A 55,014-nucleotide genomic window follows, 5' to 3' on the forward strand; every position below is an offset into this window, starting at 1 on the left:
AGCTCACGGAAGACGGCGGCGGCCTGGGTGTGGGCGGTGATGGCTTCCTCGTACCGCCGCACCTCGGTCAGTGCGCTGCCGAGGTTGTTCAGTGCCGTGGCTTCGCTGTGCCGGTCATCGAGCTCACGGAAGACGGCGGCGGCCTGGGTGTGGGCGGTGATGGCTTCCTCGTACCGCCGCACCTCGGTCAGTGCGCTGCCGAGGTTGTTCAGTGCCTTGCCCTCGCTGTGCCGGTCATCGAGCTCACGGAAGACGGCGGCGGCCTGGGTGTGGGCGGTGATGGCTTCCTCGAACCGCCGCACCTCGGTCAGGACGCTGCCGAGGTTACCCAGCGCCCGGCCCTCGCCATGCCGGTCGCCGAGCTCACGGAAGACGGCGGCGGCCTGGGTGTGAGTGGTCACTGCCTCCTCGAACCGCCGCACCTCGGTCAGGGCGATACCGAGGTTGCCCAGTGCATTGCCCTCGCCGTGCCGGTCGCCGAGGCTGCGGAAGAGGGTCAGGGCGGTGGTGGTGATGGTGATCCAGTCATCGAAACGGCGGCGGTAGTCGAGGTACCGGGCGAGGGCGAAGGCGAGGTGGGCGGTGGTGTCCGGGTGGCCGATGGCTGGGGCTGCGGTCGCGGTGGCGATCAGGCTGGTGCGCTCGGCGTCCAGCCATTGCAGGGCTTCGTCGCGGTCTTGGAAGCGGGGGGACCGGGTGCCGGGCAGGGTGTTCAGATGGGTGTTGGCGGCGGCCGTGCTGGTCCGGTAGTGGGTGAACAGGCGGGCCTGGGCCGTGTGGCGCTGGTCGGGGGTGTCGTGGGTGCGGCCTTGTTCGTCGGCGTACAGGCGGACCAGGTCGTGCAGGCCCCAGCGGCCCCAGGACTTCCCCTGCTCCACCAAGTGGGCGCGGGCCAGGTCCTGGAGGAGTTTTTTGACGTCGCGGGGGTCGGTGTCGGCGAGGTGGGCTGTGGCTTCGGTGGAGATGTCGGGGCCCGGGTTGAGGGGCAGCAGCCGGAACAGCCGGGCGTGGTCGTGGTCGAGGAACTGGTAGGACAGGTCGAAGGCGGCGCGTACGGCGCGTTCCTCCCGCTTCAGTTCGTCCAGCCGGGCGTGCTCGGCTTCCAGGTCCTCGGCAATGTCGGCGAGGGGGCGGGTGGGGGCGTCGGCGAGGAGCGCGGCGACGATGCGCAGGGCCAGCGGGAGCCCGGCGCACAGCCGGGTTGCGATGTCCTTGGCCGCCTGCGGATCGTCGGCGACGCGGGTGTCGCGGTCGCCGTGGGCGCGGTGCAGGACCTGGGCGAGGAGGGCGAAAGCGGCCTCGTCGTCGAGGATGCCGAGGTCGAGGAGGCGGGCGCCGAGGTCGAGGGTGTGGCGGGAGGTGACCAGTGCGGCGTTGAGGCCGTCGGTGGGCAGCAGGGGGCGGGCCTGTTCGGAGCTGGAGGCGTTGTCGATGATGACGAGGATGCGTTGTCCCTGCCGGGCGAACTCGGCGAGCACGCTGCGGTACAGGCCCTGCCGGTTGGTCAGCCCCTCGGGGATGTACTCGCCGGGAATGCCCAGCGCCCGCAGCCAGCCGTCCAGCGCGATCTCGGGAGATACGCGGCGGGTGGGGTCGTAGCCGGACAGGTTGGTGAAGAGCATCCCGCCGGGGAACCAGTCCGGTTGTTTCAGTGCCCGGGCGGCGGCCTGTGCCACGAGCTCGGTCTTGCCGATGCCGGCGAGTCCTGCGACCGACTGCACCAGCACCGGCTGCTGTCCGTCCGCGTGGCCGGGGGCCAGGCCGTCGAGCAGGTCCTTGAGCGGTTCGACGCGGCCGGTGAACACCGGGGAGACCTCCGGCAGCCCGGCCAGCGCGGTGGGGATCTGCGGCGGAAGCGTGAGGCTGACCTGCTTGCCCAGAATGGCCGGGCCGATGACGATCCCGCCGCTGATCTTGTTGAAGGTGCCGCCGGGGTCGGTCGGTTGGTGCATGGCGGTCAGCTCCTCTCCCGGGGATCACTGCGGTCCGGGTCCTGCCCGGCCGTCGGCGGCGGAGCGGGTGCGGACGGAGAGCCGAAGGACAGGTTGGAGAAGTTCTGGCCCATGAGCACCGGCCCGTGCTGGCTGCCGCCGCTGACCTCGTTGCGGACCGTACCGCCGCCGGAGTGTGCCCGCTTCGCCTGCTCGTGCCAGGCCTCCAGACCACTGCGGAAGTCGGCGTCCAGTGCCGCCCGCACCGCCAGCACCGTGCTGAGGGCCTGCGCATGTGCCGGATCGGCCGGGTCCCTCTCCAGACGGGCCAGCTCGTCCACGCCCGAACTCACCTGCGGTGCATGCCCCGCGGAGTCGTCACCGCGCCGGAACGGGCGCCGCACCAAGGCCGTGAGCCCGGCCCATGCCTGCCGCCCGGCCTCCCCGCCGACGCCACCGACCAATGCCGCCAGCAGCCCCACAGAAATCGGATCCACCGCTACCCCCTACACTTTCAGCGATCACTCCTTTACTGAGAGTGGACGCCTGGCCTGAAGTCATGGTTCCCCGGACACCGCCCGGTATCTGCCGAGGTCTGGTCCGGACATTCGCCGTGCAGGTCAAGCCGGGTACCGGGCCTGGTTACTTCGCCCTCGTCGCCCTCGCCGTCCGGGGCGGGCGTGGCCGGATCGCTCATCGGCACGGCAGGGGAGAACTCAAGCAATACCCGTGCGAGGGAAGCCGCGTCCATGCAGGCGCGGGTCCGGGGTCAGAAGCCGCGTCCATGCAGGCGCGGGTCCGGGGTCAGGTCAGCCGCCGGACGCGGCGGCCCGCCTCAAGCCCGCCTCAAGCGGTCGACGTGCTGTCGGACGGCGTCGGCCAGGTCGGCGTAGAACGGTACGCGGGCGGCTGCTTGAAGGATTTCGGTGCAGGCGGTCAGCTCACCGACGCGGCCGGCGGGGGTGCCCAGGAGGTGGGCGAACTCTTCGCGGACCCGCTCCGCAAGATCCGGTACGGGCAGGGAGTGCAGGTACAGGTTCGCGGCGTCGTAGCCGAGGGGGGCGGTGCCCCAGCCCTCCCAGTCCATGAGGGTCAGCTGTGGACCGGTGAGGTTGGCCCGGTGGAGGTCACCGTGTGCGGTGGCCCAGGTGATCTCGCCGGGGGTGACGCCGGTGAACTCCGGGACGCGGCGGCGGATGTACTGCTCGCGCACCGCTCGGCGACCGGTGCCGACGAGCCCGAGGCGATCGAGGGCTTGGTGGAGGTCGTGCCACCAGACATCCGGCAGGTCCACGCCATGGTGGAGGACCGGGCTGCGGCACACCGGTGGTGTGGCGACGTGCTGGTAGAGCTCGGCTCGGTAACCCCAGCCGTCGGCCGACCAGTCGCACCATCCGAGCAACTGCGGCCGGGGCACGGCAGGAGGCACGGCCCTCGATGCCTCTTCGGGGCCCTCCCACAGCTTCCCGCCCGCCTTGTCGGCGGGTTCGCTGACCAAGCGCAGCCACGCGGGGCGGTCCGGGGCCGTGACGGCCCCGGACAGTGTCCGGCCGGCGTATCCCCACACCTCTCCGCCCGCGGCGTCTGCCAGGCCCAACAGGGCGCATGCCTTGCCGCGGGCGGAGAGCATGCGGGCCCTGACCGCCGGCTCAGGGGCAGTGAACATCGGCTACCTTCTGCGGTTGACGGCGGCGACGTCGGCCGCGACCAGCTCGGTGACCGGGGCATCACGGCCAGGACCTGTCCGGGCGCCTAAGCCGGGCAGATCGTTCGCTGAACATGACTCAGACAGTGCCGTCCGAGGTCGTTTCGGGTTTCGCGTAGAGGACCTCGCGGGCCTGTTCCGCGGCGCGGGTGATGCTCTCGCCGACGAAGTCGACGAAGCGGGCGATGTTCTCCAGGCGGGTGGCGGCCGGGGTGTCGGGGCCGAGGATGCCGACGCCCTGGCGTGCGGTCTCGACGATGTGGGCGGTGGCGCGGGCGCTGGCCATCATCGACTGGTACCAGACGTCGTCGTCGACGATGTAGCGCTCGCGGCGGCGTTCGTCGCGTTCCCGGCGGACGAGGCCCTGGCTCTCCAGGAACGCGACCGCCTTGGAGACGGACGCCGGGCTGACCTGGAGATGCCGGACGAGTTCGGACGCGGTGAGGCTGCCCGTGTCGGTGAGGGTGAGGCAGGCCAGCACCCGGGCCATCATCTTGGGCACGCCCGAGGCGATGAGGACGGTGGTGAACGTCTCCTCGTACGCGCGCACCGCCTCGGCGTCGCGCCCGTGGGCCTGCGGGGGCGCCTCCGCCCCCGGGGGCACGGCCTGCCTGCGCCGGTGGGCGCGGCGTTCGGTGGCGCGGTGGGCCAGGTCGGCGCGGTAGGCGGTGGGGCCGCCGTTGCGCATCACCTCGCGTGTGACCGTCGAGGTGGGGCGGTCGAGGCGCCTGGCGATCTCCGCGTAGGCGAGGCCGTCGGCCAGTCCCAGCGCGATCTGCTGGCGCTCCTGCTGGGTGAGCCTGCCTCCCGGCATCGCGGTCTCCTTAGGTCTCCCTCGTGGCGCGTGATGCCCCCAGCATAGCGTTCGCTTTCAGTTCATTGCAACGAATGAGTGGTCATCGTTGCGTTAATCCAGAGACCGGTTGCAACGATTTCCCGGCTCTGACCTGCATTGATGGTGATTCCGTGCAACGACTTCATTGAAGAAGTTCTGAACGCAACGTAGCTTTTCCCTTGTTCGAAACGAAGAGCCGAAACAACGAGCCGAAGGAAAAAACACCATGCAGAAGTTCGACACCCCCGCCCCGGTCTTCGCCGTCCTGGACATCCCCGCGGGACGCGTCCGGTTCATCGCCGCCCACCGGGCCGACACCACGGTCGAGATCCTGCCCGCGGACGCTTCCAAGGGCCGCGATGTGAAGGCGGCGGAGCGGACCACGGTCACGTACGACGACGGCGTCCTGCGGATCGAGGACTCGCAGGCGAAGAACCGGATCCTCGGCCCCTCCGGATCCGTCGAGGTCACCGTCCAACTGCCCGTCGGCTCCCACGTCGAGGCGGAGGCGGCCAGCGCCGAGTTCCGGGGCGTCGGACGCCTCGGCGACGTCACCTTCGAGGGCGCGGCCGGCTCGGTCAAGCTCGACGAGACCGCGAGCGCCCGCCTCACCCTCCTCGCCGGCGACATCTCGGTCGGCCGCCTGGGCGGCCCCGCCCGGATCAGCACCCAGAAGGGCGACATCCACATCACCCAGGCCACGCACGGCACGCTCGAACTGCGCACCGAGGCCGGCGACGTGACGGTCGGCGCCGCCCGCGGCGTCTCCGCCTCCCTGGACGCCGGCACCTCCTACGGCCGGATCCACAACGCGCTCAAGAACGCCGACGGTGCCGCCGCCGGCCTGACCATCCACGCGACCACCGCCTACGGCGACATCACCGCCCGCAGCCTCTGAGACGCGCGCCTTCCGCGGCGACGTCACCGTCCACCGGCGACGTCACCGTCCACCGTTCCTGATCCACCTCCGACCGACCTTGGAAGAAGGCAGACCATGACCATCAAGCAGTCAGCCTGGACCGGCATGGTGCCGATCGACGACACCGCGCTGGCCGTGACCGACACCGGCGGACCCGGCCGTCCCGTGGTCTACCTCAACGGCTCCTACGCCGACCAGTCGCACTGGCGGCGCGTCATCACCGAACTCGGCGGCGGCTACCGGCACATCACCTACGACGAGCGCGCCCGCGGCAGGTCGAAGCGTGCCACGGACTACTCGTTCGAGGCGTGCGTCCGCGACCTCGACGCCGTCCTCGCCGCGAGGGGCGTGGACCGGCCGATCCTGGTGGGCTGGTCCTACGGCGCCATGCTCGCCGTGCACTGGGCCGCCCGGAACCCGGGCCGTGCCCTGGGGGCGGTGGCCGTGGACGGCGCCCTGCCGCACGAGTGGCTCGACGACGCCGCCCGGGCGCAGATCCGCAAGCTGTTCCGCCGGCTGAGCCCGCTGTTCCCGATCGCCCGCCCGCTCGGCCTGGCCGCGCGGATGAGTGCCGCGCAACACGCTGAGATCAACATCGAGGTCAACGAACTCTGCGCGCCCGCCGCCCTCGACCCGGTCCTCGACCGGCTGACCGTACCGACCCGGTACGTGCTCGCCACCGGCGGCAACCTGGGCGGCGACCCGAAGCTGATGGAACAGATCCGTGCCAACCTCGACCCGGTGCTCGTCCGCAACCCGAACATCCGGGTCGGTGCGAAGGTCGCGAGCAACCACTCCAAGATCCTGCGCAAGGACTTCCGGGCCGTCGCCGACGCGGTACGCGAGCTCGCCGCCACCCGCGACCACAAGGTCGGCTGAGTCCCGCCCGTGGGGGAACGTCCGGGGTCAGGCCCGCTGCGTTCAGGCCCTCTGCCCGGCCCGGGTGCCCAGGCCGCTCGGCACCGGAGGGTGCCGGGTGCCGGTCGTCGCCGGGGCCGCCCCGCGTCGCAGCGGGCGCAGCCAGCCGGTGCGGGAGCCGAGGACGCCCAGGCCCAGGGCCACCAGGTGGCCGGCGTCGGCCAGTTCGTGGTCGATGATCCACGCGACGGTGAGCAGGGCGGTGAGGGCGGGCAGCCCGTACCGGCGGGCCCGGCGGCCGCCGAGGGCCAGCAGGCAGGAGGCGGTGGCGACCAGGCCGTAGCTGATGCCGACGTCGCGCGCCCTGGACAGGGCGCCCGGCAGGTGGGCGAGGTGCATCAGCCACATGGCGCCCTCGGTGAGGAGGGTGGCCACGAGGTGACCGAGGAGGAAGACGCCGAATCCGCGCAGCGTCCCCCACCGCCACTCCGCCAGCCCGAGCACGCCGGCCACGGCGGCGATGCCGAGCAGCACGGGCACGCCGTCCACCACCAGTCCGCTGGTGAACAGCGTCCACCACTTCCCGACCTCGAGGTGATGCACATTGCTGCTGTTGTGCCGCACGAAGCGCGCCTGTTCCCGCACCGACTGGCTGGACATCCACCCGGCTGTGGCCAGCAGCAGCCCCACGTACACGGCCGTCGCGGGCAATCGTCGCACCCAATTCATCCGCGTCACTGTAAGCGAGGTGGCGGTCGGGGTGCGATAAGGGCGGGCAGGGCGCAGAAAGCATCGAGCGCGCCGACCACCCGCCCCAGCTCGCGGGCGCCTCGACGCGACATGGCGCGCAGCACACCGTCGAGGAGGACGCGGCCCTCCAGCGGATCGCCGCAGCAGTACCAGTGCGTGTCGTCCCACTCGAACTCGTGCCACTGCCGCTGTTCCGGAAGGCGGACGAACTCCTCCCAGCGCCGCACGGCCCGGCCGACGTCCCCCGGCTGCAGATAGTTCCGCGTCCGTTCGAGCCGGACGATCTCGGACAGCGCCTGAGGTGACAGGCCGTCGATGCCCGTCTCGTATGCCCGGCGCCGGCGCGGAAGCCCGGCCCGGACGTGTCCCGGCCGCCTACGCGGCATGGACCTTTCGGTTGGTGATCGTCATGCCGTTCATGGTGCCACGCGGGTCCAGGGCGCGGGCGAGCGCCTCCGGCTCCCGGACGGCCGCACCCCGGACGGCCGCCCACCCGACGGCCCAGCCCGTGGTGCGACACCCCCGGCCCCGTCCTAGCGTCGCTCTCGACAGGGCGAGCGTTCACCGGAGGAGTCGATGTACAGCCTCAAAGGTATTCATCGGTGCTCCTTGCTGCTTCTCCTGACGCTCACCCTGGTCACCCTCTCCATCGCCCCCGCCCCCGCCTCCGCCTCCGCGGCGTGGGCCCGCTGCCGTACCTCCGCCGACGCGGGCGACGAGGGCTGCACGCACCCCCCGGCCATCGTCTCCCTCGGCGACAGCTATATCTCCGGCGAAGCCGGCCGCTGGGCGGGCAACGCCGACACCGGGAACGGCGGCACGGTGTGGGGTACGGACCGGGCCGCGTTCGACTGCACCGGCGAGGACCGTTGCCGTCACGACTCGCGCCGCGTCTACGGCAGCACCTCGTACGACGGCGGCAACCGCTGCGACCGCTCGGACGTCGCCCCGATCACCTCCGTCGACTATCCCGGCGTCCCCCGGGAGCGCCGCTTCAACCTCGCCTGCTCCGGGGCCACGACGAACGAGTTCACGCACGAGTACGCGGAGAAGCGCGAGCGCCCGCAGATCGAGCAGCTCAAGGACAAGGCCAGGGAGTACCGGGTCAAGATGGTCGTCGTGTCCGTCGGCGGCAACGACCTGGGCTTCAAGGACATCGTCGAGGACTGCGCCCGGAAATATCTGACGTACCGCTACTGCCACGACGACTACAGCGACAGCGACATCGACAAGCGGCTCGACGGCGTCGAGGAGAACGTCACCCGGACCCTGAAGGACATCCGCCAGGGCCTGCGGGATCTCGGGTACGAGGACAAGGACTACCAACTGGTGGTGCAGTCCTACCCGGCCCCGCTCCCCACGGGCTCCGACTACCGGTACGGGGAGACGTGGGGGCGCTACACCACCGGCGGCTGCCCCTTCTACGACGCGGACACCGACTGGGCCCGGAACACCCTCGTGGCGGGGCTGCGGGCCAAGCTCCGCCGCTCCGCCTCCGACGCGGAGGCCGACTTCCTGGACGTGAAGGACGCCTTCGCCGGACATGAGCTGTGCGGCAGACACGATCGCCAGGCGACCTCCGCCAACTCCTCGACGAATCCGCTGGGTTCGCAGGACGCGGAGTGGGTCCGCTGGATTCCGTACCTCGTGTTCCAGACCGGGTCCCAGGGCGACCAGCAGGAAGCCCTGCACCCGAACGCCTTCGGCCAGCAGGCCCTGGGCACGTGCCTGACCGAGCTCGGCGGACAGCTCCGGACCAGCAGCACTCGCGGGAACTACCGCTGCGACAACGACGGAAAGAACGGCGCGACCGGCATGACCGTCACCAGGACCCTGTAGGAGGACCGCGATGCGGGTACGACGCCGAAGACGGCTGAGAGCCGTCGCCAGATCCGTCGCCGTCGTCGGTACGGTCGTGTTCGCCGCCGTGCTGCCGGGCACGGTGACGTACGCGGCCCCGGCCGACGACGACATCACGTGCGAGGGCCCGGAGCCGGATGAGTCATCCGCCACCGGGACGCCCGGTTCCCGGGCGGGCGGCGCGTGGACACCCGCGAAATGGCCGACCGGCATTCCGAACGCGGGCGATGCCCGCGACATGCTGGGACAACTGCTCGTGGAGCGAGGACGGGTGGTCGCCAAATACGACCGGACGGCATTCAGGGTGGGTGGTGGTACCGGTTGCTGGATCAGGCAGGCCAGGCCGGGCGAGGACTGCTGCTCCACCCGCGAGATCGTGCTCAAGGAACAGTCCACGGTGCCGGTGAGACTCAGTGGTAAGTGCCGTGTCATCGCGGGACGCTGGACAAGCGAATACGACCTCCCCGGCAAAAAGGAGATCGCGAAGCCGGGGCAGCTGGACATCGACCACATCGTGCCGCTCAAGGAGGCGTGGGACTCCGGTGCCAGCACCTGGGACGTCGCCAAGCGGGAGAAATTCGCCAATGACATCTCACCGGACACCCCGCAGCTGATCGCCGTATCCGGGTCGACCAACCGCTCGAAGGGCGACAAACGCCCCGACCAGTGGATGCCGCCGGACCCCGCGGCGGCATGCCCGTACACCGAGGCGTGGATCGCGGTGAAGCACAAGTACGACCTGTCGGTCACGCAGGACGAAGGAAACGCGCTGGCCAAGTCACTGCGTGTCGATTGCGGCGGGTGAAAGGCCCGGAAATAACCACATGCGCGCCGCGGCGACATCCATGCATAGTGAGGTCTTTGGCCAGTACGTATGTGGGAGGGGCGCCATGAGGGAGCTCGGCGAGCAGGAGATCCGGGGATCGTTCATCAATTGTTCCAAGGGGGAGGCGAAGCGCATCAACCTTCCCAGGGACCTGGACGAGCGGCCCTGGGAAGAGCTCGACTTCCTCGGCTGGACCGATCCGGGCGCCCCGGACCGCAGCTATCTGGTGACCGAGCGGGACGGCGAGATCGTCGGCGTCACGCTCAGGCTCAACGCCCAGCGCGGATACCGCCCCAACCTGTGCTCCCTCTGCTACACGGGCCACACGCGGGGCGGGGTCGCCCTGATGGCCGCCCGGAAGGCGGGCAAGGCGGGGAAGGACGGCAACTCGTACGGCATCTACATCTGCTCCGACCTCGCGTGCTCGCTCTACATCCGCGGCAGGAAGAAGCCGGCCGCGGGCGGGGCCCGCTACGAGGAGACGCTGACGACCGAGGAGCAGATCGAGCGGGCGCGGACCAAGCTGCACGCGTTCCTGGACGAGCTCACGGGAGTGAAGGCCGCCGCGTAGCCGCTCACTGCACGGGCGCGGTGGCCGCCACCTCCCGCAGCGCGTCCAGCAGACAGCACAGCGCGGGCTGGGCGAGGGACACCTCCCGTACCGCCGCGTGGATGCCCCGGACCGGCTCCGGGTTGCGCACGGGGCGGACGACGACGCCGGGATGGTGGTTCGCCAGGCTCGTGCGCGGCATCATCCCGATGCCGAGACCGGCGGCGACGAACCCCTGCGCTGTCGCGTAATCCCCGCTCTCGACCGCGAAGTTCGGGCTGAAGCCGGCCGCGGCGCAGGCGTCGAGGACGGGGTCGAGGCAGGGGCCCGGTGTCTCGCTGGCGACCCAGGGGTCGTCGGCGAGGTCGGCGAGGTCGACCGCGGCCCGGCCGGCCAGCCGGTGGTCCACGGGAAGCACCGCGCAGAACGCGTCGTCCGTCAGGTGCACCAGCCGCACACCCTCGCGCATCCGCTCGCGCGGCCGGACCACGGTGCCCAGATCGGCGAGGCCCTGTTCGACCTCGTACAACGGGTCGTCGGGATCCGACAGTTTGAGATCGATCCGTACGCCCGGGTGGTCACGGCGGAGACGGGCCAGGGCGGGGACCACCAACGAGGCCCCCACCGTGGCGAAGTAGCGGACCGCCAGCCGGCCCGTGCGCCCGGCCCGGAGGTCGGCCAGTGCCGTCTCCGCCTCGGTGAGCTTGCGGCCGATGATGTCCGCGTGCTCGGTCAGCAGCCGCCCGGCGGCCGTCGGCCGGACGCCCCGGCCGACCCGTTCGAGCAGCGCTGTGCCCGCCTGCTTCTCCAGGGCCGCCACCTGCTGGCTGACCGCGGACGGCGTGTAGCCCAGGTTCGCCGCGGCCGCCGTCACCGAGCCACTGGTGACCACGGCCCGGAGCACCTGCATCCGTCTCACATCAAGCATGTAGCACACCTTAATGGTTCGTGCAGAAGTGTTCGCTTGTCCTGTCGTATCGGGTGCGGCACCGTTCATCACAGGACGACCGAACGGGAGAGAGCGATGACCGGCAGCGCACGGGGAACCTGGGCAGTGGCACGGATGGGCGTACTCGCCCTGCTGTGGGGATCGACCTTCCTGTGGATCAAGCTGGCCCTCGACGGCTTCTCGCCGGTCCAGGTCACCCTGATCCGCTGCGCACTGGGTGCCGCCGTCCTGCTCGCCATGTGCGTCCGGACACGTCAGGGCCTCCCGCGGGCCCGGACGACCTGGCGCCACCTCCTCGTGGCCGCGTTCTTCTGCAACGCCCTGCCGTTCGCGTTCTTCAGCCTCGCCGAGCGGACCGTCGACTCGGGATTGGCGGGTGTCCTCAACGCGACGACACCCCTGTGGTCCCTGCTCATCGGTGTCGCCCTCGGCACGGAGCGCGGGCTGGGCGCCGTACGGCTGGGCGGGCTGCTCCTCGGCTTCGCGGGCACGGTCCTGATCTTCGCCCCTTGGCATCGGTCCGGGCTCGTCAGCTGGGGCGCCCTCGCGATCCTCGGCGCGGCCGCGAGCTACGCCGTCGCCTTCGTGTACATGGGGCGCAAGCTGGTCGGCACGGGCACGCCCACGGTCTCCCTCGCCGCCGGGCAGTTGATCGCCGCCACGGGGCTGACCGCCCTGACCCTGCCCGCCGGGGGACTGGTGTCCGTGGAACTCGACCCGATGGCCCTGACAGCTGTCGCCGTCCTGGGTGTTGTCGCCACGGGAGTCACCTTCTACCTCACCTTCCGCATCATCGCGGACGAGGGTGCGACCAACGCGGCCACGGTGGGCTATCTGCTGCCCGTGGTGTCGGTGGTGCTCGGCGCGATCGTCCTCGGCGAGGAGCTGAACCTGCGCGTGGTCGCGGGGATGGCCGTGGTGCTGGTGGGGGTGGGGATGACGCGTCGGAAGCGGCGGGAGAACGCGGCGCGGCTGGTGGCATCACAGGCGTGAGCGGTCGCGGAGGTGTGGAGTACGCCTCCGCGACCGGCGGCCCCCGCGCCGCGCGGTCACGCCCGCGAGAGGAACTCCGGCTCGATCCCGAGCGTCGTGACGCCCTCGCTCACGGCGCGGACGAACTGCCGGATCTCCGCCACGAGCGCGTCCCAGGACAGGGGCTCGGTCCATTTGTCCGGCGCGTAGACGGAGCCGACGCGCCAGCCGCCGTCCGAGGACACGATCCGTACGACGCCGGTGTCCGCGTACGTCATCGAGTCGAACTCGAAGTCGCGCTGCCCGCCGTCCCGGAGCCAGTACACCAGCCGGTAGGCGAGCTCGGCGACGGGGAAGTCGCCTTCCGTCCACACGCCCTCGATGTCGAGATCGGCCTCGATGTCCAGGAGCAGCACGGTGAGGGGCGCGGACTCGGGGGTGAGGCCGCGCAGGGGAATGTCGGGGGCGCCGAAGTCCCGGCAGACGAACATCACTTGACTCACCCTCCGTTGCGGAATTTCATGCCACAGTAACGGGAACGCGATGGGGGGCGGGCCGGACGGAGGGGTGCGGAGGGGGTACGGCGGGCGTGGTCGCCGGCAGAGCGGGTCCGTACCCGTCCGCGAGCAGCCGCAGGAAGCGCCCGAGGAGTTCGTGGACTTCGCGGATGACTACCTGGGGGCGGACATCATCTTCTGGGCGACCTCGTCGCCGTGGCTCCACCAGGGCGCCGGCAAGTAGGACGCGAGTCTGGACGCGAGCCTAGGGCCCCACGTGCCAGAAGCGTGCGGCCGGGCCGCGGTGGGCGCTGACCGCGCTGTCGAGGTTGGTGGCGGCGCTGATGAGCGCGAGGTGGGTGAAGGCCTGCGGGAAGTTGCCGAGGGCCTCGCCCGCGGGGCCGATCTCCTCGGCGTAGAGCCCGAGGTGGTTGGCGTGGGTGAGCATCTTCTCGAAGACGTAGCGGGCCTCGCCGACCCGTCCGGCGCGGGCCAGGGCCTCGACGTACCAGAAGGAGCAGAGGTTGAACGTGCCCTCGCCGCCCGTGAGTCCGTCGCTGCCGTCGGTGCGGTAGCGGTGCACGAGGCTGTCGCTGACGAGGCTCTCCTCGATGCGGTCGACGGTGGACAGGAAGCGCGGGTCCTCGGGCCCGGCGAACTTCACCAGCGGCATGATCAGCAGTGAGGCGTCGAGGGTGGCGCAGTCGGGGTGCTGGGTGTAGGCGCCGAGGTCCGGCGCGTAGCAGCTGTTCTGCACGAAGCGGTAGGCGGCGGCCGCGGTGTCGCGCCAGGCCTCGATGGGGGCGGGCATGCCGCGGTGGCGGGCGATGCGGATGGCGCGCTCGAAGGCGACCCAGGTCATCAGGGCGGAGTAGGTGAAACGCTGCCGTCCGCCGCGCGTCTCCCAGATGCCGTCGTCGGGCTCCTCCCAGTGCTTCTCCAGCCATTCGAGCTGCCGGGCCAGTGCCTCCCACAGGTCGTAGGAGATGGGCTGGCCGTACTTGTTGTAGAGGTAGACGGAGTCCATCAGCTCGCCGTGGATGTCGAGTTGGAGCTGCTGCGAGGCGGCGTTGCCGATCCGGACGGGCCGGGCGCCGCGGTAGCCGCAGAGGTGGTCCAGGACGGACTCGGGCAGTTCGGCGCGGCCGTCGACGCCGTACAGCACCTGCAGGCCGCTGCCCGGCGGGGCCTCGACGCAGCGCTGGTGCAGCCAGTCGATGAATCCGGCGGCCTCTTCCGTGAAGCCCAGCCGCATCAGCGCGTAGAGGGTGAAGGCGGCGTCGCGGATCCAGGTGTAGCGGTAGTCCCAGTTGCGGCTGCCGCCGGGCGACTCGGGGAGGGAGGTCGTCGCGGCGGCGACGAGGGCGCCGCTGGGCTGGTGGACGAGCAGCTTCAGCGTGAGCGCCGAGCGCTCGACCGATTCCCGGTAGCGGCCCTGGTAACGGGAGTGGCGCAGCCAGTCGTCCCAGTAGCGGAGCGTCTTGTCGAGCAGGTGCGTCACTTCTTCGTCGTCGAGGGGGCGCGGGGTGCCCTCCCACTGGGCGGCGAGCTCCAGGGACTCGCCGGGCCCCAGCGTGACCGTGGCGCGGGCCGTGCCGTCCTCGGTGCGCAGCGGTACGGAGGAGCGCAGCACCAGCGACCCGGCGGGGCTCCGGAACACGACGCCGACGCCCGGCACCACATCCGTGTCGTGCGGGGCGCGGGCGTAGTCGAAGGCGGGCGCGCAGCGCACGTCCACGGTGGCCCGCCCGCGCAGCACCCGCACCCAGCGGACGATCTGCCGTACGCCCCCGGCCGGGCAGGAGGGGTGGTCGGGCACCATGAAGTCGTAGAGCTCCGCGACCGAGCTCTGGGCCAGGAACCGGGTCAGCAGCACATTGGAATCCGGCATGTACATCTGCTTGGTGCGCTCGACCTCCCGCACCGAGACGGAGAACGAGCCGCCGCGCCCCGCGTCCAGCAGCGAGCCGAAGACGGAGGGCGCGTCGAAGCGCGGCAGACAGCACCAGTCGATCGTCCCGTCGACGCCCACGAGCGCGACGGTGTGCAGATCGCCGATGATCCCGTGGTCCTCGATCGGCAGATAAGGGCCCCGTACGGGTGCGTGTGTCATGAGCACCCCTCCTCCGCGCGACGGACGGAACGGGCGGGATGGCCCATACCATCTGTTATAGCGCGATATGCCTGCTCCTGCCTATAAGGGGAGGTCCCTGGACCGGCCCGGCAGGGGGAGGCCCCCGGGTCCCCTAGATCAGCCCCAGCTGGGTGATCAGCATGGCGACGACGACCGTGAGGGTCCAGCCCGCGAGGTGCTCCAGGAGCTTGTTGCGGTCGGAGGGGCCGCCGGTGCGGGTGGTGGTGCGGACCGCTGCGGTTTCGGTCATGAGGGGGTCCTTCACGGGTGTCGGCTTGTGCCTGTTTGTCCAGGGTGCGGGGCGGCCGTCGGGCGGTAAAGGGGGAGTGGCCCGGGTCACGGTCGGCGCGTGGCGGCTGGGCGGGCAACTCCCGTGCCATTAGCGTGTGTTCGAACGGGGGAAAGGGGATCGCGTGATGCGACTCATAGCCGGGGGACTGGCCGATCAGGTGCGGGCGCTGGCGGCCGGGGACGTGACCTCGCGGGCGCTCGCCGAGGAGGCGCTGCGGAGGATCGAGGAGGCGCAGCCCGTGCTGAACGCCTTCCGGCGGGTGCGGGCGGAGGCGGCGCTGGCGGAGGCCGACGCCGCGGACCGGCGGCTCGCGGCGGGGGAGCGGGCGCCGCTGCTGGGCGTGCCGCTGGCGGTGAAGGACGACATGGACGTGGCCGGGGAGCCGACCGCGTTCGGCTGTGCGGGAGACTTCCCGCCCCGGCGGGCGGACAGCGAGGCCGTGCGCAGGCTGCGCGCGGCGGGCGCGGTGATCGTCGGGAAGACGAACAGCCCCGAGCTGGGGCAGTTCCCCGTCACGGAGGGGGCCGCCTTCGGGGCGACCCGCAATCCGTGGAGCCTCGGCCACACGCCCGGCGGGTCCTCGGGCGGCTCCGCGGCGGCCGTCGCCGCGGGCCTGGTCCCGGCGGCGCTGGGCTCGGACGGCGCGGGTTCGCTCCGCATCCCCGCGGCCTGGACGCACCTCGTCGCCGTCAAGCCGCAGCGCGGCAGGGTCTCGACCTGGCCGGAGCCGGAGGCGTTCCACGGCATCACCTGTCACGGCCCGCTGGCCCGTACGGTCGGGGACGCGGCCCTGCTGCTGGCCGCCGCGAGCGGCTCGCACCCCGGTGACCTGCACCGGCCGCCCGCCGTGGACCTGCTGTCGGCCGTCCGCCGGGAGCCCCGGAGGCTGCGCGTCGCCCTGTCCCTGCGGCCCGCGTACGCGGTGGCCCGCCAGCGGCTGGACCCGGTCGTGCGCGCCGCGACCCTGCGGACGGCGGAGCGGCTGGCGGCCCTGGGCCACGAGGTGGTCGAGGAGGAGCCGCGCTACGGGCTCGTCGGGCTGACCTTCGTCCCGCGCTCCATGGCCGGGATCAGGGACTGGGCGCGGCGGGCGCCCGACCGGCGGCTGCTCGACCCCCGTACGCGGACGAACGCGCGGAACGGCCTGCTGCTGGGCGGCCCCGTCCTGCGCGCCGCGCGGGCGGCGGAGGGCCCGCTGCGGCGCCGGGTGGGGGAGATCTTCGGCCGTTTCGATGTCGTCCTGACACCCACGAACGCCGTACCTCCGCTACGCATCGGCGAGTTGGCCGGTTTGTCCAGCCACCGGACGGACGAGCTGATGATCGGGGCGTGCCCGTACGCCTGGCCGTGGAACGTGCTGGGCTGGCCCGCGGTCGGTGTGCCCGCGGGCTTCACGGCGGACGGGCTGCCGCTGGGTGTGCAGTTCCTCGGCCCGGCGTCGAGCGAGCCGCTGCTCCTGTCCCTGGCCGCCCAACTGGAGGCGGATCAGCGCTGGTTCGAACACCGGCCGCCGGAGCGCTCCGCCTGTGCGAGCCGGTAGGGCGGCCGGTCAGAGGACCGGCGGGCGGAACGCGTACCCGTTCCGCCCGTCGCCCGTGATGGCGGACCCGTAGTGGGGGCCGAGCTTGTGCCGCAGCCGGGCGATGTGCGCGTCGACCGTGCGGGTGTCGCCCGCGGTGGACTGCTGCCACACCATCCGCATCAACTGCTCGTGGCGGTGGAGCTGTTGGGGGTGCGTGACGAGGTGGGCGAGGAGTTCGAACTCCATGCAGGACAGCTTGACGGCCCGGCCGCGGACCGAGACGGCGCGGCGGTCGAGGTCGACGACGAGGCCGCGCACACGGTACACGGGGGCGTGCGGGGCCGGCGGTGCGGCGATGAGGGTGCCGACCGTGAAGGACATGCCGGCGCCTCCTCTCTGAATCAGGGAACGGGGGAACGGTCAGGGGTTCACGTGCCAGGCGGCTTCGAGGTGCCGTCGGCCGCCCGGTCCGGTGACCGCGCGCCAGTGGGCGTGCGGGCGTACGGGCCGGTCGGCGGCGGGCGTCCCGGCGGCCGGGGCCGTGGCGGGGACCGCGCGTACGATGCTGCTCTCCAGGGGGCTGTCGGCGATGCGCCGGGCGGCCGAGACGAGGAACGCGGCGAACGAGGTGAAGGCGGCGCGGGCGGTGCCGGGGTGCCGGGCGGACAGGCGGCGGACGTGGACTGCGGTGAGGACGGACATGCGGGGGTCACCTCCGTGAGGCGGCGCGCCCGGAGGAAGGCAGGCGCGACCGAGGAGCGGCGGAAGGGTGCGAGAGAGGTACAGGGGTGTGAAGGAGCGGGCCGCGCCCGGACGTTCAGGTGCCGGACAGCGCGGCGGCTTCGGTGATGCGGTGCGCGGCCGGGAGCGGCAGGTCGGCGAACCGGGCGAGCCACTGGGCGTCGTGACCCTGCCGGGCGAGGATGTAGGCGAGGTGTACGCGCTCGTCGTACGCGGTGAGCCGGGCGTCGGGCCGCGGGCACGAGAGGGGGTCGTCGAGCAGGTACTCCCGCTCGGTGCCGCCGTGCAGGGCCAGATAGACGCGGGGGCAGTCGTGCGCGGAGTGACGGGGACGGGTACGGGGACGGTCCGGAGCGACGGAGTGCAGATGCCGGCGGGCCGGTGCGGTGAAGGCGCAGATGTGCGGAAGGAGGTGCATGGTGCCCTCCCTTCTCAGGGAAGCCCGGTGGTGGCGGGGAGTGCGCCCCACCACCACCGGAGTCGGGTGGTCGTCAGGTGCCCCTGCGCACCGCGCGGCACGCGCGATCACCGGGATCGTCGTGACGAGCGGGCACGAGGCGGCAGTTCACCCCGGTGAGCGCACGGCCCGGCGGCCCGGGACGGCGGAGGCCGTACGGGTGCGGGGGCGGTGACGCGCGTGCACGCGGAGCGGAGGGTTACCGCGTGCCGGGGCAGGGCGAGGGCAGGCGGCGGGAGGGCCTACTGTGGCCCGGACCGCTGCTACTGGGTCCGCAATCCATGTCTCTCGCCTCCTCCCGGCCGGGGCGCGCAGGAGCGCGCGAAAGGTGCCGTCTTCAGAACCACGAGAAGTGTGCCTCTTACTTGCGCGTCGGCGCAACTACTTGACCCGGTCTTGACGCCCCGTTGTCGCGCGCGCGTGCGCTCCGTAGTGCTCGGCGGCGGCGTCGGCCAGGACGTGGGCCACCTCTTCGGGCAGGCCCAGGTGGTGCACGATCCATGGGGCGTCGCAGCCGTGGACGGCGCAGATCCAGGCGACGTAGAGGGAGTTCCGGCCGGGCGCGCCCGGGTCGTGCAGCAGGGAGCGGACGGCCTGCGCCGGGAAGCCGTCGAGGGTCTCGGGGGTGAACCAGTTCTCGTCCACGCCTTCCGTGGGCAGTGGCTCGGCGTGCGGCTCCGCGGCCCGGCGGCGGAGGTGCACCGCGGTGGCGACCGCGGCGAACAGGACGACGGCCGCTCCCAGCAGTACGCCGCTGAGCGTGAGCCGGTGGCCGGCGGGGGCCAGGCCGAGAACGACGAATTCGAGCGCGGTGACGAGAAGGACGGCGAGTGCCACCGCCCCTTCGCCCGTGCGCGGGAGGTGCTGCGCGAAGCTCATGCCGAGCCTCCTTCCTTCGCTCGCCACATGCCCATACTTGCACGAATGCGCAAGGATCGGGAAAGGGGGCCCGTTTCATGCCCCGCGGCAATTATTTGCGTAACGGCGCAATAAGCGGCAATACTGCTCGCGGCACGTCCCCCCGCGTCATCTGCGCAGGTCGGGGCCGGTGTCACAGGAACCGCACCACGGAACGGAGGCCGCCATGGGTGAAGACCCTCCCAGTCCGCGCCGCCCCGTCAGCGGTCACTGACGCAACCGTTCCCGCGGCCCCGGCGGAATCCCGGGCGCCGCCCCACGCCAGTCGCCCCGATTCCGGCCGCACACGTCCGGGAGCCTTTTCGCGACAGGCGCCATTTACCGGTCTTTTCTCTCCGCGCTCGCCCGGAATTCCCCCCGCCCACGCCGTCGACGTGCCCGTCGCGGTCGCGGCACGGGGCGATCTGTGCCCAGAGTGTGGTCGGAGGTTGTTGTGATGTCGTTCCGGACGAGCCCCGCCACCGTGCGGGAGTCGCTGCCGTCCCGGGTCGCGGGCCGGATGTCCCGCATGACCTGGATCGACGCGGTGGTCGCCGCCGCGGTCCTCGTGCTGCTGTACGTCACCCTGCGGGTCGGGCAGGGCACGACGGTCCGCTTCTCCACCAGCCACGCGCTGAAGATCGACACCGACCCCGCCCGGCTCCCCTACGACGCGGCGCGCAGCCTCCTGCGCATGTTCATCGCGCTCGCCGCGTCCACCGTCTTCACCTTCGTCTACGCCTACGCGGCCGCCCGCAGCCGCCGCCTGGAACGCATCCTGATCCCGGCGCTGGACATCCTCCAGTCCGTCCCGGTGCTCGGCTTCCTGACCGTCGCGGTCACCGGGTTCATCGCCCTGTTCCCCGGCTCGATGCTCGGCCTGGAGTGCGCGTCCATCTTCGCGATCTTCACCTCGCAGGCGTGGAACATGACCTTCGGCTTCTACCACTCCCTGACCTCGCTGCCCCGTGAACTGGACGAGCTCTCCCGCTCGTTCCGCTTCACCCGCTGGATGCGCTTCTGGAAGGTGGAACTGCCCTCCGGTGCCATCGGCCTGGTCTGGAACGGCATGATGAGCTTCGGCGGCGGCTGGTTCTTCCTCGTCGCCTCCGAGGCCATCAGCGTCAGCAACAAGGACTACGCCCTGCCGGGCGTCGGCTCCTACGCGGGCGCCGCCATCGCCGACGGCGATCTCGGCAAGGTCGGCTGGGCCATCCTCACCATGGCCGTCATGGTCATCGGCGTGAACTTCCTCTTCTGGCGCCCCCTCACCGCCTGGACCGAGAAGTTCAAGAACGAGCAGTCCGAGGCCAGCGAGGTCCAGCGCAGCTACGTCCTGGACTTCCTGCGCCGCTCCAACTGGCCCCACCTGCTGGGCCGTCTGCTGCGCCCCGCCGGCCGGGCCCTCGCCCGCGCCGGGCGCGTACTCGGCGTCGACGACCGGCCGCTGGCCGCCGACCCGCGACGGCAGCGCACCGGCGACATCACCTTCGCGGTCGTCGCCGGCGGCCTCATCCTCTGGGGCCTGATCGACCTCGCCGGCTACCTCCAGGACCGGACCGGACTCGGCGTCTTCGGCGAACCGCTGCTCCTGGGCCTGGTCACCCTCGCCCGCGTCGTCGTCGTGGTCATCGGGGCCACCCTGGTCTGGGTGCCCATCGGGGTACGCATCGGGTTCTCCCCGAAGCTGACCCGGATCGCGCAGCCCCTGGTACAGGTCCTGGCCAGCTTCCCGGCCAACTTCCTCTTTCCGCTGGCCGTCTGGTTCTTCCTGAAGACCGGCCTGTCCATCAATGTGGGCGGCGTCCTGCTGATGGCACTCGGCGCCCAGTGGTACATCCTCTTCAACACCATCGCCGGGGCCATGTCCATCCCCACCGACCTCCGCGAGGCGATGGACGACCTGGGCGTACACGGCTGGCAGCGCTGGCGGCGGCTGATCCTCCCCGGCATCTTCCCGTCCTACGTCACCGGCGGCATCACCGCCTCCGGCGGCGCCTGGAACGCCTCGATCGTCTCCGAGATCGTCCCCTTCGGCGCCACCACCCTCACCGCCACCGGCCTCGGCGCGTACATCTCGCACGCCACCGCCGACGGCGACTTCCCCCACCTCATCGCGGGCGTTGCTGTAATGAGCCTCTACGTCGTCGGGCTCAACCGCCTGTTCTGGCGCCGCCTCTACCGCATCGCCGAAACCCGCTACACCTCCTGAATCCCCTGACGCCTCCCGACTTCTCCTGCCATCCCGTGACGTCCGCACCTCCCGAACAGCGATGGAGCCCCTCATGGTCCTGAGCGCCCTCCGCAACCTGCGGCCCAGCCGGGCCGCCGAGCCGGCCCGCAAGCCCCCGCGCGCGGCGGACGGCGACGTCCTCCTCGCCGCCGACGGCCTGACCAAGTCCTACGCGGGCGCCGACGGCGAACTGCCCGTCCTCACCGGCATCGACCTCCAGGTGCGCGCGGGCGAGATCGTCGCCCTCCTCGGCAAGTCGGGCTCCGGCAAGTCCACGCTGCTGCGCTGTCTCGCCGGTCTGATCCCGCCCAGCTCCGGCACCGTCGCCTACCGCGGCGAGCCGCTGACCGGCGCCAACCCCGGTACGGCGATGGTCTTCCAGACCTTCGCCCTGCTGCCCTGGCTCACCGTCCAGCAGAACGTCGAACTCGGCCTGGAGGCCCGTGGCGTCCCCGCCGACCGGCGTGCCGAGGCCGCGCTCCAGGCCATCGACCTCATCGGCCTCGACGGCTTCGAGTCCGCCTACCCCAAGGAGCTCTCGGGCGGCATGCGCCAGCGCGTCGGCTTCGCCCGCGCCCTCGTCGTCGAGCCCGACGTGCTGATGATGGACGAGCCGTTCTCCGCGCTCGACGTCCTCACCGCCGAGAACCTGCGCGGCGAGCTGATGGAGCTGTGGGAGTCCGGCCAGTTCCCCACCCGGGCGGTCGTGCTGGTCACCCACAACATCGAGGAAGCCGTGCTGATGGCCGACCGCATCGTCGTCCTCGGCTCGCGCCCCGGCACCATCCGCGAGACCTTCGACGTCCCCCTGGAGCACCCGCGCGACCGTAACTCGGCCGACTTCGAGGAGCTCATCGACCGCGTCTACCGCACCATGACCGGCCGCCCCAAGGGCACCCGGATCCCCGGCCGTGCCGAGGCCGTCGAGCACGAGAAGCGCACCCCCGCGAACACCCCGCTGCCGGAGGCCAGCGTCGACGGGCTCTCCGGCCTCGCCGAGATCGTCTCCCACCGCGGCGGCCGCTGCGACCTCGCCGACCTCGCCGAGGAACTGGGCCTGGAGGTCGACGACGTGCTGCCCCTCGTCGACGCCCTCGACCTGCTCGGCCTCGCCAGGATCAGCGAGGACGACCTGGTGCTCACCGAGCGCGGCACCGCCTTCGCCGTGGCGGACGTCCAGCAGTCCAAGAAGATGTTCGCCGAGGCCGCGATGGAGGCGCCGCTCGTCCGGCTGATCACCACCAGCCTCCGGCAGAACCCCGACCGCCCGCTGCGCGCCGGCTTCTTCCGCGACCTCCTCGCCCACCACTACACGAGCGAGCAGGTCGACCAGCAGCTGGAGACGGCCACCGACTGGGGCCGCTACGCCGAGCTCTACTCCTACGACGCCGACCCCCAGGAGTACCGCCTAGACGAGGCCGGCATCTCCGTCTGAGCCGCGTGAGCCGTCCGGTGAGTCGTCGCCGCTACTCCGTCACGGGCCGCCGGGCCCGTACGGTGCGGCGGGCGGTGGCCCGTACGGGCTCGGCCTGCGCGACGGCCTCGGCCGCGGCCGCGTCCCGTACGGCACCGGCCTCGTCACCGCCGGGCGGGGCCGACGCCACCAGGGCCGCCTCCTCCAGCAGCCCCCGCACATGCGGTCCGGCGGCCCGGTAGTAGATCCGCGTGCCTTCGCGCCGCGACACCACCAGGCCAGCGGCCCGGAGCTTCGCCAGGTGCTGGGAGATCGCCGCGACATGGGCACCGGCTATGTCCGCGAGGCTGCCCACCGGGAACTCCTGGCGGCTCAGCGCCCACAGCAGCCGGTACCGTGTCGGATCGGCCACCGCCTTCAGCACCGCGATCGCCCGGTCGGCACCGGCGGAGTCCCACGCCTCAACTTGCGCACCCATGCAAATACCCTAACGCAGCACCCCGCGCCGACCGGGGAACCGGCCGCGGCGCCCGGTCCCGGGGACGGGCGTGATGACGGATGCGACGACGGATCCGCCCGCCGGAGCGCGTCCGTGGCGTCGGCGGCATCACGGAAACGCCGTCGCGAGGGACGCCGTCGCGAGGAACTACGGCGCGAGGATGTCGAGTTCCGCCATCGCGCCCGTGGTGATCTCGCGGGTGAGGGCCTCGGCGCGGACCGCGTCGTGCTCGCGCACGGCCTCGGCGACGCGGACGTGGAGGGTGACCGCCGCCGGGTCGGGGTCCGTGAACATCACCTCGTGTTCCGTACGCCCCGTGAGCACCTCCGCCACCACGTCGCCGAGCCGCGCGAACATCTCGTTGCCGGAGGCCCGCAGGATCACCCGGTGGAAGGCGATGTCGTGCACCAGATAGCGGGCCAGCTGCTGGCCGCGCGAGGTGGCGACCATGCCCAGCGCGTGCTCGGTGAGCTCCGCGCACTGCGCGGGCGTGGCCAGCCGGGCGGCCAGCCCCGCCGCGATCGGCTCGATCGCCGAGCGCAGCACGGTCAGCGAGCGGAGCTGGCGCGGCCGGTCGGCGCCGGCCAGCCGCCAGCGGATGACCCGCGGGTCGTAGACGTTCCACTCCTCGGTGGGCAGGACGGTCACGCCGACCCGGCGCCGCGAGGTGACCAGGCGCATGGACTCCAGGACGCGGACCGCCTCGCGGATGACGGTGCGCGACACGTCGAACCGCTCCGCGAGCTCGTCGGTGCGCAGGACCGTGCCCGGTGCGTACTCGCCTGCCGTGATCGCGGGCCCGAGAGCCTCCAGCACGCGCGCGTGCAGCCCCTGCCCCTGGTTTTCCATGGGGTCAGCCTACGGTTTCCCCCGTCCACCAATTAAGTATGACTTTTAGGTCACGAGGTCTTGAATACGTCGTACCAATGAGCTTGAGTGAGCCGCACCGCCGAAGCCGTCGGGACAACGAAGCAGCGAGGTAGCGATGCAGGCCCCCCACGCCCCCCACGTCGTGGCCGTCATGGGAGTGTCCGGCACGGGCAAGACCACGGTCGGACCCCTGGTGGCGGACGCCCTCGGCGTCCCCTACGCCGAGGGCGACGACTTCCACCCGCCCGCCAACATCGCCAAGATGGCGTCCGGCACCCCGCTGGACGACGCCGACCGCGCCCCCTGGCTGGACGCCGTCGGCGCCTGGGCGCACAGCCGCGCGGGCCTGGGCGGGGTCGTCAGCTGCTCCGCCCTCAAGCGTGCCTACCGGGACCGGCTGCGCGCCGCGGCCCCCGGCATCGTCTTCCTGCACCTCACCGGCGACCGCGCGCTCATCGCCGGGCGCCTGGCCGCCCGCAAGGGCCACTTCATGACCGGCAGGCTCCTGGACTCGCAGTTCGCGACCCTGGAGCCGCTCGAAGCGGACGAGGCGGGCGTCGCCGTGGACGTCACGCCCGCGGCCGAGGCCATCGCCGAGCGCGCGACCGCCGCGCTGCGGCAGCTCTGAGCACCAGCCCCCGACAACCCCCTTTAGGAAGCCCCGTGAGCACTCTCAGCGTCGAGATGCTGGCCGCGGCCCCCGCCGGACCGATCACGTCCGCGGGCCACGCACAGCTGGGGATCGCCGTCCTCGTCGGCATCGCCGTCATCGTCCTCCTCATCACCCGCCTGAAGCTGCACGCCTTTCTGGCCCTGACCATCGGCTCGCTGGTGCTCGGCGCCGTCGCGGGCGCCCCGCTGGACAAGGCCATCACCAGCTTCACCACCGGGCTCGGCTCCACCGTCGCGGGCGTCGGCGTCCTGATCGCGCTCGGCGCGATCCTGGGCAAGCTGCTCGCCGACTCCGGCGGCGCCGACCAGATCGTGGACACGATCCTCGCCCGCGCGGGCGGCCGGGGCATGCCCTGGGCGATCGTGCTGATCGCGGGCATCATCGGCCTGCCGCTGTTCTTCGAGGTCGGCATCGTGCTGCTGATCCCGGTGGTGCTGCTGGTCGCCAAGCGCGGCAACTTCTCCCTGATGCGCATCGGCATCCCCGCGCTCGCCGGGCTCTCCGTGATGCACGGCCTCGTGCCCCCGCACCCCGGCCCGCTGGCCGCCATCGACGCCATCGGCGCCAACCTCGGCGTGACCCTGGCCCTGGGCGTGCTCATCGCCGTCCCCACGGCCGTGATCGCGGGCCCGCTGTTCTCCCGCCTCGCCGCCCGCTGGGTCGACATCACCCCGCCCGAGAAGCTCGTCCCGCAGCGCCCGTCGGAGGACTTGGAGCGCCGCCCCGGCTTCGCCGCCACGGTGGCGACGGTCCTGCTGCCGGTGGTCCTGATGCTGGCCAAGGCACTTGTCGACATCGTCGTGGACGACCCCAAGGACCACGTCCAGCGCGTCACCGACGTCATAGGCTCCCCGCTGATCGCCCTGCTGGCAGCAGTCCTGGTCGGCCTGTTCACGCTCGGCCGCGCGGCGGGCTTCGGCCGCGACCGGCTGGCGACGACCGTCGAGAAGTCCCTCGTCCCGATCGCGGGCATCCTGCTGATCGTCGGCGCGGGCGGCGGCTTCAAGCAGACGCTGATCGACATCGGCGTCGGCCGGATGATCCTGGACCTCAGCAAGGACTGGTCCGTCTCGGCGCTGCTGCTGGCCTGGCTGATCGCCGTGGGCATCCGCCTGGCGACGGGCTCGGCGACGGTCGCCACCATCTCCGCGGCGGGCCTCGTCGCCCCGCTCGCCGCCGACATGAGCACGACGCACGCGGCACTGCTGGTCCTTGCCGTGGGCTCGGGCTCGCTCTTCTTCAGCCACGTGAACGACGCCGGGTTCTGGATGGTGAAGGAGTACTTCGGCATGAACGTCGGCCAGACCATCAAGACATGGTCGTTGATGGAGACGGTGATCTCGGTGGTGTCGCTGGTGTTCGTGATGCTGCTGTCGCTGGTGCTGTAGGGCTGTAGCGGGTGCGCTCATCACTCATCGCGATCCGTGATGAGTGCATGCGCCAAGTGCGCATTGATCACCACGACTCGGGACGGTGAACTGGTCCTACGCCACGGCACGAGCCGTACGGCGTCAGGAAAGACCAGGAGGCAGTCATGCCCGCAGTGACCATCCAGCAGGGCCCCCGCGACGTCGAGCTCAAGCGGGAGCTGATCAAGAAGATCACCGACGCTTTCGTCGAGACCTACCGGATACCGGCCGAGACGGTGATGGTCTTCATCGAGGAGACCCCCACCGACAGCTTCGGCGTCGGCGGCAAGCTCGCCGCCGACAAGTGACATCAGACCTCGGGCCCCGCACTCTTGATCTCGTCGATGAACGAGGTCCACGCCGTTGGTGTGAGCGAGAGTGTGGGGCCGGGGTTTTTACTGTCGCGGACGGGTATGGCGGCGGGTATGTTGTCGGCCACTTCTATGCATTCGCTGCCGTCGGGTCCGCTGTGGCTGCTCTTCCGCCAGTTGGCAGCTACCTCTACACAGTCCCCGCCATTAGGGCCGCTGTAGCTACTCTTTCGCCGTGTGGCAGTCATGTGCCCAGCTCCTTCAGGTGCGTTCTGATCAGATCTGCGGAGCCCTGGGGCGACAGGGCCACCGCCCGGAGCAGATCATAGGCGTAAGCCGCTTCTTCAACCTCGCAGGTATCCGCCGTGGTTCGCCCTTGCGGGAAGCCCTGCACGTGCAGCACATCTGAACCCTGGTCAAAGCTCAAGAGCGTGAATGAACCGTTCAGAGCGGCGTGGGCGGCCACACTGCGAGGAATCACTTGAATGACGGTACGCGGGTCCTGCCCCGCGATGAGCAAACGCTGAAGTTGCTCCCGCATAACATCCCTGCCGCCGATGGGACGGATGAGAACGGGCTCGTCCAGAATGAACCAGCGCCGGGTCTCACGCTCGAGGAAGCTCTGTCGTGACATTCGGGCCGCCACGAGATCATCCGGGTTGACGGCTCGTGCGGCTGTGAACATGGCGTGCGCGTAGCCCTCGGTCTGGAGCAGCCCGTGAACGACCTGGCCTTGGAACGCCCGAATGGACTCTGCTCCTTCTTCCAACTCGACGTATGGCACAAACCACTTCGGGTACGCATATCGCATCACCAATGGATGCAGCCGCCCGAAATGCCCGTCCGTCCGGAACGCCGCGTCGAGACTCTCCGCCAGCTCCTTCGACGGCACCCGCTTCGCGTTCTCGACGTAGCTGATCATCGCGTGTGTCGAGTGGGCTTCCTTGGCCGTCGTCTCCTGCGACCATCCGGCTTTCGTGCGCAGCCGGAGCGCTTCCGAGCCGAAGAAGGCCAGCATGCTCGCGGTCGGGTCCGGCCGGTCGGCTTCAACGGTCATGAGCGGGGCCCTTCCTTAACTTCCCGGGTGTTACGCCGCAACCCCTGGTACGGCCACGCGCGTACGACAACTCTGGTGCCCCTACACGGGAGTTGCCCACCTGATGAAGGTGGAACACACGAAGGGTCGAACAAATGACGGTCACCTTGACAAGTCGCCGCAACGAACTGGTACGGCGGGGGTACGCGCCATGCTGATCCCTCTGCCGATGGCCCCGCCCATCGCACTGCCGCACTCGTCCGGCCCGCCCGCCACCCCGCGCGTGTGGAAGTCGGCCTGTGAGACGTGCGCGATCCTCGCCGCGACCATCTGGCGCGTGGAACTACGCGAAGGCACCGCGAAGGCGGAACGGCTCCGCCGGAGGCTCGCGGCGCACTGCCGGGAGGTTCATCCGGGGCCGTACCAGGAGTAATTGTCCAGGGGTGAGCCTGCTCGCCCGGTTCCGTGCCACCGTGAGGCTCGCCGTACGGTACTGGTCGGCGGGCATCAGGTGGGTGAATTCTGCTCGGGCGGAGGCCGTCCGGCCGTCCGCATGACGCAAGGGGAAGGGATCTCGCATGGCGACGCTTGCACCCCCGTCTCAGGCTCCGTGGGCGATGCGGCTGGTCACGGACCGGCTGCCGGTCGGCCCTCCGTCGTACGCGGCCGTCGAGCTGGACGCGGCCACGCAGACCGCCATCTACACCGACACGGTCGGCCAAGTGGTGGAGATGGGCAAGCACGGCTCGTCCAAGACCACGGGCACCGCGTCGATGTCCGGTGGCGGTGACGGGAAGAGCCCGCAGCCGCAGACGCAGGACGACCACACGACCGATTACGAGTCGGACTGAGGCGGCGATGGCTCCCCTCGTTCTGGTCATCACGTCTCTGGAGGATGTCACCGCGGACCGCGTGATCGCCGCGTTGAACGAGCGTGAGGTGCCCGTCGCCCGCATCGACCCGGCCGACATCGGGCCGGGCCTGATCTTCGGGGCCCGTATCGGCGCCGGGGCGTCGGCCTGGGGCGGGCAGTTGCGGACGGCCAGCCGCGAGGTGGAGCTGGGGGAGGTGGCGGCGGTGTACTACCGCCGCCCCACCCCGTACACGTCCCGCTTCGCGCACCTGCCCGCCCAGCAGCGCGACTTCGCCACTGCCGAGGCCCGGCACGGGCTCGGCGGCATTCTGAACCACCTGCACGGCGCCACTTACGTCAACCATCCCTCGGCGGTCACCCGCGCGGACTTCAAGCCCGCCCAGCTCCAGCGGGCTGTTCGGCTCGGCCTCACCGTGCCGCCGACGCTGGTCACCAACGACATCGAGGCCGTACGGAAGTTCGCCACCGACCACGGGCCCGTCATCTACAAGACGTTCCGCGGCCTGCCTCGCGACGACGACGGGCACACCGGCGCGATCTGGGCCCAGCGCGTCGATCCCGACGACTTCGACGACTCCCTCGCGGTGACCGCGCACCTGTTCCAGGCCGAGATCCCCAAGACCGGCGACGTGCGTGTCACGGTGGTCGGCCGACGGGTTTTCGCTCAGCGGATCGCCACGCCAGACGGTGCCCTGGACTGGCGCCGGGGCAACTGGGACAACCTGATCCACACCCCCATCGCCGTGCCTGCGCCGCTCACGGCGGTCCTGCACAACTACCTCACGGCCTTTGGCCTGCTCTTCGGCTGCTTCGACTTCGCCCTGACCGGCGATGGCGAAGACCCGGAGGACTGGGTGTTCATCGAGTGCAACCCGAACGGGCAGTGGGGCTGGCTGCCCGACGCGCCCGACATCACCGAGGCATTCGCCGACCTTCTGCAGAACGGAGTCACGCCGTGAACACCACCGGCGACCTGGAGACCGACGCGGCGCGGCTGCGCGAGGCGATGACAAAGGCCCTCGCCGAGGGCGACGTCCTGACCGACCCCGGCTGGCGGACGGCGGTGGAGGCGGTGCCGAGGCACCGCTTCGTGCCCGGCTTCTACCTGCCTGCCGACGAGCGCGACGGGCAGGGGCTGACGGTGTGGGAGCCGGTCACCGCAGAGCTCGACCACGGCCGGTGGCTGGCCGCCGCGTACTCCGACACCACGCTGGTCACCCAGTTCGACGGCGACGAACCCGACTGGAAGCAGCCGACCGTACGGCACGGCGGGGCCCCGACCTCCTCCTCCACCCTGCCGTCACTGGTGGTGCGGATGTGGGCGGACGCCGATGTGCGGGAAGGGCACGCGGTGCTGGAGATCGGCACGGGCACCGGGTACTCCACCGCGCTCGCCTGCGAGTACCTCGGCTCGGCCGCGGTGACCTCCATCGAGGTGGACGGCCGTCGGCTGGAGCAGGCGGCCGACGCGCTGTACTCCTCGGGCTACACCCCGACCCTGGCGGTGGCGGACGGGCTGTACGGGTACTGGCCCGAGGCGACGTTCGACCGGATCGTGGCAGCCTGCTCCTTCCGCGCCGTGCCGTCGGCCCTGCCGGCCCAGACCCGGCCGGGCGGAAAGATCCTGCTCACTCTGTCGGGCTGGCTCTATGGATGCGCCCGTGTGCTGCTGACGGTGAACGGCGACGGCACCGCCGAGGGCCAACTGCTGCCCGGAACGGTCTCTTTCATGTCAGCGCGCGTCCACGCGGCACCGGCGTTCGGCAACCCGGCCCACTGGGCGGCGGGTCTGCCCGGGGCCGGACGTCCGACCCGGCACGGCCCGGAGCGGATCACGGCCGCGACCGAGGAGGCGTTCCACTTGCGGTTCCTCGCGCAGTGTTCCGTGCCGGGCGCGCAGATGGGCACCGTCGGCGACGTGGTGCACTTGGTCGACGTGGCGACCGGTTCCGCCGCCACCCTCACCCCGACGGACAGCGGTTGGGAGGTGCGCGAGGACGGGCCGGTGAAGCTTTGGGAGCGGGTCGAGAGCGTCCTGGACGCGTACGAAGAGGCCGGCCGCCCAGGGCCGGAGACGTTCACGCTGCACGTCAGCGAAGGCGGGCAGTACCTGCGGCACCCGCGGTTGCCCGTCCTGCCGCTGCCTCGGCCATGATCGACGGCTACCGCGAATCGTCGGAGTCCTGGGCGGACCTGCCCGCTTCGAACGCGGCCACCTCGTCGAACGCCCTCAGGGGCTGGTCGCATGAGGACTGTCGGACTGCTTTTACGGCTGAGGCCATCACCATGGCCCTGGCCGATCTGCTGGAGAAGGGACTCACCGGATGACCGATCCCACCCCCGTCGCGGTGGACGAACAGCAGGCCGCGCGGCTGCGCAAGCGGCTGGCCGACCGGCTTGAGGAGAGTGGCCGTCTGCGCTCACCCGCGTGGCGGGCGGCCGTCGAGAACGTGCCCCGGCACGAGTTCGTCCGCACGTTCTTCCGGTGGTCCCACAGCCCTCGCGGGACCATGTGGACGCCGGTCGTGCCGAAGAAGGCCGACGCGGACGCATGGTTGGAAGAGGCGTACACGGACGAGACGTTGGTGACCCAGCTCGACGGAACCACCCACCCCACCGAGGCCGATGGCCCCGTTCGCGGTGACCCGACGTCCTCCTTCACCCTGCCGAGTCTGGCGGCGCACCGGCCGCCCAGTACCTGGGCATGAGCACGGACGGCGGCCCCATGCTGGATCACCTGATCGATCTGCAGGGCCGGTCGTTCGCCACGCTGGTGCCGGACGGGGGCGGCGGGTACGTCGTCCGCCAGGGCGGCCCGGCCCGCCTGTGGGACGCGGTCGAAGAAGCGATCGGGACGTGGCGGAAGGCCGGTTCACCACCGCAGACCGCGTTCGGCCTGACCGCCGCTCCGAACCGGCAGCGGGTATGGCTGGGCAGTCCTGACGGCCCGAGTTGGCACCTGCCCGTGTGAGAGTGGGAGAGCCAGTGCTGTGACCAGGATGATCCACCGTGATCGGAAGGCGGCTCGCGGGACGAGCGCACGCACAACGGCTGGTATTACTGGGGCATGCAGGAAGAGACGGCACGCTCCGCGATCGACACGTTCATCTCCGCGTTCAACGCCTCGGACGACAGCTATGTGACTGCCCTGCTCTCCCAGGCCCTGACCTCGGACGTGGTCTTCTGGGGGCCGTTGGGCCGCAGCGAAGGAATCGCGGCGGTCGAGCGGTTCGTGCTGGACATCCGGCGCCACCCGGCGGGGACCGGCACGATGGCGCGCTGCTCAGCGGTGGACATGCCTGACGAATGGGCCCGGTACCAGTGGGTCTTCACCACGCCGGACGGAGGCCCCCGCCTGACGGGAACGGACGTCGTCCATCTGCGGCGGAGCCTCATCGACCAGGTCATCGTCTTTGCGGGGGAGATCGAGCCGTCCGCCTCCTGAGTCGTCCTTCTGCCGCTGAGGGTCGGGTGATTCCTTCCATGTCCTGGTGCGCGGTCACAGCACTGGTTACCCATTCGGGGGAAGCCGGGCAAGTAGCCGCGTCCGGGCGGAAGTTCTGATTTACGGTGACGGAACGCGGGTTGCCTCGTGCCGTATACGAGGCGACCCCTGGCGGTGCTCGCAACACCGGACCCAGGGGTCTACACCCGGTAGGGAGATCGGCCCACCAAGTGTTCCGGCATGCTATCGCGCCTGCGCGCTCCTTCACGCAGGTTGCCAACGAGGTCATCCGCGATCCGAAACTGTCCTCGGACGCCGTACGCCTGCTCATCTGGCAGCTGTCGCTGCCGCCCGGTGTCGACCTGGCGCTGTGGCAGGTGGCGGAGCGGGCCGGGATCAAGACCACGGGATTCATCCGTGCGAAGCGGGAGTTGGCCGCCGCCGGGTACTACCACGAGTGGCGCGAGCAGGGGCGGGGCGGGCGGTGGACCACCGAGCAACTCGTCTCCGGGGTGCCGCTGACGGCCGAGGAGGCCGCCGCCGTACGGGCCGGGCGGCCGAGTACCGAAAAACCGGCCGTCGGTCAGCCGAGTAGCCGGTCCGTCGGTCGTTACCAAGACAACAACGGTGAGAACACGTACCACCAACCTCCCCAACCCGCTCCGGCTGAGCCGGAGCCCGAACCGGAACCGGAAGGGCCGGAAGAACCGGAAGAACCGGAAGGGCCGGAACCGAAGCCCGGACTCGCCGTGCCGGACGCCTCGGTGGCCGTACCCCCGCCCTTCGTCCAGCAGGGCGTCCACGCCCTCGCCGCCGTCTCCCGTACCGAACGTCGGCTACGGCTGACGGGCCCGGACATCGCCCGGCTCGCCCCGCTCGCGGGGGAGTGGTTCCAGCGGGGCGCGTGCATCGCCGAGGTCCGGGAAGCGCTGACCGGCGGGCTACCGGCCCACATCCACTCCGCCGCCGGGATCATCCGGAACCGCTTGCTGCGCAAGATGCCGGACGCACCGACCTTCGCCGAACAGCGGGCCATGGAACGGCACTTCGCGCCGCCACCCGTGTGGGAATCGGCAGCCGAGCCGCCGCCCCCTCTCGACGACACCTCGGGCGCCATGGCGGCCGCCCGCCGCGGCGCGTCCGCCGTACGCGCCGCGCTCCGCGGGGCGGTCCCCTGCGCGCCCGGCCTGTGACTACAGGCCCAGTCCGAGCCGGACCGCGCGTTCGACAGGGGAGTACGCGCCGTCGCCGCGGTCGAGATCGAGGAGGCCGGTCGGCATCAGGGGCGGCTGGGCGAGGAACCTGGGGACGGTGCCGCGGTTGGGCTGGGCGGCGTGGACCAGGAACGGGTGGCAGAGGTAGACGTCACCGGCCCGGCCGGTGGCGAGGACTTCCGGACGGTCGGGGGCATCCAGCCGGCCCGCGGCGTCCATGGTCCCGCACAGAGCGAAGAGGTCGACGCCACGCTCGCCGGCCGGTTCCAGGAACGCCGGGACGTCCAGGTGCGAGCCGACCTTGATCCGGGTCGGCCCGTGGTCGGCGTCGACGTCGGAGAACAGGAACAGCATCAGCAGCGCCCGGCCGCGGGAACGGAGGTTGAGCCAGTAACCCGTCTCCCCCTCAGGGGTATAACTGGCGTCCATGTGCCACCCGGTGTCGCCGGGGTCGGCGGGGTGGGGGAACCGGATGGGAAAGGTGCCCAGACCGACACGCGGCACCCACCGTCCCGCGCCCACCAGTTGATCGAAGGCACCGTGCAGACGCGGGCTCGTGGCCGCACGCTGGAACGGCTCGTCCGCGTAACCGCCAAGCCTGATGACCGGTTCGTTCCACGTCCCGGGGTCATCCGGATCGAGCCCGGTCTCGCGCCACAGGAACGCCCGGCACTCCTCGGCCACCGAGCGCGGAAACGCCTCCGGAAGATGGACGAAGCCGTCGGTGACGAACTGCTCGATCTGGTCCGCTGCCAGCACTGTCTGCATGATCGCGATTCTCGGCCGGGACCCCGGAGGCGGGCAATCGGATTTCGGGTGCGGTGATCGCCCCTTGGTCAGAACCCACTGAAACCGCTGTCGGTGTTGCTGGAACTTCCGCTTCCGCTGTCGTGATGGCTGCTGTGGTGACTGCCACCGTCGTGGTGACTGCTGTGACTGTTGTGACCGCTTCCGTAGTGATGGTGGTGGTTGCTGTGATCGTGGTGACTGCCGCCATATCCGCTGTCGTGGCCGCCGCTGTTCCCGCCGTCGTAACCGCTGTGGCCGGAGGAATGGGAGCCGCTGCTGCCGAGGTCGCTGCCTCCCGTGAGGAATTCGCCGCCTGTGGAGCCTGTGGAGCCTGTGGAGCCTGTGGAGCCCACGGAACCTGCGGAGGTGTCCGTCATATCGTCGGCCCTCCTCGAGTGGCTGCTCGGAGCCCCCGACCCCGTTCGTGAAGACCGCGCTTTGGGCCGCCGGAACGGCGGTGGGTCGAAACGAGCCCTGGCCCTGGAAATCCCGTACCACGCGGCGCCGATCAGGATAAGGAACACGACTGCACCCACCATGGCGCACCATCCTCAGGTGGTCGCGATGCTGATGTCAGCGTACCTACGGGTGCTGCCCCTGGGCAGGCGCCGGGGGCGGGGCGCGCGCCGTCCGGGGGCGGCGCGGCGGCCCGGCGGAGTCGTGCCGGCGCGTACGGGACCACCCCCACCATCCGCCGGAACGGCATCGGCCGACCCGTTTCCGCAGGGCCGACTGTTCGTTGGGCTCACGAGTGAGCGCGGTGAAGGGATCGGCCCCGGCCGCGTGAGCGACATGGCGGCTGACGACGGAGAGAGCCATCGTGCTTCAAGTTCCCATCGAAGAGATGGAGATCGCACCCGGACGCGTCTTCGAGTGGAAGATGGTCTCCACGAAAATGCGTGGGTCCGTCATTCCTCCGCAGTCGCACGAGACCACGACGTACAACCAGGTGAAACATTTCACCGCCGCCCAGGACGCGCGGAGCGCGAACGATCCGATCTCCACCTACGTCGCCGGAACATTCGAGATCCACGGCCCCGTCGACCTTCAGGCACTCGAATCCGCGCTGCTGCACTTCGTGCGCCGGCACGAGGCCCTGCGCTGCACCTTTCAGCAGCTCGCCGGTGACCTGACCTGCGCCATCCTCGAACCCGACGACGTCGCACTCAAACTCGTCGACGTCGGGAACACCGACACCGCCGAGGAAATCGGCTCGTACATCCACCGCTTCTTCCAGGGCATCGACACGCTTTCGTGGCCCCTGATCGGCATGGGGGCGGTGGTCAGGGACGAATCCACCACGGTGTACTTCGCCTGCGACCACCTGGTGACCGACGGCATGTCAACACCCATCGCCGTGCACGACATCGCCACCGCCTACGAGGAGTTCTCGCACGGCCGGCAGCCCGCTTTCCCCGAGGCCGGCAGCTACCTCGGGTTCAGTCACGAGCAGCGGCGCCGCAATCGGTCCATGGCCGCCGACGACGGTCGGCTGGAGTACTGGAAGGGGTTCGTGGAGCGGAACGGCGATTTCTTCCCGGCGTTCCCGCTGGACCTCGGTGTCGAGCCGGGCTGTATGTATCCCACGATCAACGAGGCGGGCCTGCTGCTCGCCGCCGCGGACGTCGAAGCACTGGAGACCCGCTGCCAGGCGGTGGGCGGGAGACTCTTCATGGGCATCCTCGCCGCTGTCGGGGTCGCTCTGAAGAAGGAGGGCGGGCCAGATGTCTACCGGGCCTTCATGCCGGTCAGCGAACGCGGCCGCGGTTCCTACGCGCACTCCATGGGCTGGTTCATCAACACGATGCCCATCGAATTCTCCGTGCACCACGAGGACTTCACGGAAATCATGGGGAACGTGCGGGCCGCGTCCACCGAGATGCGGCGCCATATCGACGTCCCCTTCGTCCAGGTGTGGCGCCTGCTGGCCCCGGAGTACTTCGCCATGCGCAACTGGCCGTTCGCCGTCAACTTCTTCTCCTACCTGGACTTCAGAAAGGCCCCGGGATCGGAGAACCACGCCGCCTGGAAGGCCAGGAAGCACATCTGGGCCTCGCAGAGCAACGGCATCTGCTTCTGGTTCCACCGCAACGACGACGGGCTGTACGTGAACTCCCTGTTCGTCGACACGCCACAGGCGCACCGTACCCAGGCCGCACTCAGGCGAACGCTGGTGCGGACACTGGAAAACATGGCGCACTCGGGGACGTTCTGAGCATGGGCACGCGAGTGGCGGCCTGGGTGCTGGGAGTGGTGATGGCATTCGCGCCCGCGTCGGCCATGGCGGCGGAGCCGCAGGCGCCTGCGGCTCCGCGAACAGGTCCGGTGCAGAGTAATTTTCCGACGGCCCTGCTGTATTCGGTCGCCCACCCGCGGGCGTATCCGGCCGGGGTCAACGACCCGAATTGCCGGTTGAGCCGGGCCCGTCCACGTCCGGTGGTGCTGGTGAACGGCACGCTGGAGAACGTCTACGTCAACTGGTCGCGGCTCGCCCCGCAGCTGCACGGTGACGGTTACTGCGTCTTCGGATTCAATTACGGCGGTGTGGAAGGCAGTCCGTTCCAGCAATTGGGTCCGATGCGGGAATCGGGACGGCAGCTCGCCGCCTTCGTGAACCGGGTGCTCGCCGCGACCGGCGCCTCGCGCGTGGACCTGGTCGGCCACTCCCAGGGCGGCCTGCTGCCGCTGTACTACATCAACCGCCTGCACGGCCGGGACAAGGTCGCCCACATGGTCGGCATCGAGCCCGCCAGCCGCGGCGTGCACCTGTACGGACTGCTTCCCCTCGTGGCCCGGACGCCCCTCCTGCCACAGGTCCGTGACCTGGTCTGCGCCGCCTGCGGGGACCTCACCGCCGACTCGCCCTTCCTGCGCGAGACCGCCGAGGGCGGGTACACCCGGCCCGGCGTGGAGTACACCACGATCATCTCCCGTACCGACGGAGTGGTCACCGTGCCCGAGGCCCAGCTCCCGCCCGCCGTCAACGTCACCAACATCGTGACGCAGGACGTCTGCCCCCTGGACCTCACCGACCACGGTGATGCCGTCTACGACGACATCACCCTGCGCCTCGTCCGCAACGCCCTCGCCCCGGGCGCCGCCGTGCCACCCGCGTGCCACGCGGTACTGCCGCTGCTGCCGCCCCAGGCGTAACGGACGCGGGGTGCGGCCCGGCCGCTCCGGCGCTGTATCCGTATCTGGTTGGCCGTCTTTATCGTCGGCCTCGTGCTGAGCGGACTGACGGCCTTCCCGCTGGTCACCGAAATCCGGTGGCTGGACGAGGTGTCGCGGTCCACATGTCGTTCGGCTTCTTCGGGGTGATCCCGCTGCTGATCGTGCGCCGCATGATCAAGCGCCTGGAGACGTATGAACTCGCGGCGTAGCCGCGCTGCAATGACCCGCCGCCCCCGCCGAGCGGATGCGCCCTGACGCCCGGCGCGTACGTGGTGCGACGGCCGAGCCGGCCGTCGCACCGCGTGGCCTACGCGGATATCGGCGTCTGCAGCAGGGATGCCACGTACTCCCGTACGTCTTCCGGGCCGTCCGTCGCCAGTGCCACATAGCCGTCCGGCCGGACGAGGAACAGCCCCGGGCCGTAGGCCGACATGGCGTGGCCGTCGGTGTCGAGCAGATCCGCCCCCGGTCCGCCGACGCGGTACACGCGCAGCCACTCCGCCTCCGGCAGCTCGGGCCCCCGCCCCGTGAGGTCCAGCAAGGTGAAGTGCGGGCCCCGGAAGGCGTCGAAGAGGCGGACGGGGCTGCCCGTCCGGTCGTGACACGGGGCGTCCGGGGCGCGGTCGCCCGCGTGCAGGGCGGACGCGGGGACGTCCCGGCGTGCCTCCCGGGTGAGGTGGCTGTCGCGGTAGTTCAGACCGAGCTGCTGGGTTTCCCGGCCCCGTTGGGCGAAGCCGTTACCCGTGGCGCGGTCCACCCCGAACTGCCGGGTGGTCAGGCCGAGGACCCCGGCCGCCACGCGCGACCGCTCGGTGTCGTACGAGTCGAGGAGGGCCTCCGGCGCGCCGTACCGCAGGACGGCCGCGAGCTTCCAGCCCAGGTTGTAGGCGTCCTGGATGCTGGTGTTGAGGCCTTGGCCGCCCGACGGGGCGTGGATGTGCGCGGCGTCGCCGGCGAGCAGCACCCGGCCCGTGCGGAAGCGCTCCGCCATCGCCGCGTTCGGCTTGAAGGCGGAGGACCAGCCGACCTTGTCGACCCGCAGCCCTCGCAGCCCGGTGCGTTCCTCGATCAGACGGGCCACGGCCTCGGGGGTGGCTTCACGTTCGGTGTCCACCACATGTGTGGTGTCGTCGAAGGCGGCGATGAGCTGGAACAGCCCCTGTTCGCCCTCCAGCGGGCGCAGGGCCAGCAGCCCGCCCGGCGCCTTGGGCCACATGTGCCAGTGGTCGCGGTCCAGCCCCTCCAGCCGGAGATCCGCCAGCAGGACGGGGCGGGCGTCCACCTGCTTGCCCTCGAAGGGGATGCCGAGCGCCTTGCGCACCGTGCTGCGGCCGCCGTCCGCGGCCACCAGATAGCCCGCCCGTACGGTCTCGGTGCGGCCGTCGGCATGCCGTACCTCCGCCGTGACGCCGTCCGCGTCCTGGGTGAAGGCCGTCAGCCCGGTGCTGAACTCGACCCGGCCGCCCAGCTCGTGGAGCCGCGCGTACAGCAGCTCCACCGTGCGCCACTGCGGAAGCATCACGAGCTCGGGATACGGCACGGCCGGGCCGGGCTCGCCCCGCTCGACCAGATCCCAGGTGCTCATGCGCTCCGTACCGGCCCAGGTCTGGACCGGCGGGCACGGGCCGGCCTCCGCCAGCAGGGCGTCGATCGCGCCCAGGTCGTCCAGCACCTCCAGCGTGCGGGGCTGGATCCCGGCGCCCCGCGAGCCCGGGAAGCCGCGCTCGGAGCGCTCGACGATCCGGTGGCGGATGCCGCGGCGGGCGAGATCGATGGCCAGGACGAGACCGGTCGGGCCCGCCCCCGCGATCAGCACGTCGGTATCCGGTACGGCCGTCCCCGGCGCGGCCGTACTCACTGCGTCACTCGTTGGGTCACTCACCACGTCGAAGTCCATGGAATCCATGACCAACCCCCTTAACGACGTTAAGTTCACCTACCCAGAGTGAACTGAACAGCGTTAAGCTGTCAAGGTGGCAAATCGAATCGATCGCGCCCAGGTCGCGGACACCGCCCTCCGCCTGCTGAACGAGGTGGGCCTCGAAGGGCTCACCCTGCGCAGGATCGCCAAGGAGCTCGACGTCCAGGCCCCGGCCCTGTACTGGCACTTCAAGAACAAGCAGGAGCTGCTCGACGAAGTGGCGACCGAGATGTTCCGCCGCATGGCCGAGCCCATCTCGGCCGCCGAGGGCGACACTTGGCAGGAGCGGTTGACCGCGGCCATCCGTGAGATGCGCCGCCACCTGCTCGCCTACCGTGACGGCGCCAAGGTCTTCAGCGGCACGCGCTTCACCGACACCAGCTACGCCACCCCGGTGGAGCGGATCCTGCGCGACTGCGTCGAGGCGGGCTTCACGCCGCGCGCGGCCGCCCGCGCCTGGTGGACCGTCTGCGCGTACACCGTCGGGCACGTCATAGAGGAGCAGTCCGTCTACCCCACACCGACGGCCGACCGCGATCCCGTGTACGAAATGACCGACCGCGCCCGGAAGCTGTCCGGGCACCCGCTCACCACCGAGGCCGGCTGGGAGTTCTTCGGAGACCTCGACGCGGGCTACGAGGACGGCCTCCGCGTCGTCATCGCGGGGATAGAGGCCACCCTGCTACCGCGGCACGAAACGCCGTGACGACGCCGTGACCTGAAAGGCCCCGCCCCTCAGCCGCTCAGAGCCCTCCGCAGCGCCGGGGTCAGCCTCCGTTCCACGCAGCGGTGCAGCAGCCACGCCAGGCACAGCATCAGCAGGATCGTCAGGGCGAACGTCGCGTACGACGGGATGCCCAGTTTGCGGTGGAGGGCCGCGATGGTCACCCAGCCGAGGTGTTCGTGAACCAGGTAGAAGGGGTAGGTGAGCGCGCCCGCGACCGTCAGCCAGGGCCAGTTCGCCCAGCCGGCCCTGCCGAGGGCGATGAGGGCCACGGCCGCGTAGCCCAGGGCGAGGACGGCGATGATGGCGTAGGGCGAACGGTACGAGAAGTAGTGCGGGTTCGGGGGATGCCACAGCCCCGTCACCGCGTAGTGCTGGCCCACCAGGAAGCTCACGCCCACGATCCCCCAGGACAGCGCGTCGTGGCCGAAGCGGTGGATCAGGTAGAGGCCGACGCCGCCGATGAAGAACGCCGAGTACTCCGGCATCACCACCACCCGCAGCAGCTCCACGTGCGAGGCGGTCGTCACCACTGTCGCCAGCGTCCACACCGCGCAGAACATCACCACCCGGCGCCGCGTCGCCCCCGGCAGCACGACGAACAGCGCGAACAGCGCGTAGAACCGCAGCTCCGCCCAGAGCGTCCAGCACACCCCCAGCACCCGCTGCGCGCCGACCGGTTGCTGGAGCATGGTGAGGTTCACCAGGGTGTCGCTCGCCGAGACCGTCCTGTACGAGACCCACGGCAGCGCGAACACCAGCGTCACCAGGACGATCGCGGCCCAGTAGGCCGGGTAGAGGCGGGCCGCCCGTGACGCGACGAAGGAGCGCAGCGGGCGCCCCCAGCCGCTCATGCAGATCACGAAGCCGCTGATGACGAAGAAGACCTCCACGCCGAGACAGCCGTACGCGAACGCCCCGGACAGCGTGGGGAATTCCTGCCGGGGCGAGGCGCCCCACGCCCGGCTGACGTCGCCGTCCCGGCCGCCGTAGTGGTACAGCGCCACCATCAGGGCGGCGATCAGCCGCAGCCCGTCCAGCGCGCGCAGCCGGCCGGGCGCTGCGCTGCGCCTATGCCCGGAGTCCGCCGAGGCGTGCCCGGAGGTCCTTGCCGCGTCGGCGCCGTTCGCCTGTGCCGGGACGGCGTCCACCGGCACGGTGGGAAGCCCTGCGCGGTACCTCAACGTGCCGCTCCGTTCCTTGCGGGTGCCGCGTCCGGCGATACCTTCCGGGCGCCCGGGTGCCCCCCGGAGACGCGCAGCGCGAAGCGCCTGTGCATCGCCCGCGCGCGCCGGGCCACCTTCCGTACGGTCGGATTGCGCGGCAGGAAGGCGAGTTGGGAGGGCACCGCCCCCGGCAGCGCCAGGGCGGTGAGACGGCGCCGCTTGAAGTACGGGCGCGTACGGGCGTCCAGGTGCGCGGCGAGATACCGCTCGGCGGCCTCCCGCAGCCCCGGCAGGACCTGCGGCTGCATCGCGAAGCCCACCGCCTCCAGCAGCCCCTGCAACTCCTCGCCGGATGGCGGCCGTCGCTCCGCGGTGCCCTCCAGGGGCGGTAGCAGCGCGTCGACGAGCGTCACCGGGACGCGATTGCTGTTCTGGTACGGAGTGAGCCGCTCCAGCAGCAGATCCGTGCCGGTACGGGCGACGGGCAGACCGTAGAAGGAACTCGCCGTCAGCAGCGCGGTCGAGAAGCAGCCGACGACCAGCGCGGGCCGGACGCTCCGGCACACCACCTCGGCCAGCACAGGCGTGTCCAGGACCGTGAGATCCACGCCCAGCCGCGCCGCTTCCTCCTCCAGTGTCCGCGACCAGTGGGCCGGGGCGGACGGGTGGGGCTTGAAGACCACTCGCCGGTGTCCGCGCCCGGCCGCGCCGCGCAGCATGCGCACATGCAGCCGCTCCTCCTCCTCGGCGGTGAGGATCTCCAGTGCCGACAGATACTGGCCGAGCAGCAGCGCGGCGCCCTCCGGGGCGGCCACCGGCGGCACGGCCTCGACGAGCCCGTCCACCACCGCGGTGAAGGCGGCGGTCGGCACGAGCTCAGGGACGACCCCGAACTCCGTGAGCAGCAGCGGCCGCAGCCCCGGCACCAGGTCCAGGTGCAGCAGCCTGCGGACCCGGGTGCCGACGAGCGGATCGAGCTTGCTGCGCGTCGGCCCGTAGCTCATCAGGCCGTCCGCGTAGACGTCCAGCGGCGCGTCCGGGAAGCACAGGGCGAGCGCCTGTGCCGGGTTCACCTGGATCGACTCGACGACCAGCTCCAGATCGTCCTCGCCCAGCCCCCACAGCAGCCGCAGATGCCGCTCCCACAGGGGCGCGTCGTCCGGGCGGGGCGCCCAGCCGCCGGGGTGGAACGGACGGATCGTCTCGTTCCAGGACAGCACGCCGTCGAAGCGGGCCCGCAGCCGGTCGAAGCCGGGCGCCTCGTCCGGGCCCGGCGTGGTCTCCGGGACGGCCGCCGTGTTGGCGACGAGCAGCAGCCTGCGGTCGGCGGGGGCGAAACACCCGGCGTCCAGGGCGGCGGCGAGCGTGGCGACGCCGTACAGCGTCGACGCCAGGAAGATCTGTGTGCGCGGCATCAGGCGCCGACCCCCGGGGCGGTGGGGCGGCGGCGCAGCCTGCGCAGCCTGACGGCGCGGTCGTAATCCATGGAATTCACGGCGTCCTTGACCAGATCCGGGGGCAATCGCCGCAGCGCGGCCGCGCTCCTCGAACGCAGCGTCCGGGCCACGGCGGGTTCAAAGCGTTCGATCGTGCCGAGCTGATGGGAAATGATGGCGCAGTACGTTCGAACGGCTTTCGGGAGAAGTGCGTCCGCGTCCTTGTCGTGCGCCGTCTCCTCGATTACCTGATCGAATGCGCGCAGGAAATCGAGTTGCCGCACATCGCCGATCTGCGTGAGCGAAGTCGCCACTCCCCGGCGGTAGAAGACGCCCAGCAGACCGGTCACCGCGAAGGTGCGCGCCTCGCGGTGCAGCCGCCAGATCCACGGCCGGTCCTCGGCGGTGCGCAATCCGTCCCGGAAATGCAGCAGCCCCTCGTCCAGCAGCCGGCGGTGATAGATCCCCGCCCACGCGTACGCGTAGTCGACGGACGTCGAACGGTCGGCGGGCAGTATCGCGGCGCGCGGGTCCAGCACCACCCCGCGCCTGCCGTGCGGCACCCGCTGCACGGTCCGGACGCGGCCCGTGCACTGGACGTGGTCCGCGCGGACGAAGTCCACCGCCAACTCATCGATCACCGCGAGCAGTTGTGCGAGGTAGCCCGGCGCGAGCCAGTCGTCGCCGTCGAGGAAGGTGAGGTACTCGCCGTTCGCCGCGTCGAGTCCGGTGTTCCGGGCGGTGGCGAGGCCGCCGTTCCGCGCGTGGCGCACGACCCGGGCGCCCGGCAGCTCGCGCGCGGCGCGGTCCAGGAGCTCGGGCGTGCCATCGGTCGAACAGTCGTCCACGAGAATGAATTCGAAATCCTCGCGGGTGTTCGCGCGCAGACTTCGCAGTGTGTCGGGCGCATAGGTCTGCACATTGAAGAACGGCACGATGACGGAGAGCTTGACCACTCCCGTGACCCTAGGCGGCCCTCCGGCATTCGTCTTGACGAGGGGCGGGCGCGAAGGTGAACGAAGCACGGCGGAACGATGAACCCGCCGCGGCGCCGGGCTGATTCGCCGACCGTCGGTGTGCTGTTTACCGGTTGTTGCGCTCACGTTGGGCAGCAAAACGGAATGCATTTCTATCGTCTTCCGTGTGCCATCACGTACCGAATCGCCACCGCGGATCGCCGTGCTCGCCGATTCCGACACCCGGTGGAAATGGGGCGCCCTCACCGCGCACCGCCTCGCGCCGCACGCCCGGCTCGACGGCCTGCTGCTGAGGGGCCGCGCGACGCCGACGGTCCGGCAGCTCGCCGAGGTCGGCGTGCGCGCGGAGACGCTCCGCGAGATCACGGCCGTCGAGTTCGTCCGCACGGCCGACCGCGAACGGTACGACATCGTCGTCCTGGCCTGCGTCGGAGGCGCCGTACAGGCCGCACTCCACGGGCTGGCGCACGCATGGGGGACAGCGGCCCGCCGGCCCGTCGTCGTCACCGGCTATGTGGGCGTCGTCTACGAGAAGCTCGCCGACGGCCTCCTCCTCCGGCACGGCGCGGACATCGTCCTCGCCAACTCCCCTCAGGACGTGGCGCGTTTCCGCGAGGTCTACGAGGGGGCAGGGGCGGCTGCGGACAGTGTGACGGAATGGGCGCTGCCGTTCCTCTCCGAGGCGACCGGAGCCGATGCCGGGGGTGCTGGTGCCCCAGGGGGTTTCCCGGGAGGCGCTGTCGGGGCCGAACCCCGGCCGTTCACCGTGGTGTTCGCCGCCCAGCCCTCCGTGCCGGAGAGCCGCGCCGACCGGACGTACCTGCTGGGCCGCGCGGTGCGGCACGCCCGGCTGCACCCCACGCGCGACGTCCTCATCAAGCTCCGCAGCAAGCCCGGCGAGCACACCACGCACATCGAGGAACTCCCGTACCAGAAACTGGCGACGAGGATCTCGGGCGGGCTGCCGCCCAACTGCCGCCTCGTGTATGGGCACATGGGCGAGGTCCTCGACCGCACCGACCTCCTGGTCACCGTCAGCTCCACCGCCGCCCTGGAGTCACTCCACCGGGGCGTCCCCACGGCCGTCCTCACCGACCTCGGCGTCCGCGAGGCGCTCGGTAACCACCACTTCCTCGGATCCGGCTGCCTCGCCTCCTGGGACCGGCTCGACGCCGGGGAGCTCCCCGAGGCGGACGCGGAGTGGGTCGCGCGCCAAGGCGTCGCCGCCGTCGGCCCGTACGCCCACGGCACCGTCCACGACGCGGCGCGCAGGCTCGTCGCCGGGCTCGTCGCCCGCCCCGCGCTCCCCCCACTCGCGCCGTACTACACGCGCGCGACGGCGCCCGGCTACCTCCCCGGCGTCCTCGCCCGCCACGGCCTCGACCCGGACGGGCGGCCCCTGCCGGGCGCCGTCCGGGAACCCGGCGAACCGGGCGCCGTGCGGCGGGCCGTACGGGAGGCCGCCCGGGGGGCGTACCGGCACGGTGTGCAGCGGGTGGCGCCGGTGATCCGGCGGCTGGGGGAGCTGTGAGTCGTTCTGTGGAAGGAACGGAAGGGGCCGCCATGTCCGTTGTTCTCGCCGTCATCCCCGCCCGCGGGGGGTCGAAGGGCGTGCCCGCCAAGAACCTCGCACCGGTCGGGGGAGTGCCGCTCGTCGCCCGCGCGGTACGGGAGTGCCGGGCGGCGCGGCTGGTCACCGACGTGGTCGTCTCCACGGACGACGCCGGGATCGCGGCCACGGCGCGGGGGGCCGGGGCGGTGGTGGTGCAGCGGCCTCCGGCCATCGCGGGGGACACGGCGTCGAGCGAGGCGGCGGTGCTGCATGCGATGGAGGCGTATGAGGCCATGTGCGGGCGGCGGGTTGCCGTTGCGGTTCTGGTGCAGTGCACCAGTCCTTTTCTGACGGCTGCCGATGTGGACGGGGTTGCGGCGGCGGTGGTCGAGCAGGGGGCGGATACGGCGCTGACCGTGGCGCCGTTCCACGGCTTCGTGTGGCGGGATTCCCCTGCCGGTGCCCCTGCCGGTGCCCCTGCCGGTGCCCCTGCCGGTGCCCCTGCCGGTGCCCCTGCCGGGGAGGGCGGCACCTTGGCTGCGGGCCCTGCCGGGGGCTTTTCCCCAGCCCCGCCCCTTCCCGAAACCGGGGGAGACCCCCGGACCCCCAGCGGCCTGCGGCCGCGTCCTCAATCGCCGGACGGGCTGGATCGCGTGGCCGCGCTGCCTGGCCAAGCCCGTCCGGCGATTGAGGACACCGCACGGCAGCGCGGTTCCGGGGGTCGGGGCGGAGCCCCGGATTGGGGGGCCGGGGGCTTGCCCCCGGCAGGGTCCGCCGACCACGGCGAGCCGCCCGCACCCGTCCCCCCGCGGAGCGGCGGGCACGGCGTCAACCACGACAAGAGCCATCGCCCCCGGCGGCAGGACCGGCCCGAGGATCTGCTCGAGACCGGGGCCGCGTACGCCATGCGCGCGGAAGGATTCCGCGCGCACCGGCACCGGTTCTTCGGGCGTACCGAGCTCGTGCGGACCGACCCCGCCCGCGTGCTGGAGATCGACGACCCGCACGACCTCGCCCGCGCCCGCGCCCTCGCGCCGCTGCTCGACGGGCCCGCCGCCGCAGCCCTGCCGGGCCTGGCGGACGTCGACGCCGTCGTCATGGACTTCGACGGCACCCAGACCGACGACCGGGTCCTCATCGACTCCGACGGCAGGGAACTCGTCGCCGTGCACCGCGGCGACGGCCTCGGCGTCGCCGCCCTGCGCCGTGCCGGGCTGGCGCTGCTCATCCTGTCCACCGAGACCAACGCCGTGGTCGCCGCGCGCGGCCGCAAGCTCAAGGTGCCCGTACTGCACGGCATCGACCGCAAGGACCGGGCGCTCAAGCAGTGGTGCGACGACCACGCCGTCGCCCCCGACCGCGTCCTCTACGTCGGCAACGACGTCAACGACCTGCCCTGCTTCGGACTGGTCGGCTGGCCCGTCGCCGTCGCGGACGCCCACGACTCCGTGCGCGGCGCCGCCCGCGCCGTGACCTCCGCACCGGGCGGCAGCGGAGCACTCCGCGAGATCGCCTCCTGGCTCCTCGGCCCCACCCTCTGATCTCCGAGCCCCTTAAGGAACCGCCCCGAATGACCCCGCGCACCCGCACCTTCGGCAACCGGACCGCAGGCCCCGGCCACCCCGTCTACATCACGGGCGAGATCGGCATCAACCACAACGGCGACCTCGGCAACGCCTTCGCCCTCATCGACGCCGCCGCCGACGCGGGCTGCGACGCCGTGAAGTTCCAGAAGCGCACCCCCGAGCTCTGCACCCCCCGCGACCAGTGGGACGTCGAACGCGACACCCCCTGGGGCCGGATGCGCTACATCGACTACCGCCACCGCGTGGAGTTCGGTGAGGAGGAGTACCGCCGGATCGACGAGCACTGCCGCGAGCGCGGCATCGACTGGTTCGCCTCGCCCTGGGACACCGAGGCCGTCGCCTTCCTGGAGAAGTTCGACGTCCCCGCCCACAAGGTCGCCTCCGCCTCGCTCACCGACGACGAACTGCTCCGCGCCCTGCGCGGCACCGGCCGCACGGTCGTCCTCTCCACCGGCATGTCCACCCCGCGGCAGATCCGGCACGCCGTCGAGGTGCTCGGCAGCGACAACATCCTGCTCTGCCACGCCACCTCGACCTACCCCGCCAAGGCCGCCGAGCTCAACCTCCGGGTGATCCACACCCTCCAGGCGGAGTACCCCAATGTGCCGATCGGCTACTCCGGCCACGAGACCGGCCTCCAGACCACCCTGGCCGCCGTCGCCCTCGGCGCCACCTTCGTCGAGCGGCACATCACCCTCGACCGGGCCATGTGGGGCTCCGACCAGGCCGCGTCCGTCGAACCGGGCGGCCTCCAGCGGCTCGTGCGCGACATCCGCGTCGTCGAGGAGGCCCTCGGGGACGGGGTGAAGAAGGTGTACGAGAGCGAACTGGGGCCGATGCGGAAACTGCGCCGTGTCGCCGGCGCCGTCGCCGAGGGCGTCGACCGCGAACCCGCAGCGGTCTGACGGGCCCTGAGGTGACCGCGCCCGCCGGGCCGTCCGCCCGCACCCTCGCCTTCGTCGAGAGCCCGGTGCAACTCCTCAACGTCCTCGAATGGGCGTACGCGCACGGCGGCCGCGGGGACGAGCCCGCGGCCCGGCCGCTCCGCGACGGCATCCCGCGCCAGCCCCGGAACCGCGAACCGGCCCGCGAACCGGCCCGTGAACCCGCCCGCGAACCGGCCCGTGAACCCGCCGGTGGGCCGGCCCGTGAACCGGAGCGCGACCCGGCCCGCGACCCGGCCCCGATACGGCCCGCGGACACCGGCCTCGTGATCGTGGTCCTGGCCCCGCACGACCCCATGACCCGGGGTCAGCTGCGCCGCATGGCGGAGCTCGCCCGGGACCAGGGCCACCAGGTGCGCTGGGAGGAGGCGCGGGGCGGGCCGGGCGCCCCGGTGCAGACGATCGGCACGCTCGCCGGGCCGCTCCGCAGGGCGGGGCGCGTCGTCATCGGAGATCCCTTCTCGCGTTATGTGCAACTGCTACTGACGATCACTCGGGCCCCCGAGCTGGTCGTCGTCGACGACGGCACCGCCACCATGGAGTTCGTCGCCCAACTCGCCCGTGGGGAACGCCTCGTACGGTGGCACCGGCGCGGCAGCCACGGGGCGCGTGATCTTGCGTTCGCGCCGGTCTCCGCTTCCGCGCGCCGTCGGCTCACGCCGAACGACCGCCGGACGGTTGCGGTGTTCACCTCGATGCCCGTCGAGCCCCCGCCCGGGGTGACCGTCACGGCCAACGACTTCGCCTGGACCCGGGCCGCCTTCGGCCCGCCCCGGCTCACCCGCGGCACCGACCTCGTCGGCACCTCGCTGGTCGAGACCGGCGTCGTCGACCCGGAACGCTACCTGGACGCGGTCGCCGGACTGGCCCGTACCCACGGCGCCACCCGCTACTTCGCGCACCGCAGGGAGAACGCCGACAAGCTGCGCCGCGTGCGGGACCGCACCGGCCTGGAGGTCGTACGGCCCGAGCTGCCCCTGGAGCTGATCGCCCGTCGGGGCCCCATCGGCCGCACGGTGCTCAGCTTCCCCTCCACCGTGGTGCACACCCTGCCGCTGGCCCTCGCCGGGACCGGTGTCACCGTCGCCGTCTGCGACATCGACCCCGTATGGCTCACCGAGGGGGCCTCGCCCCGGGCCCGGGGCTTTCTCTCCGAGGTGACCGACACCGCCCCTGATGTGCGACGACTTCCGGTCATGCCGATGAGCGCCCCCTGAGCCTTAAATAAATCTCCTACCCGCCCCGCGACCCATCCATGCGGCTGAACTTTTCTAGATCTGGGGGCAGTTGCGGGGGTGAGGGCTCTACCCTTCAGTGCGTGAACCATCTGATGCCTCCGCCCGCCGACCCCGACACCGCCGACAGCAGCCTGCCCGGTGCGCTCCCGGCCGCACTGCGCGCCGAACTCATCGCGTTCCGCCGGGACTTGCACATGCACCCGGAGCTCGGGAACCGTGAGTTCCGGACCACCGCGGCGGTCAAAGCGAGGCTGGAGAAGGCGGGCCTCAAGCCCCGCACCCTCTCCACCGGCACCGGGCTCTTCTGCGACATCGGACGGGACCTCTTCGCGGAGGCCGGGCATCACACCACCACGGCCCGGGGCATGCTCGCCTTCCGCGCCGACCTGGACGCGCTGCCCATCCCGGACACCAAGACGGTCCCGTACCGCTCGACCGTCCCCAGAATGGCGCACGCCTGCGGCCACGACGTGCACACCACCGTCGTCCTCGGCGCGGGTCTCGTCCTCGCCGGGCTCGCCGAGCGGGGCGAGCTGCCGCACCCGGTCCGGCTGATCTTCCAGCCCGCCGAGGAGGTGCTGCCCGGCGGAGCCCTGGACGCCATCGAGTGCGGCGCGCTGGACGGGGTGGGCCGGATCATCGCGGTGCACTGCGACCCCAAGGTCGAGGTCGGCCGCATCGGCCTGCGGCACGGCGCGATCACCTCGGCCTGCGACCGGCTGGAGGTCTCGCTCGACGGTCCCGGCGGCCACACCGCGCGCCCGCACTTCACCACCGACCTGGTGACCGCCGTCGCCCGGGTGGCCACCGACGTGCCCGCCGTCCTCGCGCGCCGCGTCGACGCCCGCTCCGGCCTCTCCGTCACCTGGGGACGGATGGAGGCCGGGCACGCCTGCAACGTCATCCCGCAGCACGCCGAGCTCTCCGGCACCGTCCGCTGCCTGGACCTGCACGCCTGGCGGGACGCCCCGGACCTGCTGCACGCCGCGATCGACGAGGTCGCCACGCTGCACCGCGCCAAGTCGGAGATCAACTACGTCCGCGGGGTGCCCCCGGTCATCAACGACCCCGAGGTCACCGAGCTGCTGCGGCGCTCCATGACGGCACGCCGCGGACCGCACTCGGTCGAGGACACCGAGCAGAGTCTCGGCGGCGAGGACTTCTCCTGGTACCTGGAGCACGTCCCCGGCGCCATGGCCCGCCTCGGCGTCCGCCCGGTGGGCGACAACACCCGGCGCGATCTGCACCGTGGCGACTTCGACGTGGACGAGGGGGCGATCGAGTCCGGGGTGGAGCTCTTCACCGCCGCCGCGCTGCTCGACGGCCGCATGCCTTAGACGTCATGCCTTAGGCACCATGCCTTAAGTACCTCAGGCAACAAAGCCTTTGGGCGATCCTCCAAGGGGTCGCCCGGGGATCTCGGAGCGGTCCGCGGGCCGTCCGGCGGGGTTTTCCGGGCGTTACGGGCGTATTTCCCGGGGGTTCGCGACCAATCGTTCGGCAATCGGGTCAAGAATCGTTCGCATCGGTCCGATAACGGCTTTGAAGCACCCCTTTTATCTCCATCTACGCGCGTTACGATGCCCGCGAACCAGCGCCGACGGAGGCGCTTCGAGTGAAGGGGCCCTTCGTGCGCCGGGTATCCACAATCACTGTCGCGGGTGTTACCACCGCGGCTCTCGCATTCACTCTCACCGCCTGTGGTGAGTCCTCGACCGAATCCGGTGGGGGCAAGGACAAGGGCGTCGGTCTCGCCTTCGACGTCGGCGGTCGTGACGACCACTCCTTCAACGAGTCCGCGGCCCGTGGCCTGGACAAAGCTATGAAGGAGCTCAAGGTCGACGGCAAGATGATGACCGCCAAGAACGGCGAGACCGAGGCGGAGCGCGAGCAGCGCCTCAGCTCGCTCGCCGACAAGGGCTACAACCCGGTCATCGGCGTGGGCTTCAACTACAAGAACTCGATCGAGAAGGTCGCGAAGGACTTCCCGAAGACCAGCTTCGCGGTCGTCGACTCGGTCGCCGCGGGCCCGAACGTCGAGAGCATCACCTTCGGCGAGCAGGAGGGCTCCTACCTGGCCGGTGTGGCCGCCGCGCTGAAGTCCAAGACCAAGAAGGTCGGCTTCATCGGCGCCACGCAGAACGCGCTGATCCAGAAGTTCCAGGCCGGCTTCGAGCAGGGCGCCAAGGACACCGACTCCAAGATCGAGGTCCGCTCCGACTACCTGTCGAGCACCGACAAGGGCTTCAACGACCCGGCCTCCGCCAAGGAGAAGGCCAAGGGCATGCTCGACCAGGGCATCGACGTGATCTACTCGGCGGCCGGCCTGTCCGGCAACGGCTCCATCGAGGCCATCTCCGAGAAGAAGGGCACCTGGGCGATCGGCGTCGACTCCGACCAGTACCAGCAGCCCGGCCTGGAGAAGTACAAGAACTCCATCCTCACCTCGGTCGTGAAGAACGTCGACGTGGCGGTCTTCGACTTCATCAAGAGCGTCCAGGACGGCAAGCCGTTCACCGGTGAGCGCAAGTACCTCCTGAAGGACAACGGCGTGTCGCTGGCCACCTCGGGCGGCTTCATCGACGACATCAAGTCGCAGATCGAGGAAGCCAAGAAGAACATCGTGGACGGCAAGATCACGGTCAAGACCAGCTGAACCCGTGACCCGGGGGCCGGTGCGAACCGGTCCCGACAGGTCACGGGCCCGGCGGTGGGGAAGGCCTCCCCGCCGCCGGGCCTCACCGTGCGTCCCGTCCGCAGGACGGGACGCCTCTTGCCAACGCTACGCGCGTAGCTAACCGTTGACGCGTGTAGCGTCGGCGCCGCCCTCCCCCGGAGCCCGCCCGATCCCCGCACGGCCGGCCCGGTTCCTCCCGCTCCCTTCCCCGAGGAGAGTGCGCCATCAAAGCGTCCACAGAACCCAGCGGCACCACTGCACCAGCGGTGGAACTCGCGGGTATCACCAAGCGGTTCCCCGGAGTCGTCGCCAACCACGACATCCACCTGACGGTCCGCCGCGGCACCGTCCACGCCCTCTGCGGCGAGAACGGCGCGGGCAAGTCGACCCTGATGAAGATCCTCTACGGCATGCAGAAGCCGGACGAGGGCACCATCACCCTCGACGGGGAGCAGGTGTCCCTGCACTCCCCGGCCGACGCGATCGCCCGCGGCATCGGCATGGTGCACCAGCACTTCATGCTCGCCGACAACCTCACCGTGCTGGAGAACGTCGTCCTCGGCGCCGAGAAGCTCCACGGCATCGGCGGCAAGGCCAAGGCGAAGATCAAGGAGATCTCCGACGCCTACGGGCTCGGCGTCCGTCCCGACGCCCTGGTCGAGGACCTCGGTGTCGCCGACCGCCAGCGAGTGGAGATCCTCAAGGTCCTCTACCGCGGCGCCCGCACGCTGATCCTCGACGAGCCCACCGCCGTCCTCGTCCCGCAGGAGGTCGACGCGCTCTTCGACAACCTCCGCGAGCTCAAGGCGGAGGGCCTGACGGTCATCTTCATCTCGCACAAGCTCGGCGAGGTGCTCTCCGTCGCCGACGACATCACCGTGATCCGCCGCGGCACCACCGTCGGCACCGCGGTGCCCAGCGAGACCACGCCCAAGCAACTGGCCGAGCTGATGGTCGGCGAGGAACTGCCCTCGCCCGAGACCCGTGAGTCCACGGTGACCGACACCCCGATGCTCACCGTCGACGGGCTGCACCTGTCGGCCACCGACCCCGACGGCGTCATGCGCGCCGTGCTCGACGGCATCTCCTTCACCATCCACAAGGGCGAGGTCCTCGGCATCGCGGGTGTGGAGGGCAACGGGCAGGCCGAGCTGGTCGAGGCCGTCATGGGCATGCGCGACCCCGACGGGGGCACCGTGACCCTCGACGGCACCGACATCAGCCACGTGCCCACGCGCAAGCGGCGCGAGGACGGCATCGGCTACATCCCCGAGGACCGCCACCGCCACGGCCTGCTGCTGGAAGCCCCGCTGTGGGAGAACCGCATCCTCGGGCACGTCACCGAGGCGCCCAACAGCAAGGGCGCGCTCCTCGACCTCAAGGCCGCCCGCGCCGACACCGAGCGCATCGTCCGCGAGTACGACGTGCGCACCCCCGGCATCGAGGTCACCGCGGCCTCCCTGTCCGGCGGCAACCAGCAGAAGCTGATCGTCGGCCGCGAGATGAGCCACCTGCCCAAGCTGCTCATCGCCGCGCACCCCACCCGGGGCGTGGACGTCGGTGCGCAGGCGCAGATCTGGGACCAGATCCGCAAGGCGCGCCACGAGGGCCTGGCGGTGCTGCTGATCTCCGCCGACCTGGACGAGCTCATCGGGCTCTCCGACACCCTGCGGGTGATGTTCCGCGGCCGCCTGGTCGCCGACGCCGCCCCCGCGAGCGTCACACCGGAGGAGCTCGGCTCCGCGATGACGGGTGCCGCCAGCGGTCACCTCGAACACGAGGCGGGCGCAGCGGAAACGGCGCAGGAGGCAGCACAGGAAGCAGCACAGGAAGACGACGCGTCGGCAGACGCGCGCGAGGAAGAGGAAGGGGGCGACGGCAAGTGAGCATCATGAAGAAGGCCGACCGGGACAAGCTCGTCCTGGGTCTCGCCGCGCCGGTGCTGGCCATCGTGGCAGCCGTGGCCATCACGTCGGTGATCATCGGGGTGACCGGCAAGGATCCCTTCCACGCCTACCAGGTGATGATCGACTACGGGTCGAAGAGCGACTCCCAGGTCTGGATCATCAACAAGGCGGTCCCGTACTACCTGTCCGCGCTGGCCGTCGCCATCGGCTTCCGGATGAACCTCTTCAACATCGGTGTGGACGGCCAGTACCGCATCGCGGCGTTCTTCGCCGCGGTCGTCGGCGGCGCCATGACGATGCCGGGCATCGTGCAGATCCCCGTCATCATCATCGTCGCGATGGTCGTGGGCGCGCTCTGGTCCGGCATCGCCGGTCTGCTGAAGGTGACCCGCGGCGTCAACGAGGTGATCAGCACGATCATGCTCAACGCCATCGCGGGCTCGATCATCGGTTACTTCCTCCAGGACGGGCGGCTCGCCAAGAAGGAGGGCAACATGATCCACACGCCCTTCCTGCCGGACTCCGCCCACTTCTTCGAGTTCCCGACGCAGCCCAAGCCGGTCTACGGCTTCGTGGTCATCGCGGTGGTCGTGGGCATCGGCTACTGGTTCGTCCTCAACCGCACGCGCTTCGGCTTCGACCTGCGCACCGTCGGTCAGTCCGAGACCGCGGCCCAGGCCAGCGGCGTCGACGTCAAGCGCATGGTGATCACCTCGATGGTGACCTCCGGCGCCACCGCGGGCCTCGTCGGCATGCCGACCCTGCTCGGCGTCTCGTACAACTACGGCACCGACTTCCCCGCCGGCATCGGCTTCACCGGTATCGCCATCGCGCTCCTCGGGCGCAACCACCCCATCGGCATGGCCCTGGCCGCCCTCCTCTGGGGCTTCCTGGACCGCACCAGCACCCAGCTGGAGTTCGAGGGATACGCGCAGGAGATCGTCGGCGTGGTCCAGGGCGTCATCGTCCTCTGCGTCGTCATCGCCTACGAGGTCGTGCGCCGCTACGGCCTCAAGACCCAGCAGCGGAAGGTCGGCGAGGAACTCGCCGCACAGGCCCGCAAGAGCGACAAGGCGGAGGTATCCGCGTGAGCACGACCTTCACGGCCGCGGTCAGCAACGCGCTGAGCGGCAACAACAAGTCCGGCGGCCGGAGGCTCACCACCCCCGTCGTCCTGCTGGCCGTCGCGGGAGCGCTGCTGCTGCTCGCCGTGCTGCGCGCGATCACCGGCGCCGACGACCTGACCTCCTCCGGCCAGTTCAGCGGCGCGCTCGCCGCGGCCGTGCCGATCGGTCTCGCCGGTCTCGGCGGTCTGTGGGCCGAGCGCGCGGGCGTCGTCAACATCGGCCTCGAAGGCATGATGATGCTCGGCACCTTCTGCGCGGGCTGGATGGGCTGGCAGCACGGCCCCTGGATCGCGGCCCTCGCCGGCGTCGTCGGCGGCGCGCTCGGCGGCCTCGTGCACGCGATCGCGACCGTCACCTTCGGCGCCGACCACATCATCTCCGGTGTCGCCATCAACATCCTGGCGCTCGGCGTCACGCAGTACCTCGCCAAGCTGACCTTCGGCAAGGAGGGCAGCGCCGCCCAGCTCGCGGGCGGCAACGACAAGCAGTCGCCCGTCATGCCGAACATGCCCGACTTCTCGATCCCGGGCCTGTCCGACTGGCTCAACAGCGTCGAGAACCACCACTGGTTCTTCGTCTCGGACCTCGCGGGCATCGTCGACGGCCTGGTCACCCACGTGTCCTGGCTGACGATCGTCGCCGCGCTGCTCTTCGTCGGCACGTTCTTCGTGCTGTGGCGCTCGGCCTTCGGCCTGCGCCTCCGCTCCTGCGGCGAGAGCCCGGTCGCCGCCGAGTCCCTCGGCGTCAACGTCTACACGTACAAGTACGTGGCCGTGATCGTCTCCGGCGCCCTCGCGGGCCTCGGCGGCGCGTTCCTCGCGATCGGCACGCACATGTACTCCGACGGCCAGACCGGCGGCCGCGGCTACATCGGTCTCGCGACCATGATCTCCGGTAACTGGCGGCCGGGCGGCGTCGCGATGAGCGCCGGCCTGTTCGGCTTCATGGACAGCCTCCAGCTGCGCTCCGGCGGCACGACCGTCCACGCGCTGCTGCTGCTCCTCGCCGTGCTGCTGGTCGGCCTCGCCGCCTGGCGGTTCAAGGCGGGCAAGCCCCGGGTCGCGATCGTCGCCGGTGCCCTCGCCGCCGCGCTGGTCGTCTGGTACGTGCTCACCAAGGCCGT

Annotated in this window: 57 protein-coding genes and 1 pseudogene (1 of these 58 only partly in view); 34 read left to right on the forward strand and 24 right to left on the reverse strand. The window is 71.1% G+C overall.

All coding sequences use genetic code 11. The features are described from left to right. The 4 genes from ACWD4A_RS11975 to ACWD4A_RS11990 all read right to left on the reverse strand — a co-directional run. Positions 1-1,952: tetratricopeptide repeat protein (locus ACWD4A_RS11975; protein ID WP_451192648.1), on the reverse strand; the 1,952-nt coding region annotated here is incomplete at its 3' end. Positions 1,953-1,957: 5 nt separating this feature from the next. After that, positions 1,958-2,428: a hypothetical protein gene (locus ACWD4A_RS11980; RefSeq protein WP_451192650.1), complete on the reverse strand. Its 471-nt coding sequence runs from the start codon at positions 2,426-2,428 to the stop codon at positions 1,958-1,960. A gap of 338 nt (positions 2,429-2,766) precedes the next feature. Continuing rightward, positions 2,767-3,597: a hypothetical protein gene (locus tag ACWD4A_RS11985; protein WP_451192652.1), complete on the reverse strand. Its 831-nt coding sequence runs from the start codon at positions 3,595-3,597 to the stop codon at positions 2,767-2,769. A 118-nt stretch (positions 3,598-3,715) separates the two neighbouring features. Beyond that, positions 3,716-4,450 (reverse strand): helix-turn-helix domain-containing protein, encoded by a 735-nt coding sequence (locus ACWD4A_RS11990; RefSeq protein ID WP_451192654.1) that lies wholly within the window; start codon positions 4,448-4,450, stop codon positions 3,716-3,718. Between the two features lie 247 nt (positions 4,451-4,697). On the opposite strand from ACWD4A_RS11990, the gene ACWD4A_RS11995 reads away from it, so the two are divergent. Both ACWD4A_RS11995 and ACWD4A_RS12000 read left to right on the forward strand, forming a co-directional pair. After that, positions 4,698-5,369, forward strand: coding sequence for a DUF4097 family beta strand repeat-containing protein (locus ACWD4A_RS11995; RefSeq protein ID WP_451192656.1), 672 nt, complete (start codon positions 4,698-4,700; stop codon positions 5,367-5,369). Positions 5,370-5,465: 96 nt separating this feature from the next. Continuing rightward, positions 5,466-6,269 (forward strand): alpha/beta fold hydrolase, encoded by an 804-nt coding sequence (locus ACWD4A_RS12000; protein WP_451192658.1) that lies wholly within the window; start codon positions 5,466-5,468, stop codon positions 6,267-6,269. 42 nt (positions 6,270-6,311) lie between these two features. On the opposite strand, the gene ACWD4A_RS12005 is transcribed toward ACWD4A_RS12000, so the two are convergent. Together ACWD4A_RS12005 and ACWD4A_RS12010 are read right to left on the reverse strand one after the other, a co-directional pair. Further along, positions 6,312-6,977, reverse strand: a complete 666-nt coding sequence (locus ACWD4A_RS12005; RefSeq protein WP_451192659.1) for a rhomboid-like protein — start codon at positions 6,975-6,977, stop codon at positions 6,312-6,314. 5 nt (positions 6,978-6,982) lie between these two features. After that, positions 6,983-7,384, reverse strand: coding sequence for a hypothetical protein (locus tag ACWD4A_RS12010; RefSeq protein WP_451192660.1), 402 nt, complete (start codon positions 7,382-7,384; stop codon positions 6,983-6,985). Positions 7,385-7,607: 223 nt separating this feature from the next. Here ACWD4A_RS12010 and ACWD4A_RS12015 point away from each other — a divergent pair, with 223 nt between their 5' ends. From ACWD4A_RS12015 to ACWD4A_RS12025, 3 genes are all read left to right on the forward strand, one after another. Beyond that, complete coding sequence (locus tag ACWD4A_RS12015; RefSeq protein WP_451192662.1) at positions 7,608-8,837, forward strand: GDSL-type esterase/lipase family protein; 1,230 nt, start codon at positions 7,608-7,610, stop codon at positions 8,835-8,837. A gap of 76 nt (positions 8,838-8,913) precedes the next feature. Next, complete coding sequence (locus ACWD4A_RS12020) at positions 8,914-9,663, forward strand: HNH endonuclease family protein (protein ID WP_451192664.1); 750 nt, start codon at positions 8,914-8,916, stop codon at positions 9,661-9,663. Positions 9,664-9,748: 85 nt separating this feature from the next. Beyond that, positions 9,749-10,255, forward strand: coding sequence for an FBP domain-containing protein (locus ACWD4A_RS12025; RefSeq protein ID WP_451192665.1), 507 nt, complete (start codon positions 9,749-9,751; stop codon positions 10,253-10,255). A 4-nt stretch (positions 10,256-10,259) separates the two neighbouring features. On the opposite strand, the gene ACWD4A_RS12030 is transcribed toward ACWD4A_RS12025, so the two are convergent. Next, entirely contained in the window at positions 10,260-11,162 is a 903-nt protein-coding gene (locus ACWD4A_RS12030) for a LysR family transcriptional regulator (protein ID WP_451192667.1), read from the reverse strand. A gap of 96 nt (positions 11,163-11,258) precedes the next feature. On the opposite strand from ACWD4A_RS12030, the gene ACWD4A_RS12035 reads away from it, so the two are divergent. Then, complete coding sequence (locus ACWD4A_RS12035; RefSeq protein ID WP_451192669.1) at positions 11,259-12,176, forward strand: DMT family transporter; 918 nt, start codon at positions 11,259-11,261, stop codon at positions 12,174-12,176. Positions 12,177-12,232: 56 nt separating this feature from the next. Here the strand turns inward: ACWD4A_RS12035 and ACWD4A_RS12040 are convergent, their stop codons facing one another. Continuing rightward, positions 12,233-12,646, reverse strand: coding sequence for a DUF7878 domain-containing protein (locus tag ACWD4A_RS12040; RefSeq protein WP_451192826.1), 414 nt, complete (start codon positions 12,644-12,646; stop codon positions 12,233-12,235). A gap of 76 nt (positions 12,647-12,722) precedes the next feature. On the opposite strand from ACWD4A_RS12040, the gene ACWD4A_RS12045 reads away from it, so the two are divergent. Then, positions 12,723-12,896 (forward strand): hypothetical protein, encoded by a 174-nt coding sequence (locus tag ACWD4A_RS12045; RefSeq protein WP_451192671.1) that lies wholly within the window; start codon positions 12,723-12,725, stop codon positions 12,894-12,896. Positions 12,897-12,917: 21 nt separating this feature from the next. On the opposite strand, the gene ACWD4A_RS12050 is transcribed toward ACWD4A_RS12045, so the two are convergent. After that, the gene (locus ACWD4A_RS12050; RefSeq protein WP_451192673.1) at positions 12,918-14,765 is read right to left on the reverse strand and encodes a glycoside hydrolase family 15 protein; all 1,848 of its coding nucleotides are present in this window, start codon (positions 14,763-14,765) and stop codon (positions 12,918-12,920) included. Between the two features lie 133 nt (positions 14,766-14,898). Continuing rightward, positions 14,899-15,036 carry an SCO1431 family membrane protein gene (locus ACWD4A_RS12055; RefSeq protein ID WP_451192676.1) on the reverse strand — a complete coding sequence of 46 codons (138 nt, stop codon included), beginning with the start codon at positions 15,034-15,036 and terminating at the stop codon, positions 14,899-14,901. Between the two features lie 166 nt (positions 15,037-15,202). Between ACWD4A_RS12055 and ACWD4A_RS12060 the strand changes: the two genes are divergently transcribed. Then, a complete protein-coding gene (locus tag ACWD4A_RS12060; protein ID WP_451192828.1) occupies positions 15,203-16,618 on the forward strand; it encodes an amidase in 1,416 nt (471 codons plus the stop codon). A gap of 9 nt (positions 16,619-16,627) precedes the next feature. Here the strand turns inward: ACWD4A_RS12060 and ACWD4A_RS12065 are convergent, their stop codons facing one another. From ACWD4A_RS12065 to ACWD4A_RS12080, 4 genes are all read right to left on the reverse strand, one after another. Next, a complete protein-coding gene (locus tag ACWD4A_RS12065) occupies positions 16,628-16,981 on the reverse strand; it encodes a winged helix-turn-helix domain-containing protein (RefSeq protein WP_451192678.1) in 354 nt (117 codons plus the stop codon). A gap of 39 nt (positions 16,982-17,020) precedes the next feature. Further along, positions 17,021-17,302: a hypothetical protein gene (locus ACWD4A_RS12070; RefSeq protein ID WP_451192681.1), complete on the reverse strand. Its 282-nt coding sequence runs from the start codon at positions 17,300-17,302 to the stop codon at positions 17,021-17,023. 115 nt (positions 17,303-17,417) lie between these two features. Then, positions 17,418-17,759 (reverse strand): hypothetical protein, encoded by a 342-nt coding sequence (locus ACWD4A_RS12075; protein ID WP_451192683.1) that lies wholly within the window; start codon positions 17,757-17,759, stop codon positions 17,418-17,420. Positions 17,760-18,179: 420 nt separating this feature from the next. Continuing rightward, positions 18,180-18,677, reverse strand: coding sequence for a hypothetical protein (locus tag ACWD4A_RS12080; RefSeq protein WP_451192685.1), 498 nt, complete (start codon positions 18,675-18,677; stop codon positions 18,180-18,182). 475 nt (positions 18,678-19,152) lie between these two features. Between ACWD4A_RS12080 and ACWD4A_RS12085 the strand changes: the two genes are divergently transcribed. Next, entirely contained in the window at positions 19,153-20,907 is a 1,755-nt protein-coding gene (locus ACWD4A_RS12085; protein ID WP_451192688.1) for an ABC transporter permease, read from the forward strand. Positions 20,908-20,980: 73 nt separating this feature from the next. Continuing rightward, positions 20,981-22,363, forward strand: coding sequence for an ABC transporter ATP-binding protein (locus tag ACWD4A_RS12090; RefSeq protein WP_451192690.1), 1,383 nt, complete (start codon positions 20,981-20,983; stop codon positions 22,361-22,363). Between the two features lie 31 nt (positions 22,364-22,394). On the opposite strand, the gene ACWD4A_RS12095 is transcribed toward ACWD4A_RS12090, so the two are convergent. Together ACWD4A_RS12095 and ACWD4A_RS12100 are read right to left on the reverse strand one after the other, a co-directional pair. Continuing rightward, positions 22,395-22,820, reverse strand: coding sequence for an ArsR/SmtB family transcription factor (locus ACWD4A_RS12095; protein ID WP_451192691.1), 426 nt, complete (start codon positions 22,818-22,820; stop codon positions 22,395-22,397). Positions 22,821-22,988: 168 nt separating this feature from the next. Further along, complete coding sequence (locus ACWD4A_RS12100; RefSeq protein ID WP_451192693.1) at positions 22,989-23,690, reverse strand: FadR/GntR family transcriptional regulator; 702 nt, start codon at positions 23,688-23,690, stop codon at positions 22,989-22,991. Between the two features lie 136 nt (positions 23,691-23,826). Here ACWD4A_RS12100 and ACWD4A_RS12105 point away from each other — a divergent pair, with 136 nt between their 5' ends. The 3 genes and pseudogenes from ACWD4A_RS12105 to dmpI form a co-directional block, all read left to right on the forward strand. After that, positions 23,827-24,339: a gluconokinase gene (locus ACWD4A_RS12105; protein WP_451192696.1), complete on the forward strand. Its 513-nt coding sequence runs from the start codon at positions 23,827-23,829 to the stop codon at positions 24,337-24,339. Between the two features lie 35 nt (positions 24,340-24,374). Further along, entirely contained in the window at positions 24,375-25,772 is a 1,398-nt protein-coding gene (locus tag ACWD4A_RS12110) for a GntT/GntP/DsdX family permease (protein WP_451192698.1), read from the forward strand. A 131-nt stretch (positions 25,773-25,903) separates the two neighbouring features. Next, positions 25,904-26,101 (forward strand): annotated as a pseudogene (gene dmpI / locus ACWD4A_RS12115) (4-oxalocrotonate tautomerase DmpI); the annotation flags it as partial. Positions 26,102-26,103: 2 nt separating this feature from the next. On the opposite strand, the gene ACWD4A_RS12120 reads toward dmpI, so the two are convergent. Both ACWD4A_RS12120 and ACWD4A_RS12125 read right to left on the reverse strand, forming a co-directional pair. Beyond that, positions 26,104-26,352 (reverse strand): DUF397 domain-containing protein, encoded by a 249-nt coding sequence (locus ACWD4A_RS12120; RefSeq protein ID WP_451192699.1) that lies wholly within the window; start codon positions 26,350-26,352, stop codon positions 26,104-26,106. Then, the gene (locus ACWD4A_RS12125) at positions 26,349-27,161 is read right to left on the reverse strand and encodes a helix-turn-helix domain-containing protein (protein WP_451192700.1); all 813 of its coding nucleotides are present in this window, start codon (positions 27,159-27,161) and stop codon (positions 26,349-26,351) included. The genes ACWD4A_RS12120 and ACWD4A_RS12125 overlap by 4 nt, the downstream gene beginning before the upstream one ends. Positions 27,162-27,351: 190 nt before the next feature. Here ACWD4A_RS12125 and ACWD4A_RS12130 point away from each other — a divergent pair, with 190 nt between their 5' ends. The 9 genes from ACWD4A_RS12130 (at position 27,352) to ACWD4A_RS12170 (ending at position 32,652) form a co-directional block, all read left to right on the forward strand. Further along, a complete protein-coding gene (locus ACWD4A_RS12130; protein ID WP_451192702.1) occupies positions 27,352-27,573 on the forward strand; it encodes a hypothetical protein in 222 nt (73 codons plus the stop codon). A gap of 145 nt (positions 27,574-27,718) precedes the next feature. Next, complete coding sequence (gene tgmA / locus ACWD4A_RS12135) at positions 27,719-27,991, forward strand: putative ATP-grasp-modified RiPP (RefSeq protein WP_451192704.1); 273 nt, start codon at positions 27,719-27,721, stop codon at positions 27,989-27,991. A 7-nt stretch (positions 27,992-27,998) separates the two neighbouring features. After that, on the forward strand, positions 27,999-28,973 hold the full coding sequence (gene tgmB / locus ACWD4A_RS12140) for an ATP-grasp ribosomal peptide maturase (RefSeq protein ID WP_451192705.1): 975 nt from the start codon (positions 27,999-28,001) through the stop codon (positions 28,971-28,973). Positions 28,974-29,020: 47 nt separating this feature from the next. Continuing rightward, complete coding sequence (gene tgmC, locus ACWD4A_RS12145; protein WP_451192830.1) at positions 29,021-30,169, forward strand: ATP-grasp peptide maturase system methyltransferase; 1,149 nt, start codon at positions 29,021-29,023, stop codon at positions 30,167-30,169. Further along, on the forward strand, positions 30,166-30,342 hold the full coding sequence (locus ACWD4A_RS12150) for a hypothetical protein (protein ID WP_451192708.1): 177 nt from the start codon (positions 30,166-30,168) through the stop codon (positions 30,340-30,342). Before tgmC ends, ACWD4A_RS12150 begins: the two co-directional genes overlap by 4 nt. Next, positions 30,339-30,722 carry a hypothetical protein gene (locus ACWD4A_RS12155; RefSeq protein ID WP_451192710.1) on the forward strand — a complete coding sequence of 128 codons (384 nt, stop codon included), beginning with the start codon at positions 30,339-30,341 and terminating at the stop codon, positions 30,720-30,722. Before ACWD4A_RS12150 ends, ACWD4A_RS12155 begins: the two co-directional genes overlap by 4 nt. Then, positions 30,719-30,985, forward strand: coding sequence for a hypothetical protein (locus tag ACWD4A_RS12160; RefSeq protein ID WP_451192712.1), 267 nt, complete (start codon positions 30,719-30,721; stop codon positions 30,983-30,985). The genes ACWD4A_RS12155 and ACWD4A_RS12160 overlap by 4 nt, the downstream gene beginning before the upstream one ends. A 96-nt stretch (positions 30,986-31,081) precedes the next feature. Then, the gene (locus ACWD4A_RS12165) at positions 31,082-31,459 is read left to right on the forward strand and encodes a nuclear transport factor 2 family protein (RefSeq protein WP_451192714.1); all 378 of its coding nucleotides are present in this window, start codon (positions 31,082-31,084) and stop codon (positions 31,457-31,459) included. Between the two features lie 230 nt (positions 31,460-31,689). Continuing rightward, entirely contained in the window at positions 31,690-32,652 is a 963-nt protein-coding gene (locus ACWD4A_RS12170) for a hypothetical protein (RefSeq protein ID WP_451192717.1), read from the forward strand. Here ACWD4A_RS12170 and ACWD4A_RS12175 read toward each other — a convergent pair whose 3' ends face one another. Together ACWD4A_RS12175 and ACWD4A_RS12180 are read right to left on the reverse strand one after the other, a co-directional pair. Next, positions 32,653-33,441 (reverse strand): phytanoyl-CoA dioxygenase family protein, encoded by a 789-nt coding sequence (locus tag ACWD4A_RS12175; protein WP_451192719.1) that lies wholly within the window; start codon positions 33,439-33,441, stop codon positions 32,653-32,655. 68 nt (positions 33,442-33,509) lie between these two features. After that, on the reverse strand, positions 33,510-33,839 hold the full coding sequence (locus ACWD4A_RS12180) for a hypothetical protein (RefSeq protein ID WP_451192721.1): 330 nt from the start codon (positions 33,837-33,839) through the stop codon (positions 33,510-33,512). 467 nt (positions 33,840-34,306) lie between these two features. Here ACWD4A_RS12180 and ACWD4A_RS12185 point away from each other — a divergent pair, with 467 nt between their 5' ends. Both ACWD4A_RS12185 and ACWD4A_RS12190 read left to right on the forward strand, forming a co-directional pair. Beyond that, on the forward strand, positions 34,307-35,677 hold the full coding sequence (locus ACWD4A_RS12185) for a condensation domain-containing protein (RefSeq protein WP_451192724.1): 1,371 nt from the start codon (positions 34,307-34,309) through the stop codon (positions 35,675-35,677). Positions 35,678-35,679: 2 nt separating this feature from the next. Next, positions 35,680-36,615, forward strand: coding sequence for an esterase/lipase family protein (locus ACWD4A_RS12190; RefSeq protein ID WP_451192726.1), 936 nt, complete (start codon positions 35,680-35,682; stop codon positions 36,613-36,615). A 328-nt stretch (positions 36,616-36,943) separates the two neighbouring features. Here the strand turns inward: ACWD4A_RS12190 and ACWD4A_RS12195 are convergent, their stop codons facing one another. After that, entirely contained in the window at positions 36,944-38,542 is a 1,599-nt protein-coding gene (locus ACWD4A_RS12195; protein WP_451192727.1) for an FAD-dependent monooxygenase, read from the reverse strand. A 67-nt stretch (positions 38,543-38,609) separates the two neighbouring features. Here ACWD4A_RS12195 and ACWD4A_RS12200 point away from each other — a divergent pair, with 67 nt between their 5' ends. Further along, positions 38,610-39,263 (forward strand): TetR/AcrR family transcriptional regulator C-terminal domain-containing protein, encoded by a 654-nt coding sequence (locus tag ACWD4A_RS12200; RefSeq protein WP_451192728.1) that lies wholly within the window; start codon positions 38,610-38,612, stop codon positions 39,261-39,263. 29 nt (positions 39,264-39,292) lie between these two features. On the opposite strand, the gene ACWD4A_RS12205 is transcribed toward ACWD4A_RS12200, so the two are convergent. From ACWD4A_RS12205 to ACWD4A_RS12215, 3 genes are read right to left on the reverse strand one after another with little or no spacing between them, the layout of a single operon-like run. Next, positions 39,293-40,465, reverse strand: coding sequence for an acyltransferase family protein (locus ACWD4A_RS12205; RefSeq protein ID WP_451192730.1), 1,173 nt, complete (start codon positions 40,463-40,465; stop codon positions 39,293-39,295). Continuing rightward, entirely contained in the window at positions 40,462-41,862 is a 1,401-nt protein-coding gene (locus ACWD4A_RS12210) for a polysialyltransferase family glycosyltransferase (RefSeq protein WP_451192732.1), read from the reverse strand. The genes ACWD4A_RS12205 and ACWD4A_RS12210 overlap by 4 nt, the downstream gene beginning before the upstream one ends. Beyond that, positions 41,862-42,839: a glycosyltransferase family 2 protein gene (locus ACWD4A_RS12215; RefSeq protein ID WP_451192832.1), complete on the reverse strand. Its 978-nt coding sequence runs from the start codon at positions 42,837-42,839 to the stop codon at positions 41,862-41,864. The genes ACWD4A_RS12210 and ACWD4A_RS12215 overlap by 1 nt, the downstream gene beginning before the upstream one ends. 187 nt (positions 42,840-43,026) lie before the next feature. Here ACWD4A_RS12215 and ACWD4A_RS12220 point away from each other — a divergent pair, with 187 nt between their 5' ends. The 9 genes from ACWD4A_RS12220 to ACWD4A_RS12260 all read left to right on the forward strand — a co-directional run. After that, the gene (locus tag ACWD4A_RS12220) at positions 43,027-44,391 is read left to right on the forward strand and encodes a DUF6716 putative glycosyltransferase (RefSeq protein WP_451192735.1); all 1,365 of its coding nucleotides are present in this window, start codon (positions 43,027-43,029) and stop codon (positions 44,389-44,391) included. 32 nt (positions 44,392-44,423) lie between these two features. Further along, positions 44,424-45,953 (forward strand): cytidylyltransferase domain-containing protein, encoded by a 1,530-nt coding sequence (locus ACWD4A_RS12225; protein WP_451192737.1) that lies wholly within the window; start codon positions 44,424-44,426, stop codon positions 45,951-45,953. 29 nt (positions 45,954-45,982) lie between these two features. Next, a complete protein-coding gene (locus ACWD4A_RS12230; RefSeq protein WP_451192740.1) occupies positions 45,983-46,903 on the forward strand; it encodes an N-acetylneuraminate synthase family protein in 921 nt (306 codons plus the stop codon). Between the two features lie 11 nt (positions 46,904-46,914). Then, a complete protein-coding gene (locus ACWD4A_RS12235) occupies positions 46,915-48,159 on the forward strand; it encodes a hypothetical protein (RefSeq protein WP_451192742.1) in 1,245 nt (414 codons plus the stop codon). Positions 48,160-48,272: 113 nt separating this feature from the next. Continuing rightward, entirely contained in the window at positions 48,273-49,517 is a 1,245-nt protein-coding gene (locus ACWD4A_RS12240) for an amidohydrolase (protein WP_451192834.1), read from the forward strand. A 293-nt stretch (positions 49,518-49,810) separates the two neighbouring features. After that, complete coding sequence (locus ACWD4A_RS12245; protein WP_451192744.1) at positions 49,811-50,836, forward strand: BMP family lipoprotein; 1,026 nt, start codon at positions 49,811-49,813, stop codon at positions 50,834-50,836. A gap of 287 nt (positions 50,837-51,123) precedes the next feature. Then, a complete protein-coding gene (locus tag ACWD4A_RS12250) occupies positions 51,124-52,743 on the forward strand; it encodes an ABC transporter ATP-binding protein (protein WP_451192747.1) in 1,620 nt (539 codons plus the stop codon). 5 nt (positions 52,744-52,748) lie between these two features. After that, positions 52,749-53,855 carry an ABC transporter permease gene (locus ACWD4A_RS12255; protein WP_451192836.1) on the forward strand — a complete coding sequence of 369 codons (1,107 nt, stop codon included), beginning with the start codon at positions 52,749-52,751 and terminating at the stop codon, positions 53,853-53,855. After that, on the forward strand, positions 53,852-55,014 hold the 5' portion of the coding sequence (locus ACWD4A_RS12260) for an ABC transporter permease (RefSeq protein ID WP_451192750.1). Its footprint extends 124 nt past the window's final position; 1,163 of the gene's 1,287 nt are visible here — the first part of the coding sequence; it begins with the start codon at positions 53,852-53,854; its stop codon lies beyond the right edge, outside the window. The genes ACWD4A_RS12255 and ACWD4A_RS12260 overlap by 4 nt, the downstream gene beginning before the upstream one ends.

Source organism: Streptomyces sp. NPDC002537 (assembly GCF_053594975.1).

Bases quoted from the DNA above. Each gene is read 5' to 3' on its own strand.
- ACWD4A_RS11985 (WP_451192652.1), bottom strand. From the start codon at position 3,597: ATGTTCACTGCCCCTGAGCCGGCGGTCAGGGCCCGCATGCTCTCCGCC.
- ACWD4A_RS11990 (WP_451192654.1), bottom strand. From the start codon at position 4,450: ATGCCGGGAGGCAGGCTCACCCAGCAGGAGCGCCAGCAGATCGCGCTG.
- ACWD4A_RS11995 (WP_451192656.1), top strand. From the start codon at position 4,698: ATGCAGAAGTTCGACACCCCCGCCCCGGTCTTCGCCGTCCTGGACATC.
- ACWD4A_RS12000 (WP_451192658.1), top strand. From the start codon at position 5,466: ATGACCATCAAGCAGTCAGCCTGGACCGGCATGGTGCCGATCGACGAC.
- ACWD4A_RS12005 (WP_451192659.1), bottom strand. From the start codon at position 6,977: ATGAATTGGGTGCGACGATTGCCCGCGACGGCCGTGTACGTGGGGCTG.
- ACWD4A_RS12010 (WP_451192660.1), bottom strand. From the start codon at position 7,384: ATGCCGCGTAGGCGGCCGGGACACGTCCGGGCCGGGCTTCCGCGCCGG.
- ACWD4A_RS12025 (WP_451192665.1), top strand. From the start codon at position 9,749: ATGAGGGAGCTCGGCGAGCAGGAGATCCGGGGATCGTTCATCAATTGT.
- ACWD4A_RS12030 (WP_451192667.1), bottom strand. From the start codon at position 11,162: ATGCTTGATGTGAGACGGATGCAGGTGCTCCGGGCCGTGGTCACCAGT.
- ACWD4A_RS12035 (WP_451192669.1), top strand. From the start codon at position 11,259: ATGACCGGCAGCGCACGGGGAACCTGGGCAGTGGCACGGATGGGCGTA.
- ACWD4A_RS12040 (WP_451192826.1), bottom strand. From the start codon at position 12,646: ATGTTCGTCTGCCGGGACTTCGGCGCCCCCGACATTCCCCTGCGCGGC.
- ACWD4A_RS12050 (WP_451192673.1), bottom strand. From the start codon at position 14,765: ATGACACACGCACCCGTACGGGGCCCTTATCTGCCGATCGAGGACCAC.
- ACWD4A_RS12055 (WP_451192676.1), bottom strand. From the start codon at position 15,036: ATGACCGAAACCGCAGCGGTCCGCACCACCACCCGCACCGGCGGCCCC.
- ACWD4A_RS12060 (WP_451192828.1), top strand. From the start codon at position 15,203: ATGCGACTCATAGCCGGGGGACTGGCCGATCAGGTGCGGGCGCTGGCG.
- ACWD4A_RS12065 (WP_451192678.1), bottom strand. From the start codon at position 16,981: ATGTCCTTCACGGTCGGCACCCTCATCGCCGCACCGCCGGCCCCGCAC.
- ACWD4A_RS12070 (WP_451192681.1), bottom strand. From the start codon at position 17,302: ATGTCCGTCCTCACCGCAGTCCACGTCCGCCGCCTGTCCGCCCGGCAC.
- ACWD4A_RS12075 (WP_451192683.1), bottom strand. From the start codon at position 17,759: ATGCACCTCCTTCCGCACATCTGCGCCTTCACCGCACCGGCCCGCCGG.
- ACWD4A_RS12080 (WP_451192685.1), bottom strand. From the start codon at position 18,677: ATGAGCTTCGCGCAGCACCTCCCGCGCACGGGCGAAGGGGCGGTGGCA.
- ACWD4A_RS12085 (WP_451192688.1), top strand. From the start codon at position 19,153: ATGTCGTTCCGGACGAGCCCCGCCACCGTGCGGGAGTCGCTGCCGTCC.
- ACWD4A_RS12090 (WP_451192690.1), top strand. From the start codon at position 20,981: ATGGTCCTGAGCGCCCTCCGCAACCTGCGGCCCAGCCGGGCCGCCGAG.
- ACWD4A_RS12095 (WP_451192691.1), bottom strand. From the start codon at position 22,820: ATGGGTGCGCAAGTTGAGGCGTGGGACTCCGCCGGTGCCGACCGGGCG.
- ACWD4A_RS12100 (WP_451192693.1), bottom strand. From the start codon at position 23,690: ATGGAAAACCAGGGGCAGGGGCTGCACGCGCGCGTGCTGGAGGCTCTC.
- ACWD4A_RS12105 (WP_451192696.1), top strand. From the start codon at position 23,827: ATGCAGGCCCCCCACGCCCCCCACGTCGTGGCCGTCATGGGAGTGTCC.
- ACWD4A_RS12120 (WP_451192699.1), bottom strand. From the start codon at position 26,352: ATGACTGCCACACGGCGAAAGAGTAGCTACAGCGGCCCTAATGGCGGG.
- ACWD4A_RS12125 (WP_451192700.1), bottom strand. From the start codon at position 27,161: ATGACCGTTGAAGCCGACCGGCCGGACCCGACCGCGAGCATGCTGGCC.
- ACWD4A_RS12130 (WP_451192702.1), top strand. From the start codon at position 27,352: ATGCTGATCCCTCTGCCGATGGCCCCGCCCATCGCACTGCCGCACTCG.
- tgmA (WP_451192704.1), top strand. From the start codon at position 27,719: ATGGCGACGCTTGCACCCCCGTCTCAGGCTCCGTGGGCGATGCGGCTG.
- tgmB (WP_451192705.1), top strand. From the start codon at position 27,999: ATGGCTCCCCTCGTTCTGGTCATCACGTCTCTGGAGGATGTCACCGCG.
- tgmC (WP_451192830.1), top strand. From the start codon at position 29,021: ATGACAAAGGCCCTCGCCGAGGGCGACGTCCTGACCGACCCCGGCTGG.
- ACWD4A_RS12150 (WP_451192708.1), top strand. From the start codon at position 30,166: ATGATCGACGGCTACCGCGAATCGTCGGAGTCCTGGGCGGACCTGCCC.
- ACWD4A_RS12155 (WP_451192710.1), top strand. From the start codon at position 30,339: ATGACCGATCCCACCCCCGTCGCGGTGGACGAACAGCAGGCCGCGCGG.
- ACWD4A_RS12160 (WP_451192712.1), top strand. From the start codon at position 30,719: ATGAGCACGGACGGCGGCCCCATGCTGGATCACCTGATCGATCTGCAG.
- ACWD4A_RS12165 (WP_451192714.1), top strand. From the start codon at position 31,082: ATGCAGGAAGAGACGGCACGCTCCGCGATCGACACGTTCATCTCCGCG.
- ACWD4A_RS12175 (WP_451192719.1), bottom strand. From the start codon at position 33,441: ATGCAGACAGTGCTGGCAGCGGACCAGATCGAGCAGTTCGTCACCGAC.
- ACWD4A_RS12180 (WP_451192721.1), bottom strand. From the start codon at position 33,839: ATGACGGACACCTCCGCAGGTTCCGTGGGCTCCACAGGCTCCACAGGC.
- ACWD4A_RS12185 (WP_451192724.1), top strand. From the start codon at position 34,307: ATGGAGATCGCACCCGGACGCGTCTTCGAGTGGAAGATGGTCTCCACG.
- ACWD4A_RS12190 (WP_451192726.1), top strand. From the start codon at position 35,680: ATGGGCACGCGAGTGGCGGCCTGGGTGCTGGGAGTGGTGATGGCATTC.
- ACWD4A_RS12195 (WP_451192727.1), bottom strand. From the start codon at position 38,542: ATGGATTCCATGGACTTCGACGTGGTGAGTGACCCAACGAGTGACGCA.
- ACWD4A_RS12210 (WP_451192732.1), bottom strand. From the start codon at position 41,862: ATGCCGCGCACACAGATCTTCCTGGCGTCGACGCTGTACGGCGTCGCC.
- ACWD4A_RS12225 (WP_451192737.1), top strand. From the start codon at position 44,424: ATGTCCGTTGTTCTCGCCGTCATCCCCGCCCGCGGGGGGTCGAAGGGC.
- ACWD4A_RS12230 (WP_451192740.1), top strand. From the start codon at position 45,983: ATGACCCCGCGCACCCGCACCTTCGGCAACCGGACCGCAGGCCCCGGC.
- ACWD4A_RS12240 (WP_451192834.1), top strand. From the start codon at position 48,273: ATGCCTCCGCCCGCCGACCCCGACACCGCCGACAGCAGCCTGCCCGGT.
- ACWD4A_RS12255 (WP_451192836.1), top strand. From the start codon at position 52,749: ATGAAGAAGGCCGACCGGGACAAGCTCGTCCTGGGTCTCGCCGCGCCG.